The 55,167-nt window shown below is 70.7% G+C and carries 51 protein-coding genes and 1 pseudogene (2 of these 52 cut by a window edge); 32 read left to right on the forward strand and 20 right to left on the reverse strand.

The annotated features are described in order from the left end of the window. On the forward strand, nt 1-41 hold the 3' portion of the coding sequence (gene gloA2 / locus V2J18_RS02885) for an SMU1112c/YaeR family gloxylase I-like metalloprotein (protein ID WP_064746761.1). Its footprint begins 346 nt before the window's first position; only the last 41 of its 387 coding nucleotides appear in the window; its start codon lies off the left edge, out of view; the stop codon is at nt 39-41. A 12-nt stretch (nt 42-53) separates the two neighbouring features. On the opposite strand, the gene V2J18_RS02890 is transcribed toward gloA2, so the two are convergent. After that, the gene (locus tag V2J18_RS02890) at nt 54-971 is read right to left on the reverse strand and encodes a rhodanese-like domain-containing protein (protein ID WP_336130908.1); all 918 of its coding nucleotides are present in this window, start codon (nt 969-971) and stop codon (nt 54-56) included. A gap of 292 nt (nt 972-1,263) precedes the next feature. Here V2J18_RS02890 and V2J18_RS02895 point away from each other — a divergent pair, with 292 nt between their 5' ends. Then, nucleotides 1,264-2,064 carry a class I SAM-dependent methyltransferase gene (locus V2J18_RS02895; RefSeq protein WP_336130909.1) on the forward strand — a complete coding sequence of 267 codons (801 nt, stop codon included), beginning with the start codon at nt 1,264-1,266 and terminating at the stop codon, nt 2,062-2,064. Between the two features lie 113 nt (nt 2,065-2,177). Here the strand turns inward: V2J18_RS02895 and V2J18_RS02900 are convergent, their stop codons facing one another. Then, nucleotides 2,178-2,624, reverse strand: coding sequence for a carboxymuconolactone decarboxylase family protein (locus V2J18_RS02900; protein WP_336130910.1), 447 nt, complete (start codon nt 2,622-2,624; stop codon nt 2,178-2,180). 96 nt (nt 2,625-2,720) lie between these two features. Between V2J18_RS02900 and V2J18_RS02905 the strand changes: the two genes are divergently transcribed. After that, nucleotides 2,721-3,641 (forward strand): LysR family transcriptional regulator, encoded by a 921-nt coding sequence (locus tag V2J18_RS02905; protein ID WP_336130911.1) that lies wholly within the window; start codon nt 2,721-2,723, stop codon nt 3,639-3,641. A gap of 376 nt (nt 3,642-4,017) precedes the next feature. Continuing rightward, nucleotides 4,018-4,233 (forward strand): hypothetical protein, encoded by a 216-nt coding sequence (locus tag V2J18_RS02910; RefSeq protein WP_064746767.1) that lies wholly within the window; start codon nt 4,018-4,020, stop codon nt 4,231-4,233. Between the two features lie 929 nt (nt 4,234-5,162). Here V2J18_RS02910 and V2J18_RS02915 read toward each other — a convergent pair. Then, a complete protein-coding gene (locus tag V2J18_RS02915) occupies nt 5,163-5,885 on the reverse strand; it encodes a nucleotidyltransferase family protein (RefSeq protein WP_336130912.1) in 723 nt (240 codons plus the stop codon). A gap of 3 nt (nt 5,886-5,888) precedes the next feature. Next, nucleotides 5,889-6,905 (reverse strand): XdhC family protein, encoded by a 1,017-nt coding sequence (locus tag V2J18_RS02920; RefSeq protein ID WP_336130913.1) that lies wholly within the window; start codon nt 6,903-6,905, stop codon nt 5,889-5,891. Nucleotides 6,906-7,229: 324 nt separating this feature from the next. Here V2J18_RS02920 and V2J18_RS02925 point away from each other — a divergent pair, with 324 nt between their 5' ends. From V2J18_RS02925 to V2J18_RS02935, 3 genes are all read left to right on the forward strand, one after another. After that, nucleotides 7,230-7,685, forward strand: coding sequence for a (2Fe-2S)-binding protein (locus V2J18_RS02925; RefSeq protein ID WP_336130914.1), 456 nt, complete (start codon nt 7,230-7,232; stop codon nt 7,683-7,685). 111 nt (nt 7,686-7,796) lie between these two features. Then, entirely contained in the window at nt 7,797-9,977 is a 2,181-nt protein-coding gene (locus V2J18_RS02930) for a xanthine dehydrogenase family protein molybdopterin-binding subunit (protein WP_336130915.1), read from the forward strand. 13 nt (nt 9,978-9,990) lie between these two features. Further along, nucleotides 9,991-10,563: a hypothetical protein gene (locus tag V2J18_RS02935; RefSeq protein ID WP_222423714.1), complete on the forward strand. Its 573-nt coding sequence runs from the start codon at nt 9,991-9,993 to the stop codon at nt 10,561-10,563. Nucleotides 10,564-10,752: 189 nt separating this feature from the next. Here the strand turns inward: V2J18_RS02935 and V2J18_RS02940 are convergent. The 5 genes and pseudogenes from V2J18_RS02940 to V2J18_RS02960 all read right to left on the reverse strand — a co-directional run. Further along, nucleotides 10,753-11,622: pseudogene (locus V2J18_RS02940) on the reverse strand (cation diffusion facilitator family transporter); the annotation flags it as partial. A gap of 131 nt (nt 11,623-11,753) precedes the next feature. Next, complete coding sequence (locus V2J18_RS02945) at nt 11,754-14,975, reverse strand: efflux RND transporter permease subunit (protein ID WP_336133041.1); 3,222 nt, start codon at nt 14,973-14,975, stop codon at nt 11,754-11,756. A gap of 25 nt (nt 14,976-15,000) precedes the next feature. Beyond that, nucleotides 15,001-16,002 (reverse strand): efflux RND transporter periplasmic adaptor subunit, encoded by a 1,002-nt coding sequence (locus tag V2J18_RS02950; RefSeq protein ID WP_336130916.1) that lies wholly within the window; start codon nt 16,000-16,002, stop codon nt 15,001-15,003. Continuing rightward, nucleotides 15,999-17,330: a TolC family protein gene (locus V2J18_RS02955; RefSeq protein WP_064746772.1), complete on the reverse strand. Its 1,332-nt coding sequence runs from the start codon at nt 17,328-17,330 to the stop codon at nt 15,999-16,001. The genes V2J18_RS02950 and V2J18_RS02955 overlap by 4 nt, the downstream gene beginning before the upstream one ends. A gap of 103 nt (nt 17,331-17,433) precedes the next feature. Then, nucleotides 17,434-17,799, reverse strand: coding sequence for a hypothetical protein (locus V2J18_RS02960; protein ID WP_336130917.1), 366 nt, complete (start codon nt 17,797-17,799; stop codon nt 17,434-17,436). A 334-nt stretch (nt 17,800-18,133) separates the two neighbouring features. Between V2J18_RS02960 and V2J18_RS02965 the strand changes: the two genes are divergently transcribed. From V2J18_RS02965 to hemC, 5 genes are all read left to right on the forward strand, one after another. Beyond that, the gene (locus tag V2J18_RS02965) at nt 18,134-19,096 is read left to right on the forward strand and encodes an energy transducer TonB (RefSeq protein WP_336130918.1); all 963 of its coding nucleotides are present in this window, start codon (nt 18,134-18,136) and stop codon (nt 19,094-19,096) included. Between the two features lie 86 nt (nt 19,097-19,182). Continuing rightward, nucleotides 19,183-19,872, forward strand: coding sequence for an alpha/beta hydrolase (locus V2J18_RS02970; RefSeq protein ID WP_336130919.1), 690 nt, complete (start codon nt 19,183-19,185; stop codon nt 19,870-19,872). A gap of 12 nt (nt 19,873-19,884) precedes the next feature. Beyond that, nucleotides 19,885-20,943 carry a sensor histidine kinase gene (locus V2J18_RS02975; RefSeq protein ID WP_336130921.1) on the forward strand — a complete coding sequence of 353 codons (1,059 nt, stop codon included), beginning with the start codon at nt 19,885-19,887 and terminating at the stop codon, nt 20,941-20,943. A gap of 20 nt (nt 20,944-20,963) precedes the next feature. Beyond that, nucleotides 20,964-21,698, forward strand: a complete 735-nt coding sequence (locus V2J18_RS02980; protein WP_064748231.1) for a LytR/AlgR family response regulator transcription factor — start codon at nt 20,964-20,966, stop codon at nt 21,696-21,698. A gap of 622 nt (nt 21,699-22,320) precedes the next feature. After that, complete coding sequence (gene hemC / locus V2J18_RS02985) at nt 22,321-23,262, forward strand: hydroxymethylbilane synthase (RefSeq protein ID WP_064748234.1); 942 nt, start codon at nt 22,321-22,323, stop codon at nt 23,260-23,262. A 140-nt stretch (nt 23,263-23,402) separates the two neighbouring features. Here hemC and V2J18_RS02990 read toward each other — a convergent pair whose 3' ends face one another. From V2J18_RS02990 to V2J18_RS03015, 6 genes are all read right to left on the reverse strand, one after another. Next, nucleotides 23,403-24,080 (reverse strand): DUF481 domain-containing protein, encoded by a 678-nt coding sequence (locus tag V2J18_RS02990; RefSeq protein WP_064748230.1) that lies wholly within the window; start codon nt 24,078-24,080, stop codon nt 23,403-23,405. A gap of 159 nt (nt 24,081-24,239) precedes the next feature. Further along, nucleotides 24,240-25,190, reverse strand: a complete 951-nt coding sequence (locus V2J18_RS02995) for a dimethyl sulfoxide reductase anchor subunit family protein (protein WP_064748229.1) — start codon at nt 25,188-25,190, stop codon at nt 24,240-24,242. 96 nt (nt 25,191-25,286) lie between these two features. After that, nucleotides 25,287-26,111, reverse strand: coding sequence for a 4Fe-4S dicluster domain-containing protein (locus V2J18_RS03000; protein ID WP_336130925.1), 825 nt, complete (start codon nt 26,109-26,111; stop codon nt 25,287-25,289). Beyond that, nucleotides 26,108-26,344 (reverse strand): hypothetical protein, encoded by a 237-nt coding sequence (locus V2J18_RS03005; RefSeq protein WP_064748227.1) that lies wholly within the window; start codon nt 26,342-26,344, stop codon nt 26,108-26,110. The genes V2J18_RS03000 and V2J18_RS03005 overlap by 4 nt, the downstream gene beginning before the upstream one ends. Beyond that, on the reverse strand, nt 26,331-29,417 hold the full coding sequence (locus V2J18_RS03010) for a molybdopterin oxidoreductase family protein (RefSeq protein WP_336130926.1): 3,087 nt from the start codon (nt 29,415-29,417) through the stop codon (nt 26,331-26,333). The genes V2J18_RS03005 and V2J18_RS03010 overlap by 14 nt, the downstream gene beginning before the upstream one ends. Before the next feature lie 142 nt (nt 29,418-29,559). Beyond that, nucleotides 29,560-30,159, reverse strand: a complete 600-nt coding sequence (locus V2J18_RS03015; protein ID WP_141233491.1) for a hypothetical protein — start codon at nt 30,157-30,159, stop codon at nt 29,560-29,562. A gap of 89 nt (nt 30,160-30,248) precedes the next feature. Here V2J18_RS03015 and V2J18_RS03020 point away from each other — a divergent pair, with 89 nt between their 5' ends. The 16 genes from V2J18_RS03020 (at nt 30,249) to V2J18_RS03095 (ending at nt 46,181) form a co-directional block, all read left to right on the forward strand. Continuing rightward, on the forward strand, nt 30,249-31,217 hold the full coding sequence (locus V2J18_RS03020) for a helix-turn-helix transcriptional regulator (RefSeq protein WP_064748224.1): 969 nt from the start codon (nt 30,249-30,251) through the stop codon (nt 31,215-31,217). Next, nucleotides 31,217-32,137 (forward strand): patatin-like phospholipase family protein, encoded by a 921-nt coding sequence (locus tag V2J18_RS03025; protein WP_336130927.1) that lies wholly within the window; start codon nt 31,217-31,219, stop codon nt 32,135-32,137. Before V2J18_RS03020 ends, V2J18_RS03025 begins: the two co-directional genes overlap by 1 nt. Before the next feature lie 105 nt (nt 32,138-32,242). Next, entirely contained in the window at nt 32,243-32,569 is a 327-nt protein-coding gene (locus tag V2J18_RS03030) for a hypothetical protein (RefSeq protein ID WP_425605931.1), read from the forward strand. 270 nt (nt 32,570-32,839) lie between these two features. Further along, a complete protein-coding gene (locus tag V2J18_RS03035) occupies nt 32,840-34,960 on the forward strand; it encodes a prolyl oligopeptidase family serine peptidase (protein ID WP_336133044.1) in 2,121 nt (706 codons plus the stop codon). 76 nt (nt 34,961-35,036) lie between these two features. Continuing rightward, entirely contained in the window at nt 35,037-37,184 is a 2,148-nt protein-coding gene (locus tag V2J18_RS03040) for a S9 family peptidase (RefSeq protein ID WP_336130928.1), read from the forward strand. Nucleotides 37,185-37,327: 143 nt separating this feature from the next. Next, a complete protein-coding gene (locus tag V2J18_RS03045; RefSeq protein ID WP_336130929.1) occupies nt 37,328-37,780 on the forward strand; it encodes a YbaN family protein in 453 nt (150 codons plus the stop codon). A 136-nt stretch (nt 37,781-37,916) separates the two neighbouring features. Further along, nucleotides 37,917-38,252 carry an LPS translocon maturation chaperone LptM gene (gene lptM, locus V2J18_RS03050; protein ID WP_064749731.1) on the forward strand — a complete coding sequence of 112 codons (336 nt, stop codon included), beginning with the start codon at nt 37,917-37,919 and terminating at the stop codon, nt 38,250-38,252. Then, nucleotides 38,245-39,105 (forward strand): diaminopimelate epimerase, encoded by an 861-nt coding sequence (gene dapF / locus V2J18_RS03055; RefSeq protein ID WP_064749732.1) that lies wholly within the window; start codon nt 38,245-38,247, stop codon nt 39,103-39,105. Before lptM ends, dapF begins: the two co-directional genes overlap by 8 nt. After that, nucleotides 39,102-39,788: a DUF484 family protein gene (locus V2J18_RS03060; RefSeq protein ID WP_064749733.1), complete on the forward strand. Its 687-nt coding sequence runs from the start codon at nt 39,102-39,104 to the stop codon at nt 39,786-39,788. Before dapF ends, V2J18_RS03060 begins: the two co-directional genes overlap by 4 nt. Before the next feature lie 102 nt (nt 39,789-39,890). Further along, on the forward strand, nt 39,891-40,361 hold the full coding sequence (locus V2J18_RS03065) for a hypothetical protein (RefSeq protein ID WP_336130931.1): 471 nt from the start codon (nt 39,891-39,893) through the stop codon (nt 40,359-40,361). 145 nt (nt 40,362-40,506) lie between these two features. After that, complete coding sequence (gene xerC, locus V2J18_RS03070; protein WP_425606095.1) at nt 40,507-41,346, forward strand: tyrosine recombinase XerC; 840 nt, start codon at nt 40,507-40,509, stop codon at nt 41,344-41,346. Nucleotides 41,347-41,522: 176 nt separating this feature from the next. Beyond that, nucleotides 41,523-42,074 carry a hypothetical protein gene (locus V2J18_RS03075; RefSeq protein WP_336130933.1) on the forward strand — a complete coding sequence of 184 codons (552 nt, stop codon included), beginning with the start codon at nt 41,523-41,525 and terminating at the stop codon, nt 42,072-42,074. 92 nt (nt 42,075-42,166) lie between these two features. Further along, nucleotides 42,167-42,718, forward strand: a complete 552-nt coding sequence (hslV, locus tag V2J18_RS03080) for an ATP-dependent protease subunit HslV (protein ID WP_064749737.1) — start codon at nt 42,167-42,169, stop codon at nt 42,716-42,718. 106 nt (nt 42,719-42,824) lie between these two features. Continuing rightward, nucleotides 42,825-44,198, forward strand: a complete 1,374-nt coding sequence (gene hslU, locus V2J18_RS03085; RefSeq protein ID WP_425605932.1) for an ATP-dependent protease ATPase subunit HslU — start codon at nt 42,825-42,827, stop codon at nt 44,196-44,198. Nucleotides 44,199-44,375: 177 nt separating this feature from the next. Next, nucleotides 44,376-45,704 carry a DoxX-like family protein gene (locus tag V2J18_RS03090; RefSeq protein ID WP_336130934.1) on the forward strand — a complete coding sequence of 443 codons (1,329 nt, stop codon included), beginning with the start codon at nt 44,376-44,378 and terminating at the stop codon, nt 45,702-45,704. A gap of 3 nt (nt 45,705-45,707) precedes the next feature. Beyond that, nucleotides 45,708-46,181, forward strand: coding sequence for a DUF2269 family protein (locus V2J18_RS03095; protein ID WP_336130935.1), 474 nt, complete (start codon nt 45,708-45,710; stop codon nt 46,179-46,181). A gap of 131 nt (nt 46,182-46,312) precedes the next feature. On the opposite strand, the gene V2J18_RS03100 is transcribed toward V2J18_RS03095, so the two are convergent. From V2J18_RS03100 to V2J18_RS03110, 3 genes are all read right to left on the reverse strand, one after another. Beyond that, the gene (locus tag V2J18_RS03100) at nt 46,313-46,789 is read right to left on the reverse strand and encodes a GNAT family N-acetyltransferase (RefSeq protein ID WP_064749740.1); all 477 of its coding nucleotides are present in this window, start codon (nt 46,787-46,789) and stop codon (nt 46,313-46,315) included. 86 nt (nt 46,790-46,875) lie between these two features. Beyond that, nucleotides 46,876-48,105, reverse strand: a complete 1,230-nt coding sequence (locus V2J18_RS03105) for a hypothetical protein (protein ID WP_336130936.1) — start codon at nt 48,103-48,105, stop codon at nt 46,876-46,878. Between the two features lie 33 nt (nt 48,106-48,138). Then, a complete protein-coding gene (locus V2J18_RS03110; protein ID WP_064749754.1) occupies nt 48,139-48,594 on the reverse strand; it encodes a nucleoside deaminase in 456 nt (151 codons plus the stop codon). A 140-nt stretch (nt 48,595-48,734) separates the two neighbouring features. On the opposite strand from V2J18_RS03110, the gene V2J18_RS03115 reads away from it, so the two are divergent. Further along, a complete protein-coding gene (locus tag V2J18_RS03115; RefSeq protein ID WP_064749742.1) occupies nt 48,735-49,610 on the forward strand; it encodes a DUF417 family protein in 876 nt (291 codons plus the stop codon). Here the strand turns inward: V2J18_RS03115 and V2J18_RS03120 are convergent. Next, a complete protein-coding gene (locus V2J18_RS03120; protein ID WP_064749743.1) occupies nt 49,607-50,083 on the reverse strand; it encodes a GNAT family N-acetyltransferase in 477 nt (158 codons plus the stop codon). The genes V2J18_RS03115 and V2J18_RS03120 overlap by 4 nt on opposite strands. A 190-nt stretch (nt 50,084-50,273) precedes the next feature. Here V2J18_RS03120 and ubiE point away from each other — a divergent pair, with 190 nt between their 5' ends. Beyond that, nucleotides 50,274-51,035 (forward strand): bifunctional demethylmenaquinone methyltransferase/2-methoxy-6-polyprenyl-1,4-benzoquinol methylase UbiE, encoded by a 762-nt coding sequence (ubiE, locus tag V2J18_RS03125; protein ID WP_064749744.1) that lies wholly within the window; start codon nt 50,274-50,276, stop codon nt 51,033-51,035. Between the two features lie 163 nt (nt 51,036-51,198). Here ubiE and V2J18_RS03130 read toward each other — a convergent pair whose 3' ends face one another. Then, on the reverse strand, nt 51,199-51,942 hold the full coding sequence (locus V2J18_RS03130) for an SDR family oxidoreductase (protein ID WP_336130939.1): 744 nt from the start codon (nt 51,940-51,942) through the stop codon (nt 51,199-51,201). A gap of 360 nt (nt 51,943-52,302) precedes the next feature. Between V2J18_RS03130 and V2J18_RS03135 the strand changes: the two genes are divergently transcribed. Together V2J18_RS03135 and V2J18_RS03140 are read left to right on the forward strand one after the other, a co-directional pair. Further along, the gene (locus tag V2J18_RS03135; protein WP_336130940.1) at nt 52,303-54,258 is read left to right on the forward strand and encodes a M1 family metallopeptidase; all 1,956 of its coding nucleotides are present in this window, start codon (nt 52,303-52,305) and stop codon (nt 54,256-54,258) included. Nucleotides 54,259-54,271: 13 nt separating this feature from the next. Further along, a protein-coding gene (locus V2J18_RS03140) for an alpha/beta fold hydrolase (protein WP_336130942.1) crosses the window boundary here: on the forward strand, nt 54,272-55,167 show its 5' portion. The gene runs 82 nt beyond the window's last position; only the first 896 of its 978 coding nucleotides appear in the window; the start codon lies at nt 54,272-54,274; its stop codon lies beyond the right edge, outside the window.

Here is a 55,167-nt window from a genome sequence, read left to right on the forward strand (position 1 = left end):
CCGACCCGGACGGTCTGCCGATCGAGTTCTACGAACGCTGAACCGAACCGCGCCTAGCCGCGCGCGACCGCATGGCCCTGCGCGCGCCAGGCCTCGAAGCCGCCGGCCAGCGGCCGCACCCGCTTGAAGCCGCGGCGGCGCAGCTCGCGCGCCAGCGTCGCGGCCGAAGCCTCGTTGGGACAGTCGCAGTACACCACGACCTCGTCGCGCGGCGCTATGCCGACGTCGTCGAGCGAGGCGACGAACACCGCACCGGGGATCCAGCCGGCGGCATCGCGTTGCTGGTGCGAGCGCACGTCGAGGATCAGCGGGCCGGCCCCGTCTTCGAGCAACCGGTACAGCTCCCCGGCCGAGATCCGCGCCATGCGCAGCTCGCGCAGGAACCACTGGCGCTTCAGCAGCTTGTAGCCGACGAAGGCGGCGATCGCGGCGAGAATCGCCAGCAGGCCATAGCGCCCCGCCGTTTCCAGGCCTTCCAGCACCTGGTTGACGGCGCGATGGAACACCGCGCCGATCGCCACCGCCACGCCGGCCCACAGCAGCGCGCCCAGGCCGTCGTAGAAGGCGAAGCGGCGCGCGCCGGTGCCGGTTTCGCCCGCCAGGGTGGTGGCGACCGCGGCGAAGCCGGGCACGAACTTGGCCACGATCAACGACGGCGCGCCCCAGCGCGCGTACACGCCGCGGGTCATCAGGATGCACGAGTCCGGCGACAGCGAGACCTTGCACATCAGCCGCAGCAGCGCTGCGCCGAGGCGGCGCCCACCGAGATACCAAAGCCCGTCGGCGAGCAGGGCGGCGAACGCGGCGACCAGCACGATCGGCCAGAGCGGTTGATGCTGGTCGACCGCGATCGCAGCGGCGACGATGATCGGCGGATAGGCCGGCACCGGCAGCCCGCCCTGATCGAGCAGCACGCTGACGAAGACCACGAGCAGGCCGTAGGTCTGGATCAGATGCAGCAGGGCGTCCATCGGGCGGTTCCGGGCGAGTCGGGCCGCTGGCGCGGCAGAGGCGCCAAGTCTCGGCCCGTGCCGGCGCGCACGCAATCTCGCCGCGGCGACGCAGCGTTGCGGCGGCGGCGTCCCGCGGCCCGCTCACGTCGCGCGGCCGTCGACGTCCGCGCTTGCGCTCACGGCGCCGCGCCGCCCGCCGTCCCTGCCTGCGACCGGCGTCGCATTGTGCGGTCTACGCGGCTGCGTAACATCGCCGGCCGCACAATGACCGGGTTCGCCCGATCCGTGGGCGGTCCGCGCGGAGCCGCCGATGCGCCTGGAAGGCAGCCAGGAAACCTTGCTGATCACGCTGTACGCCAAGGCGATGGACAACCGCGCCACGCCTTCGATCCTGCGCGACGGTCTGGCCGACGATCTGATCCGCCGCGTCGACTACGATTTCGCCCGCTTCCGCCTGCGTCCGGTCGACATCCGCGGCATCGCCCTGCGCGCGCGGGTGATCGACGATTGGACCCGCGCCGCACTGCAGGCGCGCGCCGACACGCTGGTGCTGCATCTGGCCTGTGGCCTGGATTCGCGGGTGTTCCGGGTCGAGCCGGGCGTGGAAGTCGACTGGATCGACCTGGATTTCCCCGAGGTGATCGGCTTGCGCCAGGAACTGTTGCCGCAACGCGCCGGCCGTTACCGCACGTTGCCGACCAACGTCATGGAGCCGGATTGGATCGCGCGCCTGGATCACGATCGCCCCGTGCTGGTGATCGCCGAGGGCCTGTTTCCTTATCTCGACGAATATCGTGCGCGCGAGCTGATTCGGCGGCTGATCGAGGCGTTTCCGCAGGGCGGCCAGTTGCTGTGCGACGTGTACAGTCCGCTGGCCCTGCGCCTGTTGCGCAAGGCGCCGATGATCCGCGCCACCCAGGCGCGGATCGGCGACTGGGACCAGACCGACCTCAGTCGCTGGCATCCGCGCCTGCAATTCGTCGACGAACCGCAGGTGTCGCAACTGCCCGAAGTCGCCGCATTGCCGCCGGCACAGCGCTGGCCGTTCGCGCTGTACGACCGCTGGGTCTGGCTGCGCCGACTCGGCCGGGTGGTGCGCTACCGATTTTGAGCGCGCGCTTGGGCGCTTTGGGGTAGCGCGGCGCAAGCCGCGACCGCGCAGTGGCAGGGGCCGGCGCGGAAAGGTCGCGGTGGCGACTTGCGTCGATCCCCTTGGACCGGCGTTTACCCGGCCAAGGCCGGATCGGGCTTGCGGAAGGCGATGGCGAGCCGGTTCCAAGCGTTCATCGCGATCGCCGCGTAGGTCAACGCGACCAGATCCTGGTCGTCGAACTGCGCGCGCGCTTCGGCGTAGGCATCGTCCGACGGATGCGCGTGGTTGACGGCGGTGACCGCCTCGGCCCATCGCAACGCGGCGCGCTCGCGCGCGCTGAACGGGCCTTCCGCCCAGACCCGCAGCAGATGCAGACGGCGGTGGCTTTCGCCGCGCGCGACCGCTTCTTCGGTGTGCAGGCGGATGCAGTAGGCGCAGCCGTTGATCTGCGAGACGCGGACATTGACCAGGTCGATCAATGAGCGTTCCAGACCGCTGTGGTCGACGTATTGCTGCAGACCGGCGAGGGCGCGGGTGCCCTGCGGGTTGACGGCGTTGTAATCCAGGCGGGCGGACATGGGCTTCCTCGGGAGTTGCGTCGGACGACGCGACCCGATCAGGCTAGGATGTTCGCGGATGAAAGGCATTCCACCAGAAATGCAAGCCGAGTTTGCATGAACGAACAATCGCTGGCCTGGGACGATTACCGTTTCCTGCTCGCCATCGGTCGCGCCGGTTCCCTCAACGGCGCCGCCAAGCGTCTGGGCGTGAGCCATCCCACGGTGTTCCGCCGGATCAACGCGATCGAGCGCAGCCTCGGCGCGCGCCTGTTCGAGCGCGCCCGCGACGGCTATACGCCGACCACGACCGGCGAGGAAGTGATCGCCGTCGCGGCCGAAATCGAAGCCCGCATCGGCGAGACCGAGCGCCGCCTCGCCGGCCTCGACGCTCGGCCCAGCGGGCGGGTCCGGGTGACCACGGTCGAACCTCTGCTGCATGGCCTGTTGCCGCCGCTGCTGGCGCAGTTCCGCCGCGACCATCCCGGCATCGTCGTCGAGCTGTATGCGGACAATGCCGTGCGCGATCTCGGCCGGCGCGAGGCCGACGTCGCCCTGCGTCCGGGCGGGGAGCCGCCGGAGGGGCTCATCGGCCGGCGCCTGGCGCGCATCGCCGTCGCCGTGTACCGGGCGCGCGGCTTGCGCCTGCGTGGCGGCGTCGAGGCCTGGGACGCGCACGACTGGGTGGTGCCGGACGGCACCCTGGCGCATATCGCGATGGCGCAATGGCTGCGCCGGCAGGGTTACGACCGTCGCGCCAGTTTGCGCGCCGACAGCCTGCTCGGTTTGCGCGAAGCGGCCGCCGCCGGCATCGGCCTGACCGTGCTGCCGTGCTACCTCGGCGACGCCGACCGGCGCTTGGCGCGAGTCGGCGCTCCGTTGGAGGGGCTGAGTTCCGACCTGTGGCTGTTGAGCCACCCGGACCTGCGCCGCAACGCCCGCATTCGTGTCTTCGTCCAGGCGATGCGCGAGGGGTTCGCCGGTTTGCAGCCGAGGCTGGCCGGAGCGTCGCGGACGGAGGGGGGCAAGCTCGCCTGAGCCGCTCCCTGCCTGGGGCGTTCCCGCGCCGACTCGTCTCGACGAAGAACGAGTGAGCGGTGCACAACAAGCGGATCAAGCGCATTCGAGACGCACTGCGACGAAGTCCGGCCTTCGCGGCTGCGAACGGCGGATCGTGACGGCCGGTGCCGCGCTCCCTATCCGTTTACTCACGGAAGTCCACAGTTTCTTTTGAAACTTGTGACTTGTAGCACACATGATTCGGAAAATTCCTACACGCTTAGGAGGACTCCGACGACGGTTTCCTGTTCACGCACGACGCATCTTTTGATTGCACGACGGCACCCGGATCCAGACCCGCTCCCCAGCGGGCAATCCCCCAGACCGAGCCGGTCGCTTTTCACAAGGATGAGCCATGTTTCGCGTCGAACTGAAGCAACGTGATGGCAGCGACGATCAAGCGCTGGCGGTAGCGGTGTCCGAGATCGCGCAGGAATACCGCAGCCCGGAAGCGGCGTTGCGCGCGGTGCTGCCGCAGGCGAGGAAATACGCCGCGCATGCGCCGCAGGGCTTGTGGCTGCATGTCGTCGACGACGAGTCGCGACCCGTGTTTGGCACGCTGGTTCCCTAGGGCCGGCGTGCGGTTTGCGCCGCCCGGCTGACAGGGAGTCCGGCCGGGCGGCGCGGGCCTCCTGTTGTCGGGATTCGGGAATGGGATTCCACAGTGGCGATTCGGGATTGGATGGCCGAAGCACGGTGCCGTGCGCGCGACATCGTCCCAGGGCCAGCAGCGACGGGTAGGTGCGCCAGGTAGGCGCGACGCAAGTCGCGACCGCGAACCCCATCCACCCGCGCGCCGTTCCTGAGGCGTCGCAATCGCAGCCCGCGCGACTCTAGGCGACGGTATCGCTTCCGTCGGGGAGCGTCCCGCGGGGGATTTCCTTCGGCCATAAGCCGCGACCGCAATTCGACGCAATCCCACGACCGACGGCGGCGCCGCAATCGAACGCACGCGGCCGCGGCTTGCGCCGCTCCTATCCCCAAACGGCGGTGTCGCTCCTGTAGAAGCGGCGCGAGCCGCGACCGCAATCCGACGAAACCTCCCGACCGGCGACGGCGCCGCAATCGAACGCACGCGATCGCGGTTTGCGCGGCCTCTGCCCCAAAATCGGCGGTGTTGCTCTTGTAGGAGCGGCGTGAGCCGCGACCGCAATCCGACGAAACCTCCCGACCGGCGACGGCGCCGCAATCGAACGCACGCGATCGCGGTTTGCGCGGCCCCTGCCCCAAAATCGGCGGTGTTGCTCTTGTAGGAGCGGCGTGAGCCGCGACCGCAATCCGACGAAACCTCCCGACCGGCGACGGCGCCGCAATCGAACGCACGCGATCGCGGTTTGCGCGGCCCCTGCTCCAAAATCGGCGGTGTTGCTCTTGTAGGAGCGGCGTGAGCCGCGACCGCAATCCGACGAAACCTCCCGACCGGCGACGGCGCCGCAATCGAACGCACGGGATCGCGGTTTGCGCGGCTCCTGCCCTCCCCGAGCAACGCCGCCACTCGGTTCACGCCATCGGCGCATCGATCCAACCGCGCGCAGTCGCCAGCGCCAGATCGTCGGGCGTATCCAGATCGTGTTGCAGTTCCGGTGCCTGCAATCGCCACACCGAGCCGGCGGGCAAGCGGCGCAGGGCGCCGCCGAAGCCGCGGTCGCCGTGCAAATGCGCGGCCTCGCGCCACAGCGCCGGCGACAGCACCGCCGGCATGCCCAGGACGGCGGCGATCGGCGGCGGCGTGACGGTCGTCCCCGGCCTCTTCGGCGCGGCCACTGTCGCCATCCCCGCCGCGATTGCCTGCGCCGTCGTCGCCAACGCTGCGCCGGGGTCGGCGCCGTCGCCGTGTACGGTGGCGGCGCAGCCGCTGGCGGCTGTTGCCGCACCCTGCAGCAAACGCCGCAGATGGTCCGAGGCCAAGGCCGGCTGATCGCAGCCGAGCACCAGCACCGAGGCCGCGTGCACGCCCAGCGCCCGCGCGGCACAGCGCAGGCTGCCGGCGAGGCCGTCTTGCCAGTCGGGATTCAGTACGCGCTCCACGTCCAATCCGGACAGCGCCACCGTCATCAGCTCGTGCGCGGCGCCTAGCACGACCACGGTTCGCGCCGCGCCGCTGGCCAGGCCCAGCCGTGCGGCGCGACGCAACAACGGCTCGCCGGCGCGGGTCAGCAACTGTTTGGGCCGGCCCAGCCGCCGGCTGCCGCCGGCGCCGAGCACCACCGCGACATGCGGCATGGCTCAGTCTCCGCCGTGGCGATGGCGCTGCAGTTGCGCGACCACGCTCAGCGCGATCGCCTCCGGTCCGTGGCCGCCCAGCGGCAGGCCGATCGGCGCATGCAGGCGCGGGCTCAGCGAATCGCGCGCCGAAGCCGGCAGCACCCGGAACAGGTCGTCGCGGCGCGCGAGCGGGCCGAGCAGGCCGACGAAACCGATCGCCTGTCCGCTCGGGCTGCCGCCAAGTTGCTCCAGCGCTTCGCGATCGAGTTCGAAATGATGGTGCATGACCACCGCCGCGTCGTGCGGCCGGGCCAGCGCCAGGGCCTGCGCCGGACCGCGTTCGACCGCGTGGTCGGCCAGGGCGGCCAGGCCCGTCCAGCGCGGCCGGCGTTCGACCAGGGTGGTCATCCAGCCCAGGGTGCGCAGCAGCGGCAGCAGGGCCGGCGTTTCCGGCCCGGCGCCGAGCACCAGCACCGACGGCGGCGCGGCGACCTCGAGCGACCAGGCCGCGGTCGCGGCGCCCGGCCACGGTGGCGTGTTGACCGGCAGGGTCCAGCGCAGGCGTTCGTCGCCGACTGCGGCGCGCAGCGCGCCGTCGCCGCGGATCTCCAGGCGCAGGTCGCCGTGACCGCGACGCCATTCGTCGACCAGCACCGGCCAGTCGCGCAGCGCCGCCAGCGGCAGCAGGGCCAAACGCAGTCGGCCGCGGCAGCCGACCGCGGAGCCGGCGAACAGATCCTCGTCGTGGCGGGTGTCGATTTCCAGCCAATCGATGCCCTGGCTGTGCGCGACCTCCTGCGCGCGCAGCTCGATCTCCGGTTCGATGCAGCCGCCGCTGAGCCAGCCGACCTGGCCGCCGCGGGCGCCGAACAAGGCCATCGCCGCCGGCCGTACATAGGTCGAGCCCTGGGTTTCCAGCACCACCGCGAGCGCTGCGGGATCGCCGCGCGCGGCCGCGGCAGCGCTGGCTTCGAGCACCGCGCGCGCGCCACCGGGCGCGCTGCGCTGCGGGATGGTCGGGTCCGGCGAATCGGCCATGCGGGGCTCGCGCAGGCGAAGTTGGCCGAGTCTAGAACGATCTGTGCGCCGGCCGCACGCGGCGCGGCGATGCTGCGCCGCGGCAGGCAGTTTTGGGCAAGCGCCGCCCGCGCGCGCGAGGCCTGCGCCCAAGCGCGTTCGGCCGCGCCGCCGTCGGCCGCGCACGGCCTGCGCGGCGTTCGCACGCGCAGAATCCGGCAAGCGCCCGCGCGACGCCGGTGCGCCGGCGCATCGTCCTTTGGTCGCAGGACGCGCGCGCCGATATGGCGGCTGCGATGTTTGCGGAGTAGGCTCGGGCGACCCCAGCCGCCGCGAGGGATTCCGATGAAGCTCAACGTCAACGGCCGCGAGCACGAGATCGACGCGCCGCCGGACATGCCCCTGCTGTGGGCGCTGCGCGACCTGATGCACCTCACCGGCACCAAGTTCGGCTGCGGCATCGCCCAGTGCGGCGCCTGCACCGTGCACGTCGACGGCGCTCCGCGCCGCGCCTGCGTGACGCCGGTGTCCAGCGTCGAAGGCAAGACCATCGTCACCATCGAGGGACTGTCGCCCGACGGCAGCCACCCGGTGCAACGCGCCTGGGCCGAGGTCGACGTGGTCCAGTGCGGCTATTGCCAGTCCGGCCAGATCATGTCCGCCGCGGCCTTGCTGGCGAAGATTCCCGCGCCCAGCGATGCCGACATCGATCAGGCGCTGTCCGGCAACCTGTGCCGTTGCGGCACCTACCCGCGCATCCGCGCGGCGGTGAAGCGTGCGGCCGAGATCGGCAAGGCCTGACGCACAGCCCATTCCGCCGTCCCGCAGCAAGCAGCCATTACGCAGCCGATCCGCCGGCCGCTGCGCCGCAGCGATGCCGCCAGGCCGATCCGCCACGTTCAGGAGGTCGATGTGAGCACCGTTCCCGCGCCGTCGCGGCGCCAATTCCTCAAGGCCGGCGCGCTGATCGGCGGCGGCCTGGTGGTCGGTTTCGTGGTGCCCGGCGCGCGCCGATTCGCTGATGCCGCGCCGGCGCAGGCCGCGGCGGTGTCGGGCGGTTTCGCGCCCAACGCATTCCTGCGCGTCGGCGAGGACGACACCGTCACCGTGCTGCTGTCGCATTCGGAGATGGGCCAGGGCATCTGGACCGGGCTGGCGATGTTGATCGCCGAAGAACTCGACGCCGATTGGTCCAAGATCCGGGTCGAGCACGCGCCGGCGGCGCAGGCCTATGCGCATACCGCGTTCGGCATGCAGATGACCGGCGGCTCGACCAGCACCTGGTCGGAGTTCGACCGCTACCGCCAGGCCGGCGCCACCGCGCGCGCGCTGCTGGTCGCGGCCGCAGCGCAGCGTTTCGGCGTGCCGGTCGAGCAGGTGCGCACCGAGAACGGTATCGCCCTCGCCGGCGAGCGCCGCGTGCGCTACGGCGAACTCGCCGCCGACGCGGCCAAGCGGCCGGCGCCGGCGCAGCCGCCTGCGCTCAAGGACGCGAAAGACTGGAAGATCATCGGCAAGCCGACCAAGCGCCTGGACGGCCCGGAGAAGATCGATGGCCGGGCCAAGTTCGGCATGGACGTGCACTTCGACGGCCTGCTGACCGCACTGGTCGCGCGCGCGCCGGTGTTCGGCGGCACGGTCAAATCCTTCGACGCCACCGCGGCCAAGGCGGTGCCGGGCGTGCGCGACGTGGTCCAGGTGCCCAGCGGCGTGGCGGTGGTCGCCGATCATTATTGGGCGGCCAAGCTCGGCCGCGATGCGCTCCGGATCGATTGGGACCTCGGTCCGCACGCCGGCCTGGATACCGGCCGGTTGCGCGAACAGTTCCGCCAGCTCGCCGCCACGCCCGGCGCGGTCGCGGCCCAGGCCGGCGACGTCGATGCGGCGCTGGCCAGGGCCGCGCGCACGGTCGAAGCCGAGTACCACGTGCCGTACCTGGCGCATTCGCCGATGGAGCCGTTGAACTGCACGGTCAAGATCGCCGACGGCCAGTGCGAGATCTGGACCGGCACCCAATTCCAGACCCTGGACCAACAGGTCGCGGCCAAGATCGCCGGACTCAAGCCCGAGCAGGTCAAGATCCACACCCTGTTCCTGGGCGGTGGCTTCGGCCGGCGCGCGACGCCGACCTCGGACTTCGTCGCCGAAGCGGTGCAGGTGGCCAAGGCCGCGGGCAAGCCGGTCAAGACGGTGTGGTCGCGCGAAGACGATGTGCGCGGCGGCTACTACCGGCCGATGTACCTGCAGCAGGCCAAGATCGGCCTGGACGGGCAGGGCCGCCCGATGGCCTGGAAGCACGTCCTGGTCGGCCAGTCGATCGCCGCCGGGTCGCCGTTCGAAGCGGTGATGGTCAAGAACGGGGTCGATGCGACCTCGGTCGAGGGCGTGGCCGATTCGCCCTATCTCAAGGCCATCGCCGATCATCGCGTCGACCTGCATTCGCCGACGACCGGCATCCCGGTGCTGTGGTGGCGTTCGGTCGGCCACAGCTACAACGGCTTCATCATGGAAAGCCTGATCGACGAACTGGCGCATGCGGCGGGCCAGGATCCGGTCGCGTACCGGCGCAGCCTGCTGAAGGATCATCCGCGCCATCTCGCCGCGCTGAACCTGGCCGCCGAAAAAGCCGGCTGGGGCGGCAAGCCGGCCGAGGGCCGCGCGCGCGGCGTGGCCGTGCACGAATCCTTCGGCAGCTACATCGCCCAGGTCGCCGAGGTTTCGCTGCAGGACGCGCCCGGCGGCGGCCAGACGATCCGCGTGCACCGCTTCGTCTGCGCGATCGATTGCGGGCTGGCGGTCAATCCCGACGGGGTCCGGGCGCAGATGGAATCGGGCATCAACTTCGGCCTCGGCGCGGCGCTGTACAGCGCGCTGAGCTTCAAGGACGGGCGGGTGCAGGAGTCGAACTTCCACGACTACCGCGTGCTGCGCCTGGACGAGTCGCCGCAGATCGAGGTGCACATCGTGCCCAGCAGCGAAAAGATGGGCGGCGCCGGCGAACCCGGCACCGCGCCGGTGGCGGCGGCGGTGGCCAATGCCGTGTTCGCCCTGACCCAAAAGCGGCTGCGCGAGCTGCCGCTGCGCCTGGCCTGAGGGAGACCGACGCATGCGTACCCTAGCGATCGCCGCGACCGCCGCCTTGGCGCTGAGCGCCTGCGGCCAGAAGATTTCGCCGGAACAGCGCACCCAGGCGGTGGCCGCGTTCGCCACTGTGCAAAAGGTGTTCCAGCATCCGCGTTGCCAGAACTGCCACATCCCCGGCGACCAGCCTTTGCAGTTCGACGCCGGCCTGCCGCATGCGATGGGCGTGGTGCGCGGGCCGGAGGGCAAGGGCGCGGCCGGCCTGCCGTGTTCGACCTGCCACGGCGAAGCCAATCTGCCGGCCAGCTACGGTCCGAACGCGCCGCCGGGCGCGCCGCATTGGCAGCTGCCGCCACCGGACCACAAGATGGCCTGGATCGGTCTGCCGGCGCCGGAGCTGTGCGCGATGATCCAGGACAAGAAGCAAAACGGCGGCCGCGACTTCGCCGCGCTGGTCAAGCACGTCAGCGAAGACAAGCTGGTGTTGTGGGGCTGGGCGCCCGGCGGCGATCGCGCGCCGGTGCCGGTGCCGCATCCGGAGTTCGTCGCCGCGTTCAAGACCTGGGCCGATGCGGGCGGTCCCTGCCCGGAGAGCTGAGTACCGCCGCGTCGCAACCAACCGCAGCGATGTACGCAAGCGTTGCGGCCGCAGCCCGGACGATCGGCTCTTTGGGGCTTGGGGCCGCCCGGCTTCGGCAGACGGCGTGGTATCGCATCGCTTCGGTTGGTCGCGGCTTGCGCGCTCCTGCCGCTGGGGCACGACGCTTGCTCAGGCATGCGCGCTGTCGCAGCGTTCGTGCTCGATCTGCAAAGTGTTGTGATCGATGCCGTGGCTTTCGCGCAACCGCGCGTTCGCCGCGCGGCGCAGGGCCTCGATGTCGGTGCCGGCGGCGACGATGAGATGCGCGCTCAGCGCAGGCGCGTTCGAAGCCAGCGACCAGACGTGCAGCTCGTGCACCTCGAGTACGCCGGCGAGGCCGGCCAGGTCGCGCCGAACCGCGTCCAGGTCGATGCCGGCCGGTACCCCTTCCATCAGCACGTTGCCGGCTTCGCGCAGCAAGCTCCAGGTGCGCGGCAGCACCCACAGGCCGATCGCCACCGCCAGGGCCGGGTCGATCCAGCTCCAACCGGTGAAGCCGATCGCGATCGCCGCGGCGATCACCGCGACCGATCCGAGCATGTCGCTCCACACTTCCAGATACGCCCCCTTGAGATTGAGGCTTTCGCCGCTGCCGGCGCGCAACAGCCGCATCGCGATCAGGTTCACGATCAGGCCCAACGCGGCGACCACCCACATGCCGGTGGTGGCGATCTCGGTCGGCTGGCGGAAGCGGCCGACCGCTTCCCACAAAATGTAGCCGGCGACGGCGAACAGCAGCAGGCCGTTGACCATCGCGCCCATCGCCTCCATGCGTGCGTAGCCGTAGCTGCGCTTGGCGTCGGGCGGGCGGCGCGCTAGCCGTACCGCGACCAGGGCGATGCTCAGGGCCAGGGTATCGGTGCCCATGTGCGCGGCGTCCGACAACAAGGCCAGGCTGCCGGTGAGGAAGGCGCCGACGACTTCGGCGATCAGGAAGCCGCCGGTCAGGCCCAGCGCCCACCACAGCGGGCGTTCGTGGCGGATCGTGCCGTTGCCGTGTTCGTGTCCGTTGCCCATGTCGATGCTCCGCGGGTCGATGGTGCGAACGCCGGGCCGTCGCGACGGCGGCCGCCCATTGAAGCCGGCCGCGCGTGAGCGGCCGGCGAGGACGCGGATCGCGCGATCGCCGCGATCCGCGCTGTTGCGGTTCAAACCGCCGGCGAGGGCGCGGCCATCGTGGCGGTGGCGCCGTCGTCGCGCGCATCCCGGCGCGCATCGCCGCGGTGCAGCCAGCGATACAACACCGGCAGCACCAGCAGGGTCAGCAGGGTCGAGGAGACGATGCCGCCGATCACCACCGTCGCCAGCGGCCGCTGCACTTCCGAGCCGGCGCCGACGTTGAAGGCCATCGGCAGGAAGCCCAGCGAGGCCACCAGCGCGGTCATCAGCACCGGGCGCAGGCGGCCGAGCGCTCCGTCGACCACGGCGTGATCGAGCGGGTCGCCCTGTTCGCGCAGCTTGCGGATGAAGGCGATCATCACCAGACCGTTGAGCACCGCCACGCCGGACAGGGCGATGAAGCCGACCCCGGCCGAGATCGACAGCGGAATCCCGCGCAAGGCCAGCGCGATCACGCCGCCGGTCAGGGCCAGCGGCACGCCGCTGAACACGATCGCGGCGTCCTTGGCCGAACCGAAGGCCATGAACAACAGGGCGAAGATCAGCACCAGGGTCACCGGCACCACCACCGCCAGGCGTTGGCTGGCCGAGATCAGCTGCTCGAAGGTGCCGCCGTAGCCGATCCAGTAGCCTTCCGGCACCTTCACTTCGGCGTCGATGCGCTGGCGCAGCTCGGCGACGAAGCCGCCGAGGTCGCGGTCGCGCACGTTCGCGGTCACCACGATGCGGCGCTTGCCGTTCTCGCGGTTGATCTGGTTCGGGCCCAGCACGCTCTGGATCCGCGCCACTTCGCGCAGCGGCACCGTGCGCGGCGCACCGCCGCTCCAGGTCGCCTCGCGACTGGACTCGTCGCGGGTCTCGCCCTGCGGCGGCAACGGGATCGGCAGATCGGCCAGCGCCGCGGTGTCCTGGCGCTGGCGTTCGGGCAGGCGCACCACCAGATCGAAACGGCGGTCGCCTTCGAACAACTGCCCGGCGACCTCGCCGCCGACCGCGGTGGCGACCGTCTCCTGCACCGCCGCCGGGTTGAGGCCGTACACCGCCAGCGCGCGCCGGTCGGGCTCGATGCTCAGCATCGGCAGGCCGGTGGCCTGTTCGGTCTTGACGTCGGCCGCGCCCGGCACCTGCTTGGCCACCGCCTCGATCCGCTGCGCGACCTTGAGCAGTTGCGCCAGATCGTCGCCGTAGACCTTGATCGCGACATCGGCGCGCACCCCTGAGATCAACTCGTTCATGCGCATCTGGATCGGCTGGGTGAACTCGAAGTTGTTGCCGGGCAGGGTGCCGGCGATGGACTCGATCTCGGCCATCAGCGCCGGCTTGGACTTGCCCGGGTGGGGCCACTGCTCGCGCGGCTTGAGCATCAGGAAGGTGTCGGCCACCGACGGCGGCATCGGGTCGCTGGCGACTTCGGCGGTGCCGATCTTGCTGAACACCCGCTGCACCTCGGGCAGGGCCAGGAAGGCCTGCTCCATGTGCTTCTGCATGGTCACCGACTGGCTCAGGCTGGTGCCGGGAATGCGCATCGCCTGCACCGCGACGTCGCCCTCGTCCAGGCTCGGCACGAACTCGGTGCCCATGCGCAGCGCCAGCGCGCCGCTGAGGATGACCAGCGCGGCGGTACCGGCCATCACCCACGCCCGGCTGCGCAGCGCCCAGGCCAGGGCTGGCGCGTAGCCGCGCTTGAGCCAGGCCATGGCCCGGTTCTCTTTCTCGGCGACCTTGCCGCCGAGGAAGATCGCCACCGCCGCCGGCACGAAGGTCAGCGACAGCAGCATCGCGCCGGTGAGCGCCAGCACCACGGTGATCGCCATCGGGTGGAACATCTTTCCCTCGATTCCGCTGAGGGCGAAGATCGGCAGATACACCGCGGTGATGATGCCCAGGCCGAACAGGCTGGGGCGAATGACTTCGGCGGTGGCCGCGGCGGTGAGGTCGTGGCGCTCCTCGTCGTTCATCTCCCGGCCCAGCGCGTGCTGGGCTTCGCCGAAGCGGCGCAGGCAGTTCTCGATGATGATCACCGCGCCGTCGACGATCAGGCCGAAGTCGAGCGCGCCCAGGCTCATCAGATTGCCGGACACGCCGCCGCGGACCATGCCGGTGATGGTGAACAGCATCGCCAGCGGAATCACCAGCGCGGTGATCAGCGCGGCGCGGATGTTGCCCAGCAGCAGGAACAGCACCACCACCACCAGCAAGGCGCCTTCGACCAGGTTCTTCGACACCGTGGCGATGGTGCGGTCGACCAGCGAGGTGCGGTCGTAGACCGGATTGGCGCTGACTCCCTTGGGCAGGCTGGCGTTGGCTGCGTCGAGCTTGGCCGCGGCGGCCTGCGAGACTTCGCGGCTGTTGGAGCCGACCAGCATGAACACCGTGCCGAGCACGACTTCGTGGCCGTTCTGGGTCGCCGCGCCGCTGCGCAGCTCCGGGCCTTCGCCGACCGCGGCGACGTCGCGGACCCGGATCGGCACGCCGTCGCGGCGGTCGAGCACGATCTCGCCGATCGCGTCCAGGTCGGGAATCTGGCCGGGCACCCGGACCAGGAACTGTTCGCCGTTGCGTTCGATGTAGCCCGCGCCGACGTTCTGATTGTTGGCCGCGAGCGCGGCGACCAGGTCGCGCTGGCTCAGGTTCAGGGCCATCAGCCGCGCCGGATCGGGAGTGATGTGGATCTGCCGCGCGAAGCCGCCGATGGTGTTGACCTCGGTGACGCCGGGCGTGTTGCGCAGTTGCGGCCGGATCACCCAGTCCTGCAGGGTGCGCAGGTCGGTGGCGCTGTAGGGGCTGCCGTCGGGCTTGCGCGCCTTGGGGTCGGCATCGACGGTGTACATGAAGATCTCGCCCAGGCCGGTCGCGGTCGGGCCGAGCTCGGGTTCCAGCCCGTCGGGGATCTGCGACTTCACCTGCTGCAACCGCTCGGCGACCTGCTGGCGGGCGAAATACAGGTCGGTGCCGTCCTTGAACACCACCGTCACCTGCGACAGACCGTAGCGCGACAGCGAACGGGTGTAGTCGAGCTTGGGCAGACCGGCCAGCGCGGTTTCGATCGGGAAGGTGACGCGCTGCTCGGCCTCCAGCGGCGAGTAGCCCGGCGCGCGGGTGTTGATCTGCACCTGCACGTTGGTGATGTCGGGCGTGGCGTCGATCGGCAGCTTGCCGAAGCTCCACACGCCGATGCCGATCAGCGCCAGGGTCAGCGCCAGCATCAGCCAGCGCTGGCGGATGGCGAAGCGCAGGATGCGTTCGAGCAGGCCGGGCGGAGCGGCGGACAGGGGCTCAGTGGTCATGCGAGGCTCCCGATTTTTCGATATCGGCCTTGATCAGGAAGCTCTGTTCGACCACCACCTGCTCGCCGGGCTTGAGCCCTTCCAGCACCTCCATGCGCGCCGCGTCGCGGCGGCCGATGCGTACCGGGCGCGCCAGGTAGCGCTCGCCCTGGCGCACGAACACCACATCGCGTTCGTCCATGCGCTGCAGCGCGGTCAGCGGCACGGCCAGGGCGACCGGCTGCTGTTCGACCGTGACCCGCGCGCGCACCGCCGAACCCGGGCGCCACAGACCGTCGGCATTGGCGATCGAGGCGCGGGCGACGGTGCTCTGGCTGGCGGTCGCGGTACCGGGCAGGATCCGGTCGAGCGTGGTCTCCACGCCGCGCTCGTCACCCATGCGCATCACCGTGACCGGCAGGCCCGGGCGCAGATGAGTGGCGTCGGCGCCGAACACGTGCAGGTCGACCCACAGCGTCGACAGGTCGGCGACTTCGAACAGCGCGGTGCCTTCGACCGCGACTTCGCCGACCGAAGCGTTGCGCGCCAGCACCACGCCGGCGATAGGCGTAGCGACCGCATAGGTGGTCAGGCTGAGGTTGCTGTCGATGGTGGCCAGCGTTTGTCCGGCGCGGACGCGGTCGCCGACGTTGGCGCGCAGCGAGCGCACCGGACCCGGATAGCGCGCGGTGATGCGGGCCACGCGGCCCTCCAGCGGCGTGACCAGGCCCTGCACTTCGTGCTCGTCGGCGATGGTGCCGGGGCCGGCGGCGGCGACCGCGATGCCGGAGCGGCGGGCGATTTCCGCGGCGATGACGGTCGACTCGGGCCGTTCCTCGGCGTCGGCTTCTTCGCCGTGGCCGGCCTTGCCTTGGCCGTGCTCGTGGCCGGCGTCGTTCTCGTCGGCGTGGTTGTCGGCGCGATTCCCGCCTGCGCCGGCGGCCGGTTTCGACGGCGCGCAAGCGCTCAGCGACAGGGCCAGCACGCCGGCGATCAACAGTTCGTACTTCATCGGGCGGCTCCTGCGGGGTCGGAGGAAGAGGCGGCGAGGAAGCCCTCGCCGGTCAGGCGCTGGATTTCGATCAGCGCCAGTTGCGCGGCGACCGCCGCATCCAGGCGCTGTCTGCGCACCGCCACGCTTTCGGCCTGCAACAGGGCCAGTTCCAGATAGCCGATCGCGCCGGCGCGGTAGGCGTACTCGGCGGCGGCTTCGGCCCGGGTCAGGCGCGGCAACACTTCCTCCTCCAGGCGCGCGACTTCCAGCGCGCCGAGCCGGTAGCGGCCGTGCGCTTCGACCAGGGTCGAGTACAGCGACAGGCCTTTGGCCTCGCGTTCGGTTTCCAACAGGGCCAGCTCGGCCTGGGCGCCGCGGATGCCCGGCTCGGCGCGGCTGCGCGCGCCCAGCGGCAGCGACACGCTGCCGATCAGGCCGAAGTCGCTGCCGTCCTGCAGCCGGCGCACGCCGACCTGCCAGGACAGGTCGGGCACGGCCTCGCTGCGGGCCAGGCGCAGGCGCGCTTCGGCGATGCGGGTCTGGTCGGCGAAACGGGCCAGCTCTGGGGTGCGGTCGAGCAGGCCGGCCAGCGCGGTGGCGTCCTGGATCGCCGGCAAGGCGTACAGGTCGCCGGCCGCCGCGGCGAAGCCGGGGTCGCGCTCGCCCCACAGCGCGGCCAGATGCTGGCGCGCGCTGAGCAGGCTTTGTTCGCTGCGGCGGCGATCCAGCTCGGCCCGGGCCAGCGCGGCCTGTGCGGTCAGCAGGCCCGATTCGGGCGAGGCGCCGGCCTGCAGGCGCTGGCGCGCGGCGGCGACGCTGCGCTGGCGTTGGCCGATGTCGAACCCGGCCAGCTCGATGCCACGCTGCGCGGCGACGATGGCCAGGTAACGCCGTGCGGCTTCGGCCAACAAATCCAGGCGCCGGCTTTCGCGTTCCACCGCGAGCGCGTCGATGCGGCTTTGCGCCAGGGTGCGACGGGCGTCGAGTTTGCCGCCGCGTTCGAACACCGAGGCCAGGCTGAGCGTGACCTCGGCGGCCTTGACCCCGGCGACGGCGCCGCTGCCGAGGACATTGTCGACGCCGACGCCGAGCATCCACGGCGGCGCTTGCGCGGCCTGGTCGCGTTCGGCCTGCAGCACGGCGCGCTGGCCGCCGAACAGGCGCAGGTCCGGGTGGGCCTCGCCGATGCGGGCGAGGGCGTCGTCGAGGGTGAACACCGAGCCGGCGCGCGCGGCGGCCGCAACGGCGGGGGTGGGGGCCGCGGGCGCGGCAGGGCGCGGCTGCGCCGGTGCCGGCAGGCACAGCGCAGCCGTCAGGACGGCCAAGGCCGCCGGACGTAACCACATGGGAGCGATCTCCGAGAATCTCTGGGGGTGCCGCAGCGGCGGACAGCCGCGCGCGGCCGGCATGGGCCGGGTCGGCCAGTGCCGTGCGGAAGCGAGTTCGGGATCAGGCCCGGATCGGCGGGCGGAACGGGGTCGCGGTGGGGCGGATCGCGTCGACGCCGGCGCTGGCCGGCAAGGGGGCGGTGCTGCGCTCGACGGACAGGCCGAGCTGGATTCGCGGCAACAGCGCCGCCTGCATGGCGCAGCAATGGCTCAGGTGCCAGCGGGTATCGCCGCAACCGTCTTCGTCGTGCGGCGCCGCGGGCGCGGCGTCGGCCGGCTGGCCCGGGTGGGCGCTGGCTACCGCGGCGGCGACCGGTTCGCCGGCCTCGCTGGCGAAGGCCAGCGCCGGCTTGACCAGCATCACCGCGATCAGCACGCCGAACGCGAGGCAGCGCAGGATAGCGGCGAGGGCGGGGACGGCGGGCATGGAACAGAGGATAGGCGGCGGCCTTGGCGCAATACAATTTCACCGGTGGGGCGACCATACGGCGGCTGCCGCGGCCCGGTCAGCTTCCGGAGCGCAAGCTGACCGTATGGCCCGATTGAGCATCGCGTCACGTTCCGGCTGGCCGCATAATCCGCGGTTCGCGGCAGGGAGCTCGGCACCGGAGAACGTCATGCGTTCACCAGGATTGGCAAGGGCGATGCAGTACCGCCGTCACATCCTGGGCCTAGTCTGCGCGCGATTTCTGCAGTGGGCGGTACAGGGGATTTGTGCAGTGAAGCTTGTTGCCACAGCGGCGCGCGTTCGCGCCGCCGGAATGCGCCGCGGCGCCGTATTCGGCGCCGCCTTGGGCCTGGCCGCCTTGCTGGGCGGATGCGGCTCGGGCGAACGCAACGGGAAGGCGCAGACCGGCGCCGAACTCGACGCGGCCGTGGCCCTGCCGGCGCCCCTGGTCGAGCTGGATTCCGAAGGCCTGCGCGCGCGCGCCTCGCAGGCGCTGCGCGAGCAGCGCATCCACACCCCGGCCGGCGACAGCGCGGTCGATTACTACCTGGCTCTGCGCGATCGCGAGGCCGGTCAGATCGACGTGATCGGCGCGCTCAGCGAATTGCAGCCTTACGTGGTCATCGCCGGCGAACAGGCCCTGCTGGACGACGATCTGGCCGAGACCCAGCGCCTGCTCGAACTGCTGGCGCGCATGGACCCGCAGGCGCCGGCCTTGCCGCGCCTGCGCGAAGGACTGCGCCGGGCCGAACTGGCGCGCCGGCAGCAGGATCGCGACGAAACCCAGCGCCTGATCGCCGAACGCGTGCAGACCGCGCCGGCTCGGCGCGACGCTGCGCTGTTGTCGACCGCCGCGCTCAAGGCCGAGGCCGCCGCCAGCGCCAGCGCCGCCGACGCGGCCGCCCAGCGCGCGAGCGCGATCGCCGCGACCGCGGCGCCGGCCGTTGCGCCGCCGGCGTCGGCGTCGACTCCGGCCGCGGTGCCGGCGACCGCGCCGCTGGCGGCACGGGTCAGCCGCGCCGCGCCGCGTCTGCTCGCCGACGCCAGCCCGCGCTATCCGCTCTCGGCGCTCAACCGCAAGATCGAAGGCAGCGTCGAGGTCAGCTTCACCATCCTTCCCGACGGCCGCGTCGGTGCGCCGCGGCTGGTCTCGGCGCAGCCGGCCGGGGTGTTCGACGAGGCCGCGCTGGCGGCGGTGTCGCGTCTGCGCTTCGAGGCCACCGGCGAGGCGCACAGCGCCCGCCGCACCCTCAATTTCAAGCTGCCCACGCGCTGAGGCCCGGCGCGGGCGATTGCGACGGCGGACACGCCGCCGGCGCCCGCGCTTGGCGCGGCGCGCGCGCAACCGCCACAATGCGGCCGATGACTACGTCCGCCCCCGAACTGCTCGAAACCGTCGAACACGAAACCGGCCCGGCGCCGGCCTGGAGCGTGCTGTGGCTGCACGGCCTGGGCGCCGACGGCCACGACTTCGCCCCGATCGTGCCCGAACTGGTGCGCCGCGACTGGCCGGCGCTGCGCTTCGTGTTCCCGCATGCGCCGGTGCGTCCGGTGACGATCAACAACGGCCTGCGCATGCGCGCCTGGTACGACATCCGCGACTTCAACGACCTGGCCAACCGCGCCGACGAGACCGGGGTCGAGGAATCGATCGGCCAGGTCGAGGCGCTGATCGCGCGCGAACACGAGCGCGGCGTGCCGGCGTCGCGGGTGTTGCTGGCCGGCTTCTCGCAGGGCGGTGCGGTCACCCTGGCCGCCGGCCTGCGCCGCGGCGAGCCGTTGGGCGGGCTGGTCGGACTGTCGACCTATCTGCCGATGGCCGACCGGCTGATCCGTGAAGCCACCCCGGCCGCCCGCGCCCAGCCGGTCTTCATGGCCCACGGCACGCACGACCCGGTGGTGCCCTACCGCGGCGGCGAGCTGGCCGCGGCGCGGTTGCGCACGCTCGGCGCCCAGGTCGACTGGCACGCCTACCCGATGGCGCACCAGGTCTGCGCCGAGGAAATCGCGGCGCTCGGCGACTGGATGTCGCTACGTTTCGCCGCCGGCTGAGCGGCCCGGGCCATGAACGAGCCGGTCGGCGAGCGCGAATCCTGGCTGCCGGACCTGTGCCGGCTGCCGCGCCTGCTGGTCATGCTGAGCATGGCCGAGCTGATCGTGATCGTGCTCGCCCTGGTGCCCGACGGCAGCCAGTGGAACTACGGCCGCTTCGTTTCCTCCAGCGCCTTCGCGCTGTGGCTGGCGCTGGCGATCTCGGTGCTGTTGTGCGGCTCGCGGCGCCTGCTGGCGCAGCTGCCGCCGGCGCTCGGCGGTTTCCTCGCCACCGTCACCGCGGCCGCGATCGCCGCCGCGCTGGCGGCGATCACCCACCGGATCGACGACGCCACCTCGGTCGCCCTGGTGCCGGAAGGGATCAGCTTCGCCCGCTTCGTCGGCGGCACCACCGCGGTGGCCGCGCTCGCGGTCGGCGTGGTCCTGCGCTACCTCTACGTCAACGACAGCTGGAAAGCGCAGGTGCGCGCCAATGCCCGCGCCGAGGTCGAGGCCCTGCAGGCGCGGATCAAGCCGCACTTCCTTTTCAACAGCATGAACACCATCGCCGGCCTGGTCCGCAGCGACCCGGTGGTGGCCGAGCGCGCGGTGCTGGACCTGTCCGACCTGTTCCGCGCCGCGCTGGGCGCCTCGCAAGGCGATTCCAGCCTGGCCGAGGAGGTCGAACTGGCCGAGCGCTATCTGGCGATCGAGCAGTTGCGGCTGGCCGATCGCCTGCGGGTGGTGTGGCGCAAGCGCGAACCCCTGCCCTGGGAGATGCCGCTGCCGCGGCTGATCCTGCAGCCCCTGGTCGAGAACGCGGTGCTGCATGGGGTCTCGCGCCTGCCCGCCGGCGGCGAGGTCGAGATCGAGCTGACCCAGCTCGCCGACCGGCTGCTGTTGCGTATACGCAACCCGGCGCCGGCACCGGCCGAGGGCCGGGCCAGCGGCTCGCGCCACGCCCAGCACAGCATCGGCCAGCGGCTGCGTTACGCCTACGGCCCCACGGCACGGATGACCGCAGGCTGGGACGAGGGCTACTATCTGTGCGAACTGCACGTGCCGACCGGGGTGGAGGCGCAGCGCCGATGAAGGTTCCGATGAGGCAGTCCATGAGAGTGGTGATCGCTGACGACGAACCGTTGGCGCGCGAGCGCCTGCGCGGCCTGCTGAGCGAACGCGACGACGTCGAGATCGTCGCCGAAGCCGCCGACGGCCAACACGCCTTGCATGCTTGCGCCGAGCACCGGCCCGACCTGGTCCTGCTCGACATCGCCATGCCCGGCATCGACGGGCTGGAGGCGGCGCGTCACCTGGCCGCGTTCGATCCGCGCCCGGCGGTGGTGTTCTGCACCGCCTACGACGCGCACGCGCTGTCGGCGTTCGAGGCCGAGGCGATCGACTACCTGGTCAAACCGGTGCGCGCCGAGCGCCTGGACGCGGCGCTGGAGCGAGTGCGCACCTTCGCCGCCGGCCGCGAGCGCAACAGCGAGACCGGCGCCGCGCCGGGGCAGAGCCGCAGCCATCTGTGCGCGCGCCTGCGCGGCAGCCTGCGCCTGATCCCGATCGAGGACGTGCATTATCTGCACGCCGAAGAGAAGTACGTGATCGTGCATCACGCGCGCGGCGAGGATCTGATCGAGGAGTCGCTGAAGTCGCTGGAGGACGAGTTCGGCGAGCGTTTCGTGCGCATCCACCGCAATTGCCTGGTGGCGCGGCACGAAATCGTCGAGCTCAAGCGCGATTCGGAAGGCCATGTCCAGGCGGTGTTGCGCCACGGCAAGCAGCCGTTGGAGGTCAGCCGCCGCTGCGTGGCGGCGCTGCGCGAGACGCTCAAGCATCTTTGAGCGGTGGGGCGGGAATGGGGATTCGGGACGGGGCGTCGGCAGAGCAGCCGCCAGGAACGCCGCGCCGGTTTTTGTAGCAGCGGCGCAAGCCGCGACCCCGGGACGCGCAGAAGCTCCAACGCCAGCGTCATGGATCGAAGCCTGAAACCGTCGTGGGGTGTGTAGGAGCGGCGCAAGCCGCGACCGCGTCCTTGCGATCTCGCCGCGTTTGTCGTTCGAAGGCATTTGAAACTTCGAAGCACAAAACCCAAGGCACCAAACAAAGCCTCCGTCCGCAGGCGGCCGGGTCACTTTCTTTGTCCAAGGCGACAACGTCCGACGGGTTTTCCTTCAGTCAAAAGTAACCAAAGAAAACGCCATGGCGGTTTCGTATCGAGGGCCGCTATGGGACGTAGCCTGCGCAGGGCCGCTCCGCACAGGCCCTCCCTGGCCTGGCTGTGCGCGGCCCGCCTCCCGGCCGGCCGCCCTTCGGGGCTTCGATTTGTCTTCGCGAGTTCGAGGCGGCGCCAAGCGCTTCACGGCAACAACCGCAACCTCGCTGCCAGACACGTTGTCCGGTTCCCTCCTTCCCCGGTGATTCCGGCCCTTGGGCCAAACCCCGTCCAGCGGCGATAATGCCGGCATGAAGACCCTGCGCATCGCCACCCGCAAAAGCCCGCTCGCCCTGTGGCAGAGCGAGCACGTCGCCGACCGTCTGCGTGCGATCCACCCCGGACTCGCGGTCGAGTTGGTGCCGATGAGCACGCGCGGCGACGAGGTGCTGGACCGCTCGCTGGCGGCGATCGGCGGCAAGGGGCTGTTCCTCAAGGAGCTGGAGCTGGCGATGCTGCGCGGTGAAGCCGATTGCGCGGTGCATTCGCTCAAGGACGTGCCGATGGCGCTGGAGCCGGGCTTCGCCCTGCCGGCGATCCTGGAGCGCGCCGATTACGCCGATGCCTTCGTCAGCAACGGCTTCGACGGCATCGACGCGCTGCCGCCGGGCGCGCGGGTCGGTACGTCGTCGCTGCGCCGGCAGGCACAGTTGCGCGCGCTGCGCCCGGACCTGCAGTTGCTGGACCTGCGCGGCAACGTCAACACCCGCTTGGCGCGGCTGGACAGCGGCGACTACGACGCGATCGTGCTGGCCTGCGCCGGGTTGCAGCGGCTGGGGCTGGACGCGCGCATCCGCCGCCGCCTGGAGTCGCCGTATTGGTTGCCGGCGCCGGCGCAGGGCGCGATCGCGATCGAATGCCGCGAGGACGATGTGGTCGCGCGGGAATTGTGTGCTGCGCTCGATCATGCCGACACCCGCACCTGTGTGGAGGCCGAGCGGGCGATGAACCGCGCCCTGCACGGCAGCTGCCACGTGCCGGTGGCGGCGCATGCGCACCTGGACGGCGCGCATTTGCGCCTGCAAGGGCTGGTCGGTTCGGCCAGCGACGGGCGTGCGGTGCGCGCACACGGCGAGGGCCGCGGCGATGCGCCGCAATGCCTGGGCATCGAGATCGCACAGCGGCTGCTGGAACAGGGCGCGGCCGATTTCATCGCCCAGTCCTTGCCGACGATCTCCGGGGACGCCGACTGAGGCGCGTCGCTTCGCGGTAGGCACGGCGTAAGCCGCGGCCGTCGAAGCGAGGGCGAAGGGGGCGTTTCATCGCCCAGCCAGGCGTCGGGCGGCGACGTGGTGTCCCGCCGCTGCGGCGCCGCTCCGGCAGGGAGCGGGGCTTAGAACCGCCGGATCAGCTCGATCGAACTTTCCGCGCTTTCGCTACCGCCGCCGCCGTTGGAGTCGTGGCGGATGGCGAAGTCGGTTTCCAGCTTCCAGTTGCGCCACACATCGACGTCCAGGCGCACGCTCTGCTTGACGAAGGTGTCGCCGTGGCCGCTCTCGACCTGCACCCGCTGGCTCCAGCGCGCGCGGTCGCCGAGCTTCTGGCCGAGGTTGAGTTCGCCGCGGAACACCGCGCCGGGGCGGTTGATGCCGTCGTCGTGCAGCGGCGCCAGGCGATAGCCGGCGCCGAAGGTCAGGCCGAGTTGGGTCGGGCCGTCGCGCAATGCCTGCACGCCGTAGCGGGTGCCGATGCGGTAGTCGTTGGAGTACATGGCGCGGCTTTCGCGCGAGGTGGCCGGCGCGCGGATGCCGCCGACCCGGCGCTGCGAGCCGGGCAGTTGCACGTTGCGCAACGGCGGCAGGTCGAGCGGATCGATGTCGGGGGCCTTGGCCGGCGGCGGCGCCAACGCCAGGCGCCATTCCTCGTCGCCGCAGCGGGTCGAGAGGCAATACAAGCGCATGCGCGCCGGATCGCTGGCGATGGCGATCAGGGTCGGGTCGCCGCCGAAGGCGGGCGTCGGCAATGTGACCAGGGGCGCGCCGAGCAGGGCGAGCCCGATTGCACCGAGCATCGTCTGAAGGGTTCAGCAAGAAACGGCCGCCATCATGCCATGAAAGCGATTACAGGCCTGCGACGGCGGTTGCCCGCGGATAGGCGGCGTTCAAGCGGTCGGGCCGGGTGCAGGCGCGGTCGCCGTTGCCGCCGGGGTTCCGCGCCGCTGCGCCGGCGTTCAGTAATACAGGGTCACCACGTGGCGGGCCTGGGCGAAGAACAGCCAGCGCTCGACCAGGGTGCCCGTCAGCACCGCCAGCGCGCCGGCGGCGGCCACCGCCGGCGCCGGTCCCGGCGGCAGCCAGAAGGCCAGCGCCGCCGCCAGCCAAGGCGCCAGCGCGAACAGGATCACGGCGATCCGGCGCAGCCTGGCCGCGTGCTTGCGCGCCAGCACGTAGCCCATCTCGCGGGTGAGGTAGTTGGCCTCGGTATGCGGTCGTTCGAACACCGTCGCCTCGCGTCCGGGCAGGCCGAGCGCGTCGCCGCGGTCCACCGGCAGCGGTTGGCGATCGATCGCGCGCCAATAGGCCAGCTTCAGCGCCGCGGCCAGCGGCGCGAGCAGGAGCGGCGCGGCCCAGGCCCAGCGCGCTTCGGTCGCCATGCCGGGCAGCAGCGGCAGCAGGGCGCCGCCGCCGAGCAGGGCGAACAGCAGATAACCCGGCACCACCAGGCGATGGCGCCAGGCGGGGATCGGCGGCAGCGAGGCATAGATCATCGCGGTGCACGCCACGGTGAGCAGGGCGCAGGCCGCCGTCGCCGCGGCCAGCGCTGCCGGTAGCCACGTGCCGGCGCCGCGCAGCGGGCCGGCGAGCCACAGGCCCAGCCCCACGGCCGGCAGGTAGGTCGCCAGCGCCAGCACGCCTTCGCGTGACAGCCAGGAGCTGCGCCATTGCGAGAACGCGCGCCAGGCCCGCTGCGGCTTGCCCAGGTGCAGGGTCGAGCTGAGCAGGCCGACGCTGACCAGCAGCAGCGCCAGCGCCAGGCCCCAGCCCAGGCTGCGCTCCGGCAACGCGGCGGCGTGGGCGCCGTATGCATGGCGCCAGAACGCGAACACGCTGAGCCAGGTCAGCAGGCCATAGCCCGCGCCCGACAAGGTGGTGAAGAAAATGACCGAGAACGCCGGGTGCATGTCAGCCTGCGGAGGAGCGAAAAACAGAAAACGGCGCGACCGGACGGGCCGCGGTTGCAGCTGCGGCGCGAGGCCGCAGGGCGCAAGCGTTTGCGTTCACCGCGACAACACCTTGTCGAGCCATCGCAGCACGCCCGGCAAGGCGCCGGTGTCCAAGGTTTCGGCCGGGGCCGGCGGGCTGTCGTCGCCGCCGCGGCGCGGGCGCGGCGGCAGGTATTTGTTGGTCGGCCGATAGCCCAGCGAAGCCATCAGGTCGACGCCGCCGCGTTCGGCGACCAGCCTGGACACCTCGGACTCGGGATCGCCGAGGTCGCCGAAATGCCGCGCCCGGGTCGGGCAGGCCTGCACGCAGGCCGGCTGGCGTTCGGCTTCGCTGAGGTTTTCGTTGTAGATGCGGTCGATGCACAAGGTGCATTTCTTCATCACCCCTTCGACCGGACTGTACTCGCGCGCGCCGTAGGGGCAGGCCCAAGAGCACAGCTTGCAGCCGATGCACTTGTCTTCGTCGACCAGGACGATGCCGTCCTCGGCGCGCTTGTAGCTGGCGCCGGTCGGGCACACGGTGACGCAGGCCGGCTGCTCGCAGTGCAGGCACGAGCGCGGGAAGTGCAGGGTCATCGCCGGCTGCGCGGAGCTGGCGCAGGGGCTGCGCGGCGCCGGCGTGCCGGCCGACGGCGTCTGCGAGGGCGCGGCGCGCACCGGATCGGCCAAGGCCATCGGCGCGATCTCGTAGCTGTGCACGCGGTTGAACCACACGCCCGAGGGCTCGCGACCGTAGGGCTGCTCGTCGGTCAGGGGCGCGGCGAATCCGCCGGCGTTCCATTCCTTGCAGCTGACCGCGCAGGCGTGGCAGCCGACGCAGGTGTCCAGGTCGATCACCAGGCCGAGCTTCTTCTTGGACGGCGGCGGCAGGCCGGTCATCGCCGCCTCCCGGTCGCCAGCAGCCACAGGCCCAGCGCGAACACGGTCACGCCGATCGCCACGCTCGGCATCAGCGCGACCAGCGCCGGCGAGCCGCCGACGCCCGCCGCCGGCCCGAGCAGTCCCAGGCCGAGCAGCAGCATCAGGGCCAGGCCGAGCAGCAGGCACAGCACGCCGGCGAACAGGCGCACCGGCCGCAGGCGCCGGCTGGGTTCGCGCTCAGGCGGCGTCATCGTCGCGGCCCTCGTGTCTCTCGCGTACGGCGCGGAAGCCGGCGCCGTAACGCAGCGGCGCGGCTTCGGCTTCGGCATACGGCAGCGGCGCGAACTGCGGCCGGGTCGCCTCGCCGGCCTCGGCCTTGCGGATCGCCACGCGCAGATCGAACCAGGCCGCCTGGCCGGTGACCGGGTCGGCGTTGGCGTAATCGCCGCGCGGGGTCAGGTCGGAAATCAGATGGTTCATCAGAAAGCCCTTGCGCCCCTCCGGCGCGTCCTTGCTCAGGCGCCACGCGCCGCGTCGCTTGCCGATCGCGTTCCAGGTCCAGACCGTATCGGGCTGGACGTTGGCGGCGAACTTGGCCTGCACGACGATGCGGCCGTGGTGCGATTCGACTTCGATCCAATCCTCGTCGGCGAGGCCGTAGCGCGCGCCGGTGGCCGGATGCAGATACAGGTAGTTGCGTGCGGCGATCTGCCGCAGCCAGGCGTTCTGCGAGCCCCAGGCGTGATACATGAACATCGGCCGCTGGGTCACCGCGCTGAGCGGGAAGCGCTCCGCGTCGGCGAGCTGGGCGCCTTCGAAAGGCTCGTACCAGATCGGCAGCGGGTCGAAGTAGGTCGCCACGCGCTGGCGTTGCGCCGGCGGCGGCCGGTGTTCGCCGAAACCCTGTGCGGCGAGCCGGAACTTCTGCAGCGTCTCCGAGTACAGCTGCAGCACGATCGGCTCGGCATGGCCGAGGAAGCCCATTTTCTGCGCCCAGTCCAGATAGGCGCGGTTGGCCATCTTGTAGTAGCGCGCCGACTCCGGCACCGGGCTGCTCCAGAATCCGCCGTGCTCGATGTAACGCTGCAACTGTTCGGGGTTGGGCGGCCCCTTGGCCTCCAGCTCGCCGCGTTCGCCGCGCCAGCCGGCGAGCAGGCCGACCCCGGGCGCGCGCTCGTGGCGGACGATGTAGTCGGCGTAGTCGCGATAGCGCGGGCTGCCGTCGTCGTGGACCATGCCGGGCAGGCCGAGCCGCGCGCCGAGGTCGAGGAGGACCGATTGGAATCCGCGCACGTCGCGTTCGGGCTCGTTCGGGTCCAGGCGCTGGCTCGCGGCGTCCACCACCGGATGGCGGATCGCGTCGCAGGCCGCGTCGGCGTCGGAGATCGGCCGGTCGAGCAGGCTGATCGCGTCGAAACGCTCCAGGTAGGTGGTGTCGGGCAACACCAGGTCGGCGTAGGCGGTCATCTCCGAGGCGTAGGCGTCGGCATAGATGATGTGCGGGATCCGGTACTCGCCGTCGTCGCCGCGGTCGGTCAGCCAGGCGATGGTCTGGCCGGTGTTCATCGCCGAATTCCAGCTCATGTTGGCCATGAACATCATCAGCGTGTCGATCTTGTACGGATCGCCGGCCCAGGCGTTGCGGATCACGGTATGCATCATGCCGTGCGCCGACAACGGATAGGCCCAGGAGTAGGCGTGGTCGATCCGGCGCGGCGCGCCGTTCTCGTCGACCACCAGGTCCTCCGGGCCGTGCACGAAACCCAACGGCGCGGCGTCCAGCGCGCCGTTGCCCTGGCGCTTCCGGCCCGGCCGGTTCGGCGGCGGCAGCGGCTTGGGGAACGGCGGCTGATAGCGGAACGAACCCGGCGTGTCGACCGCGCCGAGCAGCAACTGCAGCAGATGCAGGGCGCGGCAGGTGTGGAAGCCGTTGCTGTGCGCGCTGATGCCGCGCATCGCGTGCATCGCCACCGGGCGGCCGAGCATGTCGGCGTGTTCGCGGCCGTGCGCGTCGGTCCAGGGGATCGGCAGGCGCAGCGGATCGTCGAACGCGGCCTGGGCCAGTTCGCGGGCGATGCGGCGGATGGTGTCGGCGGGGATGCCGCAGCGTTCGGCCACGGCCTCGGGCGCGTACTGCGGATCGAGGTAGCGCTCGGCCACCAGGTGGAAGGCGGGCGTCGCGCGGCGGCCGTCGGGAAGCCGGTATTCGCCGACCACGGCGGGCGCGATGCCGATGCTGTCGGCCGGCACCGCGCGGCCCTCGCCCCGGCCCGCTCCCGCAGGCGGGAGCGGGGATTCTTCGGGTAGGCGCTGCCGCGGCGCTTCCGGGCCCGCTTGCGGCGAGAGGCGTTCTCCGTGCGACTGACTCGGCTGCTCTCCCTCTCCCTCTCCCGCTTGCGGGAGCGGACCGGGGTGAGGACCGCTCGCCCAGCACAGCGCGCGCCCTTGTTCGTCGCGCGCGAACAGACCGTCGTCGGCGCCGCCCGGATTGCGGATCACCAGCCAGTGCGCGTTGGCGTAGCGCACCAGGTACTCCAGGTCGATCCGGTCGGCCTTGAGCAACTCGTGGATCAGCGCGAACGCGAACAGGCCGTCGGTGCCCGGGCGGATGCCGATCCACTCGTCGGCGATCGCGCCGTAGCCGCTGCGCACCGGATTGACCGCGACGATCTTGGCACCGCGCGCCTTGAGTTTGCCCAGGCCGAGCTTGATCGGGTTGGAATCGTGGTCTTCGGCCACGCCCCACAGCATCAGATAGCGCGTGTGCTCCCAGTCGGGCTCGCCGAACTCCCAGAACGAGCCGCCGAGCGTGTACAGCCCGCCGGCGGCCATGTTGACCGAGCAGAAACCGCCGTGTGCGGCGTAGTTGACCGTGCCGAACTGCTGCGCCCACCAGCCGGTCAGCGCCTGCGACTGGTCGCGGCCGGTGAAGAAGGCCAGTTGGTCGGGATCGCGCGCGCGGATCGGCGCCAGCCAGTCGACGGCGATCTGCAGCGCCTGCTCCCATTCGATCTCGCGGAACTCGCCGCTGCCGCGTTCGCCGACCCGCAGCAGCGGCTTGCGCAGCCGCGCCGGCGAATAGTGCTGCATGATCCCGGCCGAGCCCTTGGCGCACAGCGCGCCTCGGTTGACCGGATGCTCGGGGTTGCCCTGGATGTAGCGGATCGCCTTGCCCTGGGGACCCGCGTCGGCCAGCCAGACTTTGATGCCGCACCGGCAGGCGCACATGTAGCAGGTCGTGGTCTTGACCTCGTCGCCGGGCGAGGGCGACAGATCGATGGCTGGCTCTTGGGGGCCCGGCCCAGGGGGAGCGCGCTCTCGCATACGGGCATTGTGCACACCCGGATCGGGCCCGGCGAGCTTGCGCGCGCGGCGCGCTTGTGCCAGCGTCGGATGCAGTCTTTATCGCATTGCAGCACGAAAATGCGCGGCGAGGTCGCAACCGGTGCGACCGCGCCGGTGTCTACTATCGCTTCGGCGCCGGCATCGCCGGCGGGTCGATCCGCAGCCCTGGATCGTTGTGGCGCGAGTAGCGCACGGTCGAGGTGTAGCTCTTGTTCTTGGCCGTGGTCAGCGTCGTCTTGACCTGCAGGGGGTAGCCGTGGGCGCCGATCCAGAACGTCGACGACATCCGCGGCTGGCTGTTGTCGGCGCGATACACGCGGATCGGTTGGCCGGCCACGGTCTGTTCGCCGAGCAAGGCCACGCTGAGGGTCTGTTCGCTGCCCAGCTGCTTGACGCGGCTGTGCATGGCCGATGCCCAGTTGCCGGGCATCGGCGTTTTTCGCGTATTGCCTGCATAGGTTTCGTACATGGTGGTGCCGACGACGACCCGTTCGCCGAGCTGTCCCATGCGCACGCGCATGCGATCGGGAGCGACGAATTCGGTTTCCACCGTCAGTCCGGTGTCTGCGCTCATGACCGAGCGGTAGCTGCGGGCGGCATTGAGCCGGTCCACCGCCGCGATCAGCTCTTCCTTGGGGCCGGCCGCGGCCGGCGCCGAGGCGAGCAGGGCGATCAGCACTGCCGCCCGAGCCGGCGTTGCGGATAATGCGGGCTTGATCACGTACGATCCTTCAGTTCGATGGTGGCGGCCGGACAGCGGCCGATGCCATGCTAATTGCGACCCCACCGCCTCCTCCAGACCCTGCCGACATGGAACGTATCGAACGCATCCACGCGTTGCATAGGATTCTCACCGCGGCCCGGTACCCGGTCACGGTTCAGCGACTCCAGGAAGACCTGGAGTGTTCGCGCGCGACCGTGTACCGCGACCTGGCCTACCTGCGCGACTACCTGATGGCGCCGGTGGTCGGCAACGGCGAGGCCGGTTTCCGCTACGACACCAGCGAAGGCGACCGCTTCGAGCTGCCCGGGCTGTGGTTGAGTTCGGAAGAGCTGCACTCGCTGCTCGCCGCCCAGCAGTTGCTGATGCGCAGCGGCGGCGGGGTGCTGTCGAACGCGCTGGCGCCGTTGCAGCAGCGGATCGAGAAGCTGCTCGACGAACACGCCGGCGGCCGCCGCCTGCCGGTGGAACGGGTGCGGGTGATCCCGCACCGCACCCGCCGGCTCGACGAGACCGCGTTCCGCACCGTCGCCACCGCGGTGCTGGACCGCAAGCAGCTGACGTTCGAATACCGCGCCCGCTCCACCGACGAGCGCACCCGCCGCAGCGTCTCGCCGCAGCGCCTGACCCACTACCGCGAAAACTGGTATCTCGACGCCTGGGATCACGAGCGCGATGCGCTGCGCAGCTTCTCGGTCGACCGGATCAGCGCGGCCAAGGTCGGCGAAGCGGCGGCGCGCGATGTCGCCGACGAGGAACTCGACCGCCACCTGGCGTCCAGCTACGGCATCTTCTCCGGCGCGCCCAAGGGCTGGGCGACGATCGTGTTCAGCGCCAAGGCCGCGCGCTGGGTCGCCGACGAGCATTGGCATTCGCAGCAGCAGGGCCGTTTCCTGCCCGACGGGCGCTACGAGCTCAAGGTGCCCTACAGCGCCGGCCGCGAGCTGCTGATGGATGTCATGCACTACGGCAGCGACGCCGAGATCGTCGAGCCGGTGGTGCTGCGCGAACAGGCCAAGTCGATGCTGGAACTGGCGCTGAGCAACTACGAACGCTGATGCCCGGCGCCGACGCCCCGCGCATCGCCGCCGGCGAACCCGTCGCCCTGGTACTGGGCGCGGGCGGGGCGCGCGGCCTAGCCCAGATCGGCGTCATCGAAGCCTTGCAGGCGCGCGGCCTGCGCATCGTCGCGGTCGCCGGCTCGTCCAGCGGCGCCCTGGTCGGCGGCCTGTTCGCCGCCGGCAAGCTCGAGGTCTACCGCGACTGGCTGTTTCGCATGAGCCGCACCGACATGCTGCGCCTGCTCGATCCCTGGATCGGCCAGCCGGCGTTGTTCCGCGGCGAAAAACTCATGCGCGCGCTGCGCGAGCTGACCGGCGAGCCGCGCATCGAAGACCTGCCGGTGCCGTTCACCGCGGTCGCGGTCGACTTGATCCGGCAGCGCGAGGTGTGGCTGCGCGAAGGCGATCTATGGGATGCGGTGCGCGCCTCGATCGCGATTCCGGGCGTGTTTCCGCCTTATGAGTTGCATGGGCGCGAGTTGGTCGACGGCGGCTTGCTGGCGCCGCTGCCGATCGCCGCCACCCGCCTCAGCGATGCGCACCGGCTGATCGCGGTGGACATGCACGGCTGGCCGGAGCGGCCGCCCGGCGCGTTGGCCTTGCCGAACGGCGCCGCCGAACCGGCCCAGGCGTCGCCCTCGCTGTTGATGCGCTGGTTGCGCCGCGATGCGATCGCCAGCGACCCCACCGGCGAGGAGGAGCGGCCCAACGAATTGGGCTTCAGCGAACTGATGGCGCGTTCGCTGGACATGATGCAGGCGCAGATCGCGCGCGTGCAGCTGGCCTTGGACCCGCCCGAGCTGGTGATCCGGATTCCGCGCGACGCTTGCCAGTTCTACGAGTTCTGGCGCGCCAAGGAGCTGATCGAGCTGGGCCGGGCCGAGGCCGACAAGGCGTTGGACAAGGCCGGCTACTGAGCCGCCCGGCCGGCGCGCCGACGAACGGCGCGGGGCATCGCAGCTTCTGAGACGTGGCGCGGCGATGGTGGCTTCAACGCCCTTGAGCCGCCACCGGAGCCCGCCATGACCGCCGCCGACCGTACCGCCGATGCCGTCCGTGCCGAATTGGAGACCGTCCTGCGCTACGCGGTCGCGATCGGCGCCTTGCTGGTGCTGATGCTGCCGGCCGCGCGCGGCCATCACGGCACACTGGGCTGGCTGCCGCTGTGGCTGGTGGCGATGCCGGCGGTGGCCTGGTGGGCCCTGCACCGCTTCGCCCTGCCGTTGCGCCGCCGCCGTGCCGCCGACCCGGTCGCGGCCGGGTTGCGCCGGCGCCGCCGCGGCGCAGTCCCGGCCCGCCGCCGCGCCCGCGGGCCGGCCGGGGTCCGGGCCTGGCCGCGGGTCGCCTGAATCGCCGATTCCGGGCCGGTTCGCCCGGATGGGCCCGCCCGCGCGGCCTGACGCACCCGTCTTCCTCCTCCTCGCTCTCTTGTTCGAGCCCTTACGGCCCGCGTCTGCGGGCCGTTTTTTTGCCCGCGATCCGGCCCCGGCGCAGCGTCGGCCGCGGCCCGGCAACGCGCCAGACTGGGCAAGTCCCTACGTGACCTTGGACAGGGCAGAGGCCCGGGGGGCCTGTGCTAGCGTGGCGGCCTTCCTTTGTCCGGAGCCGTCATGTCCACGATGTCGCAGACCTGCCAGTCGTTGTTGTTCGCAGCGGGTCTCGCCGCCGCAACGGCCTCCGGCGCCGCCCACGCCAAGGAGTCCGCCGTGACCAGCCCCACCGCCGCCGATCCCCACGCCTGGCTCGAAGACGTCGACGGCCAGCGCTCGCTCGACTGGGTGCGCGCCCGCAACGCCAAGACCGAAGGCGAACTGGCCGCAAGCCCGCAGTTCAAGCAGCTCGAAGGGCAGATCCGCGCGATCCTCGACTCCGACGCCAAGATTCCCGGCGTGCAGAAGATCGGCGAGCACTACTACAACTTCTGGAAGGACGCGCAGCACCAGCGCGGCCTGTGGCGCCGCACCACCCTGGCCGAGTACCGCAAGGACAAGCCGCAGTGGGAGACGGTGATCGATCTGGACGCGCTCAACCGCGAAGAGGGCGAGCAGTGGGTCTGGCACGGCGCCGAATGCCTGCGGCCGGACTACCGCCGCTGCCTGATCGCGCTGTCGCGCGGCGGCTCCGACGCCGACGTCACCCGCGAGTTCGACCTGGTCGACAAGGCCTGGGTCAAGGACGGTTTCTACCGTCCCGAGGCCAAGGGCAGCCTGAGCTGGATCGACCAGGATCATGTCTACGTCGCCACCGATTTCGGCCCCGGCTCGATGACCACCTCCGGCTATGCGCGCACGGTCAAGCTGTGGAAGCGCGGCACGCCCATGGCCTCGGCCGCGCTGGTGTACGAAGGCCGCGACAGCGACATGATGATCGGCGCCTACCGCGACCACACCCCGGGCTTCGAACGCGACTTCGTCCAACGCACGCTGGCGTTCTACAACGATGAGCTGTACCTGCGCGGCGCCGACGGCAAGCTCAGCAAGATCGATCTGCCGAACTCGGCCAACAAGTACGCGCACCGCGAGTGGCTGATCGCCGAGCTGCGCGAGCCCTACGAAGCCGGCGGCAAGCGCTACAAGGCCGGCAGCCTGATCGCCGCGCGCTTCGACGACTTCCAGGCCGGCAAGCGCGAGTTCGTCAGCCTGTTCGAGCCGACCGACGCCACTTCGCTGGCCGGCGCGACCTGGACCCGCAACCACCTGGTGCTCAACGTCCTCGACGACGTCAAATACAAGCTCAGCGTGCTGACGCCGGGCGCGGGCGAGTGGAAGCGCAGCGAGTTCGTCGGCGCGCCGGCGTTCGGCACGATCATGGTCGGCGCGGTCGACGCCGACGAAAGCGACGCGGTCTGGCTCAGCGCCAGCGACTACCTGACCCCGAGCACCCTGGCCTTGGCCGACTACGGCAAGCAGCCGGAAACGCTCAAGACCATGCCGGCCTTCTTCGACGCGTCCAAGAGCGTGATCGAGCAGCACTTCGCCAAGAGCGAGGACGGCACCCGCGTGCCGTACTTCCTGGTCCGGCCGAAGGACCTGGCCTACGACGGCAAGGCGCCGACCATCCTGTACGGCTACGGCGGCTTCGAGATCTCGCTGACCCCGAACTACTCCGGCAGCATCGGCAAGGGCTGGCTGGAGAAGGGCGGCGTGTACGCGGTCGCCAACATCCGCGGCGGCGGCGAGTACGGCCCGCGCTGGCACCAGGCCGCGCTCAAGGCCAACCGGCACAAGGCCTACGAGGACTTCGCCGCGGTCGGCCGCGACCTGATCGCGCGCAAGATCACCAGCACTCCGCACCTGGGCGTGCAGGGCGGCAGCAACGGCGGCCTGCTCACCGGCAACATGCTGACCCAGTACCCGGACCTGTTCGGCGCGGTGGTGATCCAGGTGCCGCTGCTGGACATGAAGCGCTACAGCCACCTGCTGGCCGGCGCCTCGTGGATGGCCGAGTACGGCGACCCGGACAGCGCCGACTGGTCGTTCATCCGTACCTTCTCGCCCTACCACCTGTTCGACCCCAAGCGCAGCTACCCGCCGGTGCTGTTCACCACCTCGACCAAGGACGACCGCGTGCATCCGGGCCATGCCCGCAAGATGGCGGCGAAGATGCTCGAGGCCGGCAAGGACGTGCGCTACTACGAGAACATCGAAGGCGGCCACGGCGGCGCGGCCAACAACGCCCAGGCCGCGCACATGAACGCGCTGGCCTACACCTTCCTGTGGGAGCAGCTGTCGCAGAAGTGACCGCAGTCGCCGCCGCGGCGCGCGCCGCGGCGGCGCGGCGACTCGCGCCATTGCGTCTTTCGCGCCCGGACCCCATATGAAACCGACCCTGTTCACGCTTGCGGCCACGCTCCTGATGACCACCACCCTTTCCGCCACCGCCGCCGGTCTGCCGGCCCCGCCCGATGCGGCCAAGAAGCCGTTCACGGTCAAGGCGCCGCACGGCGCCCAGCGCGGCGACGAGTACTACTGGCTGCGCGACGACAAGCGCAAGAACCCGGAGATGCTGGCCTATCTCAATGCCGAGAACGCCTACGTCGACGCTTACATGAAGCCGCTCAAGCCGGTCGAGGACGCGCTGTACGGCGAGATCGTCGGCCGGATCAAGCAGGACGACAGCTCGGTGCCGTACCGCGAACGCGGCTACTGGTACTACAGCCGCTTCGAGACCGGCCAGGACTATCCGATCCACGCCCGCCGCAAGGGCAGCATGGAGGCCGCCGAGGAGATCCTGCTCGACGTCAACCTGATGGCCAAGGACAAGGGCTACTTCAGCGTCGGCGACTACGCGGTGACCCAGGACAACCAGATCCTGGCCTGGGCCGACGACGCGGTCGGCCGCCGCCAGTACACCGTGCGCTTCAAGAACCTCGCCACCGGCGAGGTCTACCCCGACGTCATCGAAGGCGTATCGCCGAACCTGGTTTGGGCCGACGACAACAAGACCCTGTTCTACGTCGAGAACGACCCCGAGACCCTGCTCACCGTACGGGTCAAGAAGCACGTGCTCGGCACCCCGGCGACCAGCGACATCGTGGTCTACGAGGAAAAGGACGACAGCTTCTACATGGGCATCGACCGCAGCCGCGACGACGCCTACATCTGCATCAGCGTGCACAGCACGGTGTCCAGCGAGTTCCGCTGCGCGCCGGCGGCCGACCCGAAGGAATTCTTCGTCCTGGCCCCGCGCGAGCGCGACGTCGAGTACGACGCCGATCATCTGGGCGGCCGCTGGGTGATCCGCACCAATGCGCCCGGCGCCGACGGCAAGCCGGCGCCGAACTTCAAGCTGGTCACTGCCGCCGACGGCGCACGTTCGCGCAAGGAGTGGCAGGACTGGGTCGCGCACCGCGACGACGTGTTCATCGAAGGCTTCGAACTGTTCGACGGCTTCACCGCGATCGCCGAGCGCTCCAACGCGCTCGAGCGCCTGCGCCTGCTCGACCGCGACGGCAAGGAGGAGTTCGTCAAGGCCGACGAGCCGGCGTTCTCGATGGGCCTGTCGACCAACTCCGAGCACGATACGGAGTGGCTGCGCTACACCTACACCTCGATGACCACGCCGGCCACGACCTACGAGCTCAACACCCGCACCGGCGAGCGCAAGCTGCTCAAGCGCCAGCCGGTGATCGGCTACGATCCCGAGCAGTACGTCACCGAGCGCTTCTGGGCGACCGCCCGCGACGGGGTCAAGATCCCGGTGTCGCTGGTGTATAAGAAGGGCTTCGAGAAGAACGGCCGGGCGGCGATGCTGCAGTACGCCTACGGCAGCTACGGCTCCTCGACCGATCCGGGCTTCAACAACGCGGTGGTCAGCCTGCTCGACCGCGGCATGGTCTACGCCATCGCCCACATCCGCGGAGGCCAGGAGCTGGGCCGCAAGTGGTACGACGACGGCAAGCTGTTCCGCAAGAAGAACACCTTCACCGACTTCGTCGACGTCACCGAGCAACTGGTCGAGGCCGGCTACGCCGCGCCGGACCGGGTCGCGGCCTACGGCGGCAGCGCCGGCGGCCTGCTGATGGGCGCGATCGCCAACATGGCGCCGGACCGCTACCGCGCGATCCTGTCGCAGGTGCCGTTCGTCGACGTGGTCACCACCATGCTCGACCCGAGCATTCCGCTGACCACCAACGAATACGACGAGTGGGGCAACCCGGAAAAGAAGGACTACTACGACTACATGCTGTCGTACTCGCCCTACGACAACCTGAAGGCGCAGGACTACCCGGCGATGTTCGTCGGCACCGGCCTATGGGACTCGCAGGTGCAGTACTGGGAACCGGCCAAGTACGTGGCGCGCCTGCGCGACCTGGACACCGGCAAGCAGCCGGTGCTGTTCCGCACCAACATGGAAGCCGGCCACGGCGGCAAGTCGGGCCGTTTCCGCCGCTTCCGCGAGCAGGCCGAGATGTACGCCTTCATGCTCGACCAACTGCAGGTCGGCGGCCCGGCGGCGCGTTGAGCGCCGCTCCGGCGATGCCACGACGCCCGGCCCTGCGGCCGGGCGTCGGCGTTTACGGGCCGCGCCGCCGTAGCGCAAGGCTTGAAACCGCGCCGCATCCGCGCCATGTGATCCGCTCCCGTCGCCGACCGCATACTGTCCGCATGCCCTTGCCGCCGCCCTCCGCTGAGCCCAAGCCCGAGTCCGGGGCCGGCCGGGCGCGCGACGGGCACGTCGCGCCGGCGCGGCGGCGCTGGCGCTGGGCCTGGTGGCTGCTGGCCTACGCGAGCCTGGGCCTGGGCATCGTCGGCATCGTCGTGCCGGGCTTGCCGACCGTGCCCTTCGTGCTGCTGTCCGCGTTCGCCGCCGCGCGCGGCTCGCAGCGGCTGCACGCGCGGCTGCACGCCGACCCGCGCTTCGGGCCGATGATCCGCGACTGGGAGGCCTATGGCGCGGTCGGCCGCCGGGCCAAGCGGCTGGCGACGACGATGATGGCGGCGTGCGCGGTCATCATGTTCCTGACCGCGCCCCAATGGTGGATGGCCGCGACCGGCACGGCAATCATGACCGTCGTCGCGATCTGGCTGTGGCGGCGCCCGGAGCCGCCCCCGCGTTGAGTCGCCCAGCGCTGCAGGCAGCGACATGGGTCACGGTGCGCCGCGGCCGCCGCAGCTGAACCCGCGCAACCGGCTGGTCCTGCAGCCGGAGCGGATGGGTTCGTTTCCGTCGTTTCTGCGGGCTACACTTCGGCTCATGAATGCACGCCTCGCTACGCCGTTCCTCCTGTCCGCGCTGACCCTGTCCCTGACCGCCTGCGGCAACAAGGGCCCGCTGGTCCTGCCGACCCAGCCCGCGCCGCAGGAAGCGCCGCCGACCAAGCCCGGCGAAGTGCCGGTGACGATTTCCAACGCCAACGACCCGCCGGTCGCGACCGATTCCAAGGCGCGCAGCTCGGTGCCGTCGCTGCCGCCGATCGATCAGGCCTTGCCGCCGCCGAAGACCGATGCCGACAAGGCCGACGCCGACCCGGCGCCGACTTCCGACAAGCCGGCCGAGCCGGTGCCCGGCGACGGACAAGGCGATGGCTAAGCCGACCGCGACCGCGAGCGGGCCGTTGCGCTTCAGCAAGATGCACGGCGCCGGCAACGATTTCGTCGTGCTCGACCTGCGCGGCGGCGAGCCCGCTCCGGACGCGGACCTGTGCCGCGCCCTGGCCGACCGCCACTTCGGCATCGGCTGCGACCAGATCCTGACCGTCGAAGCGCCGCTCAGCGAGGGCGCGGTGGCGTCCTATCGGATCTGGAACGCCGACGGCTCCGGCTCGCAGCAATGCGGCAACGGCGCGCGCTGCATCGCCGCCTGGCTGGTCCGCGACGGCGCCGCCGGCAGCGGCGCGTTCGCCGTCGACAGCCCGTCCGGCCGCCATGCGGTGGAGCCGCTCGGCGAGGGCCGCTTCCGCATCGACATGGGTTACCCCGATTTCGAGCCCGCGCGGATCCCGCTGCGCGGCTACGACGCGCCGCTGGACCAATACGTGGTCGACATCCACGACACCGTGATCGGCTTCGGCGCGGTGTCGATGGGCAATCCGCACGCGGTGATCGAGATCGACGATGTCGACGCCGCGCCGGTGGAAAGCATCGGGCCGCTGCTGCAATCGACCTCGGCCTTGCCGGAGTCGGCCAACGTTGGCTTCGCCCAGGTGGTCGCGCGCGACCGCATCCGCCTGCGCGTGTACGAGCGCGGCGTCGGCGAGACCCTGGCCTGCGGCAGCGGCGCCTGCGCCGCGGCCGCGGTGCTGATGCGGCGCGGCCGCGTCGACCGCGACGTCGCGGTGGAACTGCCCGGCGGCGAATTGCGCATCGCCTGGAGCGGCGACGATACGCCGCTGTCGATGGCCGGCCCGGCGGCATTCGTGTTCGAAGGAGAGTGGAATCGATGAGCGACAGGTTCGCCGACAAGCCCGCCGACGCGCTCGGCGCGCACGAAGTGGCCAACTGGCTGCGCCGGCACCCGCGTTTCCTGCAGCAGTTTCCCGATCTGGCGATGAGCCTGGTGGTGCCGCGCGAAGAAGGTTCGGCCTCGTCGCTGGCGAGCTACCAACTGGAAGTGTTGCGCGACAAGAACCGCGAGCTGTCGCGGCGCCTGCAGGAGCTGTTCGGCAACGCCCAGGAGAACGAACGCCTGGCGGTGCGCACCCACCAGCTGACCCTGGCCCTGCTGCGCCAGGACAGCGCCGCCGATACGCTGCGGGCGATGGCCGCCAGCCTGGCGGAGGACTTCAACGGCGACTTGGTGCGGCTGGTGATCTTCAAGCCGGTCGAGGGCTTGAGCGACAGCGATTGGCTGCAACAGGTCGACGAAACCGACCCGCGCCTGCAGCCGTTCCGCGACGCCCTGGCCAGCGGCGAGCCGCTGTGCGGCCGGTTGCAGCCGGAGAAGCATGCGCTGCTGTACGGCGACCGCGCCGGCGACGTGCAATCCACCGCGCTGCTGCCGTTGCCCGGCACCGGCCTGATCGCGGTCGGCAGCCGCGACGCCAACCGCTTCTTCCCCGGCATGGGCACGTTGTTCCTGCGCATGATGGGTGAGTCGTTGGCGGTGGCGCTGAAGCGCTTCGGGTGAACCCCGGCGGCGACCGGTCGCGCTGACGGACGAGGGGTTCGGACCCTGTCATCAGACCCGGCCCAGCGAGCGGCATCGTACTGGGAGCAGCGCAAGCGCGAGATGCGTGCGTTCTGGGACGAGCGCCGGATCGAAGCGGCGCAGCGCTGCGATCGCCTGGTCGAAGAGTACGAGCGCGCCGTGGCGGCCGGGGACGAGGAACGGGCAGAGCTGCTGATCGACGTCGCCCTGTGGGAGGAATCCTCGCCGGGACGGGCGGCCTTGCAACGCCTGTTGGTATCGTCCGGACAGACGCGGCACCAGGCCATCGTGCGCAGCCTGCAGCTCGACGCCCACGCGTCCAGCGTGCCGTTCCTGCGCCGCGCGTTCGACGAAGGCCTGCCGCGCATGCGGGAGTGCAGCTGCTCCGAGCCCGGCGCGATCGCCAAGTGGTTCGGTCATGCCTTCGCCGATATCGGCACGCCCGAGGCGATCGCCGCATTGCGGCACTACGCGCTTTCGCATCCGGAGCCGGACGTGCGCGAGGAGATGCGCTATCGGCTGGGCAAGCTGAATCGCGAGCCCGATCGCTGACGGCGCGGCGCCGGCTGCGCTCGACATCGGCCGGGTCCGGTCGCAAGATGCGGCCGACGACGGCGTCCGCCGTCGTGGAGCGCCCGCCAACGTGTCCGTCGCCGCCGTCGAAGCCTTTCTCGCCCATCTGCAAGTCGAGAAGCGCATGTCCGCGCACACCCTGGACGCCTACCGCCGCGACCTGGACGCGCTGAGCCAGTGGAGCGAACGCCAGCGCGGCGATGGCGACGTGCTGGCGCTGCAGGCCGAGGACTTGCGCGGCTTCATCGCCGCCGAGCATCGCCGCGGCCTGACTCCGAAAAGCCTGCAACGGCGCCTGTCGGCCTGCCGCAGTTTCTACGGCTGGCAAGTCAAGCAAGGCGCGCTGGCGGCCAGCCCGGCGGCGGCGATACGCGCGCCCAAGGCGCCGCGCAAACTGCCGCAGGTGCTGGACCCGGACGAAGCCAAGGCCCTGGTCGAAGTGCCGACCGATGCGCCGCTGGGTTTGCGCGACCGCGCCTTGCTGGAGCTGTTCTATTCCTCGGGCATCCGGCTCAGCGAGTTGTGCGCGCTGCGTTGGCGCGACCTCGATCTCGGCGACGGTTTGGTCACGGTGCTGGGCAAGGGCAGCAAGCAGCGCAGCGTGCCGCTGGGCTCGTACGCTGCGGCCGCGCTGCGCGAATGGCGCGCCTCGACCGGCGCCGGCAACGAAGCGCCGGTGTTTCCCGGCCGCGGCGGCGGCCCGATCACGCCGCGCGCGATCCAGTTGCGGATCCGTCAATTGGCGCAACGCCAGGGCTTGTTCAAGCGCGTGCATCCGCACTTGCTGCGGCATTCCTTCGCCAGCCACATCCTCGAATCTTCCGGCGACCTGCGCGGCGTGCAGGAATTGCTGGGCCATGCCGACATCGCCACCACCCAGATCTACACCCATCTGGACTACCAGCATCTGGCCAAGGTCTACGACGCGGCGCATCCGCGGGCCAAGCGCAAGAGCGACGACTGAGCGCAGGGGCGTGGGAGGCCGCCGGGCAAGGCTCGGCTTTCGTTCGCTACGCGTTCCTGCGCGCTGTTTTTCGCAGCAACTGTGCAAGCGTGATCGCGTCGTCACTATCGGCGAGCGGGACGCGGGCGGCGGGAACTAATATCTCGCACCTCTCGGGCAAACCAAGGAACGGTGCGATGCAAACGATATTGGCGGTAGTGCTGGCGATGGGTGCGGCGGCGAACGCACCGGCGACGAGCGCGCCGGCGGCGAAGCAGACGCCAGCGCGGGAAAGCTACGGCCTGGCCGGCGGCCGGGACCGGGTCGGCTGCGTCATGACCCACCGCAAGATCAAACGGTTCCCCGTGGCGGTGAGCATCCTCAGCCCGGGGCCGGCGTACGAAGAGTCGCCGCCGCTGCGCGGACAGGTCGTGTCGGCGCTGTCCAAGCCGTGCAAACAGCTGGAGAACGCCAGCGTGGAGCCCGACGAGCCGGCGGCGAAAGCCTATGCCGTGCGCCTGGACAAGACGCCGTCCGAAGAGGACAGCTACTGGACGGGCATGATCGCGTTCGACGGCGCGGCGCCTGCGTCCCTGCGCACGTGCGGCAGCCGCGAAGGCATTCATTTCACCGCCTGGAAGGGCAAGCCGCTGCGCAGCGCGCGCCTGTGGCACGCCTACTACTACCTCGATTACGAAGCCGAACCCGACGCCGAAACCCGGTGCCGTCAGCGCGACTACGCCGAGTGAACGCGGTCCGGGAGCGGCGCGGCCGCTCCCGGCTCGGGGCTTGAACCGGCCGGGGCCAGCCCCACTTCGGGAGAGTTATCCCGGAGCCCGCCATGGACCCCAGCCAAAATCCCCACGTTTTCCACGCCACCACGATTGTGTCGGTCCGTCGCGACGGCCATGTCGCCGTCGCCGGCGACGGCCAGGTCACGCTCGGCCACACGGTGATGAAGGGCAATGCGCGCAAAGTGCGCCGCCTCGGCCGCGACGGCCAGGTCCTCGCCGGTTTCGCCGGTGCCGCCGCCGACGCTTTCACCCTGTTCGAACTGTTCGAAGCCAAGCTCGAGAAGCACGGCCAACTGACCCGCGCCGCGGTCGAGCTGGCCAAGGATTGGCGCACCGAGCGCCGCCTGGGCAAGCTCGAAGCCCTGCTCGCGGTCGCCGACAAGGAAACTTCGCTGATCATCAGCGGCACCGGCGACGTGATCGAGCCTGAAGACGGCATCATCGCGATCGGCTCCGGCGGCATGTACGCCCTGTCCGCCGCCCGCGCGCTGCTCGCCCACACCCGGCTCGACGCCCGCACCATCGCCACCGAAGCCATCGGCATCGCCGGCGACGTGTGCATTTATACGAATCGCAACGTGGTGGTCGAGGAGCTTTGAGCCGGGATCGGGCATTCGGGATTCGGGATTCGCAAAGCGTCTTCCGCCCAATGCCGTCCGCTCGCTCCTCCAATCCCGAATCCCCAATCCCGAATCCCGCACAAAAATGAAACCCGACAACTCCCACGCCACCATGACCCCGCGCGAGATCGTGCAGGAGCTGGATCGTCATATCGTCGGCCAGCATTCGGCCAAGCGCGCGGTCGCGATCGCGCTGCGCAACCGTTGGCGCCGCATGCAGCTCGCCGACGACCTGCGCAACGAGGTCATGCCCAAGAACATCCTCATGATCGGTCCGACCGGCGTGGGCAAGACCGAGATCGCGCGGCGTCTGGCGACGTTGGCCAACGCGCCGTTCGTCAAGGTCGAAGCCACCCGTTTCACCGAAGTCGGTTACGTCGGCAAGGACGTCGAGCAGATCGTGCGCGACCTCGCCGATACGGCGGTGAAGCTGTATCGCGAGCAGGCCAAGGCGCGCATGCGCACCCAGGCCGAGGACCGCTCCGAGGACCGCATCCTCGACGCGCTGCTGCCCAAGCGCGTGCCGGGCGGCTTCGGCTTCGGTTCGGAAACTCCCGCGCAGGACACCAGCGCGCCGGACAGCGACACCCGCGCCAAACTGCGCAAGCAGCTGCGCGCCGGCGAGCTGGACCATCGCGAGATCGAGATCGAAACCGCGGTCAATGTCGGTGTCGACATCATGGCGCCGCCGGGCATGGAGGAAATGGGCCAGCAGCTGCGCCAGATGTTCTCCCAGGTCGCCGGCGGCAAGACCCACAAGAAGCATTTGACGATCAAGGCCGCGCGTCCGCAGTTGATCGAAGAGGAAGCGGCCAAGCTGGTCAACGAAGACGAGATCCGCCAGGCCGCGATCGAGGCCTGCGAGCAGCACGGCATCGTGTTCATCGACGAGATCGACAAGGTCGCCAAGCGCAGCGAAGCCGGCGCGGTCGGCGGCGACGTCAGCCGCGAAGGCGTGCAGCGCGACTTGCTGCCGCTGGTGGAAGGCTCCACCGTCAGCACCAAGTACGGTCCGGTCAAGACCGATCACATCCTGTTCATCGCGTCCGGCGCGTTCCATCTGGCCAAGCCCAGCGACCTGATTCCGGAGTTGCAGGGCCGCTTTCCGATCCGGGTCGAACTGGGCGCGTTGAGCAAGGACGATTTCGTCCGCATCCTGACCGAGCCCAAGGCGGCGCTGACCACGCAATACGTGGAGCTGCTGAAGACCGAGGGCGTCGAGCTGAAGTTCAGCGCCGAGGCGGTGGACCGTCTCGCCGAGATCGCCGCGCAGGTCAACGAGCGCCAGGAAAACATCGGCGCGCGCCGTTTGCACACCGTGCTGGAGCGGCTGCTCGATACGTTGAGCTATGAGGCGCCGGACCGCGACGGCCAGGCGGTGACGATCGACCGCGCCTATGTCGACCTGCACCTGGGCGAGTTGGTGCAGGATCCGGATCTGAGCCGCTACATCCTGTAAGGCGGGCGGCGGCCCTCACCCCGACCCCTCTCCCGCCAGCGGGAGAGGGGGTTAGCGCGTGGTCTCACCACCGCAACCGCTCCCTCTCCCGCTGGCGGGAGAGGGCTGGGGTGAGGCCAAGCGAGAGGTCTTTCCGACCGTCCCCGCGACCCGAGCGCTCTGCTACCGTGTCGCCCCATGGACGAACCCGCTTCCGACCGCGCGCCACGGACCGACGCGACTGCGCCGAAAACCGTACTCGTTATCGGCGCCAACGGCTTTCTCGCCGGCTATCTGATCGCCGCCCTGCGCCGCCACGGCTGGCGGGTGCTGCGCGGCATCCGCGATACGCCCCGCGCGCTGCGCGAGGACGAACGTCGCGCCGACCTGGCGCGCATGACCTCGCCGCAGGACTGGCGCGAGACCTTGCGCGGCGTCGATGCGGTGGTCAACGCCGCCGGCATCTTGCGCGAAACCGGCGCCCAGACCTTCCAGGCCATCCACGTCGACGGCCCGCTCGCGGCGGCCCAGGCCTGCGTCGACCTGAGGGTGCCGCGCTTCGTCCAACTGTCCGCGCTCGGCGAGCCGGCCGACGGGGAATTTATCGCTTCCAAGCACCGTTTCGACGATGCGCTGCTGCGACTGCCCTTGACTGCGGTGGCGTTGCGTCCGTCGGTGGTCTATGCCGCGTCCGGCTCGTATGGCGGCACGTCGCTGTTGCGCGCGCTGGCCGCGTTTCCCGGCCGGCAACTGCTGCCCGGCGACGGGCGCTGGCCCTTGCAGCCGGTCGCGGCCGAGGACCTGGGCGAAATCGCCGCGCGCGCCGCCGGGGGAACCCAGCACGGCGTTTACGACGTCGGCGGGCCACAGCCCTTGAGCCTGCGCGAGTACCAGGCGACCTGGCGACGCTGGCTGCGCATCGAAGGCCACGGCGCAGTCGCTTTCCCCGAGTCGCTGGTGAGCCTGCAGGTCGCGATCGGCGAACGGCTGGGCCGTGGCCCGGTCGGCGAAACCATGTGGCGCATGCTCCGTCGCGGCAACGTCGCCCGGCCGGACGCGCACGCACGCTTGCAGGCCGACTTCGGCCATGCGCCGGCGGCCCTGGCCGAAGCGCTGGCGACAACGCCGAGCCAGGTCCAGGATCGTTGGCAGGCGCAGCTGTATTTTCTCGCCCCGATGCTGCGCGTCGCCGTCGTCGCGTTGTGGCTGATCTCGGCCGCCGCCGGCTGGCTGACGCCGGCGGCGACGATCGAGGCCATGGTCGCCGACTCGCCCTTGCAGCATTGGCAGCCGGTGGCGCTGGCGCGGGTCGCCGCCGGCCTGGACGCGATCCTGGGGCTGGCGTTGTTGCTGGGCTGGCGGCCGCGACTGGTGTTGGGATTGATGGGGCTCAGCGTGCTCGCCTACACCGCGGCGTTCGGCGCGCTGTTGCCGGGGCAATGGCTGGATCCGCTGGGCGGCCTGGCCAAGAATCTGGTGCTGCTGCCGGCGCTGGCGGTGGCCTGGGTGTTGGCGGACCGGAGATAGACGATGGCGTACCTGTGGGTGAAGTGGATTCACATCCTGTCCTCGACGCTGTTGTTCGGCACCGGCCTGGGCATCGCCTTCTTTTTCTGGATCGCGCACCGCCGCGGCGATCCCAAGGTCATCGCCGAGACCGCGCGCACCGTGGTCATCGCCGACGCCTGCTTCACCGCGCCGGCGGTGCTGGTGCAGTTCGGCACCGGCGTGTGGCTGGCGCTGCACCTGGGCATTCCGTGGTCGCTGTTCTGGCTCAAGACCGCGCTGATCCTGTTCTTCGTGGTCGGCGCCTGCTGGCTGCCGGTGCTGTGGCTGCAGGCCCGCGCGCGCCGGCTGGCGGCGCAGGCCGCGGCCGCGAACGCGCCGCTGCCGGCGAGCTATCGCCGCACGATGGTCTGGTGGTTCTGGCTGGGCTGGCCGGCGTTCCTGAGCGTGATCGCGATCTTCTGGCTGATGGTGGTCAAGCCAACCGCAGCGATGTAGCTCCGCCGGTCTAGCCGAAGTCAGGAACCTCAAGCGCTAAAGCGCAGAACATCGCACTCGCCGCGCCATCGGTCGTACCCGCGCAGCCCTCCCGCATCTGAGTCGGCGCCAAGCGCCTCACCCTCTACCGCTCACCCCCGAGCCCGCCGCTGCAAAATCACCCCTACCGCCGGAAACTCGTCGCTCCCCGCCAAGCGCCCGGGTCGCCGCTCGATCTCTACGAAGCCTTCCGAGCGGTACAGCGCGATCGCCGGCTCGTTGCCTTGCAAGGCCTGGGTCGAGATCACCGGGCCGGAGCAGGCGATGGCGTGACGCAGCAGTGCGCGGCCCACGCCCTGGCGGTAGCTGTCGGGGTCCACGTACAGCCAGTTGAGCGACTTGGGCTGGAAAGCGACGAAGCCGCGCACCACGCCTTCGACTTCGGCCACGTCGAGGCGGCCGTCGAACAGGCCCTCGCTGTGCGCGGTGCGGGCCAGGCTGCGGAACGCCGCGACGTCGGCGCAGCGTTGCAGTTCGTCGAGCCGGGCGCGGTCGTGGATGTGGCACAGGCGCGGCCAGTCGCTGAGCTGGTAGGCGCGGATCGACAACGGGACGGGAACGGCGACCATGTGTTGCGATTCTGCGCTTGCGCACCGGGCTTGCCCAGTGACGCAAGCGAGCGCGCGGACCGGCCAGCGTCCGCGCCCGGCGCGGTTCACATGTTCGCCGGTACGCGGCGGATCAGGCATACGGCTTCGCGCGCGCCGCCGGGGCGGGGACGGTAGATGCCGACGTAATCGCGCGATGGCGTGCCTGCGCTCGCCAGCGCGACATAGGTCGTCCCGTCGTAGCGGAACGGCAGTGCGGTGGTGTAGCGGGTGCGGAAGAACTCGTCGCCACCGGCGATGCCGGGCAGCGGCGCCGGCACCGATTGCGTCGGGGGACGGCGATCGCTCCACTCCGGATGGCGCAGATCGTCGCACTGCGACAAGGCCGGGCGCGCGGCGTCCCACTGGCAGGGAACCGCGTGGATCGCATCCGTGCCGTCGGCGGCAACGAAGCTCTCGGCCGAGGCGCCGGACAGCACCAGCATCGGCGCGTAGTACCAGCCGCCCTGGCCGTCGCTGGCGCTGGAATAGACGCGGTCGATGCGACCGTCGTTGTCGAAATCGAATTCGTCCACGCGGGCGCCGCCGTAGGCGAAGCCCAGCCCGCCGGGCAGAACGGCGTTGGCCTGGCGGTCGCCGGCGTTAAGCCGCTGGATCGGGCCGGGCGACGGTCGCCGGACGAAGGCGTCGAACGCCGACCACGAGGCCGCCAGTTCGCGCTCGACTTCGGCGCAGACCGGGCCGCGGTCGAGCAGCCGTTCCAGGCGGCCCGGCGCCGGGCCGGGTGCGTCCGGCGGATACTCGATCGTATCGACCGGCAGCGAGCTCAGCGTCTGGTCGGGGCCGGACCAGCCCGCGCAACCGTCCGGCTTGCTGCAGTCGTAGACGATCTCGCCTTCGAGCCGATAGCTCCACGGCGCCGATGCGGTCTCGCAGCGTTCGCGCACGCTGTGCCCGCCGATCAGCTTGCGCCCGTCTACCCACATCGAAAAACGCGTGGCGGCGTCGGCGTTGCACGATCCGAGCAGCGGTCCGGATTCCTGCTGCAGGCGCACGCGCAGCGTGCGTCCGCTGGCGAAGCGGCATTCGCCGGTCTGGCCCGCAGCCAGGGCCAGGCTGCGCGGCCGGTCGAGGTCGCCGGCGGCGAAGCGTTCCACCTGCGCTTGCGCGCAGCCGCCGCGGGCGGGCAGTTCGGTGCGGACCAGAGTGGCCTTGGCGCCGTCGTCGGCCTGAAGGCAGATCAGCGCGACTTCGGCGGTGCGGCCGCAGGCCGGGGCCTGCGCGGCGGCCGGCGCGGCGGCCAGCGCCAGCAGGGGCCATAGAGCGGTGGGATGCATGGAAACTCCTTTTCCGTTGCGGACGGCGAGGGCTCAGTCCTCGCCGATGTCCTCGTTCCAGACCTCGGGGTTCGCGGCGATGTAGCCGCCGAGCAGATCGATGCATTCCGGGTCGGCCAGATCGATCACGTTGACGCCGGCTTCGCGCAGCCAGTCGACGCCGCCCTGGAAGTTGACCGATTCGCCGACCACCACGGTGCCGATGTTGAACTGCCGCACCAGGCCGCTGCAGTACCAGCACGGCGCCAGGGTGGTAACCATGATGGTGTCGCGGTAGCGGCGTTGGCGGCCGGCCTTGCGGAAGGCGTCGGTCTCGCCGTGCACCGAGGGGTCGCCTTCCTGGATGCGGCGGTTGTGGCCGCAGCCGAGCAGGCGGCCGTCGTTGTGGTACAGCGCCGCGCCGATCGGAATGCCGCCCTCGGCCAGGCCTTGGCGGGCTTCGGCGACGGCGGTGGCGAGCAGAGCGCGGTAGTCGGGGGTGGCGATCATGCGGAACTCCTGTGCGTATCGCTGCGCAGTCTGGCGCGCCGCCGCGCCCGGGTCGAGGGCCGGCGAACCCTTTTGCGCCATAGCGGCCTCTTTACCGGGGTGCGCGCCATTTGCGCGGCGCGGAGCGGAGCGAAACGACGATGCAGTGTGCGATTCAACGCGCGCCGGCGGCGCGCGTGTGGGGACTGTCGGCCCGGGCCCTGGGCCTGACGATGCTGTGGTTCGGCGCGATGGGCGCTTTCGATTTCGACGTCCGTGCGCTGGCCGGCCGCTTGAGCGGCGCGGGCCTGCCGGCGTTGGCCGACGATGCCGCGTGGCTGAGCCCGGCGCTGGGCGCGCTGCAGGCGATGATCGGCGCGGTCTTGCTGATCGCACGGCCGGGCCGTTGGCGTCGCGACGCAGCGCTTGCGGCGAGCGCGTTCTGGGCCGCCGGCCTGCTCGGGCTGGCGAGCCCGGCGGCCTGGATCCACGAGCCGCCGTACGCCGGCTTCCCGGTGATCGGTTCGGGCCAGACCTTGCTCAAGCACGTGGGGCTCGCCGGCCTCGCCCTGGGCGTGTTCGCGCACGAGCGCGGCTGCGCGCACGGCCGCAGCCGCGCGCTGTGGCTGCTGTGGGCCGGGCAGTTGCTGGTGCTGGTCTGGATCGGGCTGATGAAGTTCACCCAGGTCGAGGCCGAAGGCGTGGCCGGGCTGATGCGCAGCAGCCCCTTGTTCGCCTGGCTGTACGGGCCGTTGAGCGTGCAGGGCGCGTCGAACCTGATCGGCGCGATCGAGCTGCTGATCGCGGCGGCCATCGCCGCATGGCCGTGGTGGCCGCGGGTGGCGGACTGGGGCCTGCGGGCCGCGATCGCGACGTATCTGCTGACCCTGAGCTTCCTGTTCACCTTGCCGGGCTGGCAGCCCGGCTACGGTTTTCCCTTCGTCGGCGGCACCGGCCAGTTCCTGCTCAAGGATCTGCTGCTGTTGCTGGGCGCCGCGGCGTTGCTGCGCGCTGCGGCCGATCGGCGTCGCGCCTAGGCCGCACCGCGGCCGCGGCGCAGCAGGTCGATGTGCGCGATGCCGTCCTCGACATAAGGCTCCGACGCAGGCTCGAAGCCATAGCGGCCGTAGTAGGCCTGCAAATGCGCCTGTGCGCCGATCTGGATGTCGGCGCCGGGCCAGCGGCGTTCGATTTCGATCAGCGCCGCTTCCAGCATCGGCCCGCCCAGGCCCAGGCCGCGGAAGTCCGCCGCGGTCAGCACCCGGCCGAAGCTGACCTGGGGATAGCTGAGTCCGGCCGGAAGGATCCGCAGGTACGCGGCCAGGCGGCCGTCGGCCGCGCGCCCCATCAGGTGCAAGGCTTCGGGATGGCGGTCCTTGCCGTCGGGGTCGAGGTAGACGCAGTTCTGCTCGATCACGAACACCTGCGCGCGCAGGTTCAGCAACTCGTAGAGTTCGTCCAGGCTCAGGTCGGCATAGCGCTTGGCTTGCCAGGTCACGGTGGCGATCATGACCGCATCATGCCAAAGCCGGGGCGCACCGGAGCGGAGCGGGGCGGTTCGTTCGGGAATGGGACGGTTTCGCCCCGTGGGCCACGGCGCCGATGGCGCCCGCGGCTGCGACGATGCGCGCCAGGGCGCCGGCCCGGACCCGCCCGCCGCCGCCAGGCCCCGGCGCGGCCAGCGTGCGATAATCGCCGCCATGAACGAATCCAAGCCCCAGCCCGACACCACCCACTTCGGCTTCCGCGACGTGCCGCGCGAGCAGAAGCGCAAGCTGGTGGGGGAAGTGTTCTCCTCGGTCGCCGGCAGCTACGACCTGATGAACGACCTGATGAGCCTCGGCATCCATCGGGTCTGGAAGCGCTATTTCACAGCCACCGCGCAGGTGCGCCGCGGCGACCGCGTGCTCGATCTGGCCGGCGGCACCGGCGACATCGCCGCCCTGCTGCGCGACCGGGTCGGCGACCGCGGCATGATCGTGCTCGGCGACATCAACCAGGACATGCTGCGGGTCGGCCGCGACCGCATGACCGACCGCGGCCGCGTGTCCGGTTTCGAGTACGTGCAATGCAACGCCGAATCGCTGCCGTTCCCGGACGCCAGCTTCGACCTGGTCACCATCGCCTTCGGCCTGCGCAATGTCACCGACAAGGACGCGGCGCTGCGCGAGATGCTGCGCGTGCTCAAGGTCGGCGGCCAGGCGCGGGTGCTGGAGTTTTCGGAAGTGACCGCGCAGTGGTTCAAGCCGATCTACGACTTCCACTCCTTCAACGTGCTGCCGCGCCTGGGCAAGCTGTTCGCCAACGACAGCGAGAGCTACCGCTATCTGGCCGAGAGCATCCGCAAGCACCCGCCGCAGGGCGAGCTGAAGCGGATGATGAGCGAGGCCGGTTTCGCCCGGGTCGACTACAAGAACCTGTCGGCCGGGATCTGCGCGATCCACACCGGCTACAAGGCCTGAGGCCCGCCGGCGCGGTCTGCGCCGTACGCCGGAACGAAGAACGCCGGGACGCTCGTCCCGGCGTTCTTCGTTGTACGGCCGCAGGTGCGTTGCCAGGACGCGGGCATGGCACAGGTCGCTCCCTGCGCCCGTTGAGTGTTCGCCGCGACGCAGGCTCCGAGCCTCAGGCCGAGAATCCGCCGTCGACCGACAACTGCGTGCCGGTCACGAACGCACCGCCCGGGCCGGCCAAGTAGGCCACCGCCGCGGCGATGTCGTCGGCCTGGCCGTACTCGCCCAGCGGCAGGCCGGCGCGCTGGTGGTCGGCGCCTTCGCCGTCGGCGGGGTTCATGTCGGTGTCGATCGGGCCCGGCTGCACGGTGTTGACGGTGATGCCGCGCTTGCCCAGGTCCTGCGCCAGGCCCTTGCTCAGGCCGACCACCGCGGCCTTGCTCAGCGAGTACAGGGCCATGCCCGGCGCGCCGACGCGCTCGCCCAGGCAGCTGCCGATGGTGATGATGCGGCCGCCGCGCGGCAAATGCTTGGAGGCGGCCTGCGCGGCCACGAACGGCGCGCGCACGTGGATCGCCATGACCCGCTCGTAGTTTTCCAGCGATTCCGCTTCGAACGGCCCGTAGGCGAACACACCTGCGTTGTTGACCACGATGTCGAGCCGGCCCAGCTCGGCCACGGTGCGCTCGACCGCGGCGGTCACCGCCGCCGCATCGGCGCTGTCGGCGGCGATGACCACGGCGCGGCGGCCGCCGGCGCGGATCTGCGCGGCCACGTCCTCGGCGCGCTGGGCCGAGCTGACGTAGGTCAGCGCCACGTCGGCGCCGTCGGCGGCCAGGCGGCGCGCGATCGCCGCGCCGATGCCGCGGCTGGCGCCGGTGACCAGGGCTACTTTGCCTGCAAGGGGAAGGCTCATGTCTGAAGTTCCGAATAATGGAAGTAGGGCGTCCAGGCTAGCGGCATCGCCGCGGCTTGGGCAGACGGGAATTTTGGGACGATGCGTACCGCGCAGCCGCACGACCGCTTCGGCCCTCGTCGTAGCGCGACCGGCATCGCGATTCGGCGCCGCCGGCCGGGAGCCGCCCGCGTGTCGGCCGTCAGCCCCTCGGCTGCCGTGGCCGGCAGCGTGCGGCCGCGGCGGACGGCCGCGTTCGGCCATCCGATCCTACGTCCGGCCCGGACTCCATCCGCACCCCGCGCAGCGGCCAACATGCACAAGCCCCGCTCCGGGGCGAGGCGCTACACTCGGCGCTTCACCCGCAGCCGTGGTCCGTTCATGCGTTCTTCGATCCTCACCGTCTGTCTCGTCGCGGCCCTCAGCGCCGCCGCCGGTTGTTCGCGCGAAAGCGCGGCGCCCGCCACCGATCCGTCCCAGACCGCCGCACCGGAGGCCAAAGTGAGCGACACCGCCGTTGCCGCGGCCGACCGCGACGAGCATTCCTACGCCCAGCCCGACCTGGTCCGCATCGACGACCTCGCCTTGTCGCTGGCGGTGGATTTCGCCGCCAAGACCCTGACCGGCAGCGCCACCTACACCCTCGACTGGACCGATCCGAAGGCCAAGCAGCTGGTGCTCGACACCCGCGATCTGAAGATCGCGAAAGTGGTCGGCGAGCGCGCCGACGGCCAGTGGGGCGATCTGAGCTTCAGTCTGGCCCCGACCGACAAGACCCTGGGCAGCAAGCTCACCATCGAAGCGCCGGAGCGCAACAAGCGCATCCGGGTCAGCTACGCGACCTCGCCGAACGCCTCCGGCCTGCAGTGGCTGGAGCCGTCGATGACCGAGGGCAAGAAGACGCCCTTCATGTTCAGCCAGTCGCAGCAGATCCATGCGCGCTCGTGGGTGCCGCTGCAGGACACGCCGAGCGTGCGCTTCACCTACACCGCCCAGGTCACCGCGCCCAAGGACGCGATGGTGCTGATGAGCGCCGACAACGACCCCAAGGCGGCGCGCGACGGCGACTACAGCTTCAAGATGCCGCAGAAGATCCCGTCCTATCTGCTCGCCATCGCGGCCGGCGACCTGGTGTTCCAGCCGATCTCCGCGCGCGCCGGCGTGTGGGCCGAGCCGGCGATGGTCGGCAAGGCCGCGACCGAGTTCGCCGACACCGAAAAGATGATGGAGACCACCGAGAAGCTGTACGGTCCCTATCGATGGGAGCGTTACGACATCCTGGTCCTACCGCCCTCGTTCCCGTACGGCGGCATGGAAAACCCGCGCCTGACCTTCGCCACCCCGACCGTGATCGTCGGCGACAAGTCGCTGGTGTCGCTGGTCGCGCACGAGTTGGCGCACAGCTGGTCGGGCAACCTGGTCACCTTCTCCAGCAGCAAGGACGGCTGGCTCAACGAAGGCTTCACCAGCTACGTCGAGAACCGCATCGTCGAAGCGCTGTACGGCAAGGAGCGTTCCGACATGGAGAACGTGATCGGCCGCAACGAACTGGCCGCCGAGTTCAAGGCCATCGATCCCAAGCTGCAGGCGCTGGCGCTCAAGCCCGGCACCCTGAAGGACCCGGACGAGGCCAGCAGCGCCACCGTCTACACCAAGGGCGCCTGGTTCCTGCAGTTCCTCGAGCAGCGTTACGGCCGCGAGGTGTTCGACCCGTTCCTGCGCGGTTACTTCGACCACTTCGCGTTCCAGAGCATCCCGACCACCCAGTTCGTCGAGTACGCCAAGGCCAACCTGCTCGCCAAGCACCCGGGCAAGGTCAGCGAGGCCGAGCTGGAGGAGTGGATCTACGGCCCGGGTATCCCGAAGTCGGCGCCGGCCACGGCGTCGCCGCGTTTCGACGCGGTCGATGCCGCGCGCAAGAGCTGGCTCGACGCCGGCAAGCTGCCCGACGCCGCGCTGACGGCGAAGTGGAGCACCCAGGAATGGGTGCACTTCATCGAAGGCATGCCGGAAAAGCTCAGCGTCGATCAGCTCAAGGCGCTGGACGCGGCCTACGCGTTCACCGGTACGCCGAACGGCGAAATCGCCCAGCGCTGGTACCCGTTGGCGGTGCGCAGCGGCTACCACGAGGCCGATCCGGCGATCTCCGCCTTCCTGCAGAAGATCGGCCGGCGCAAGCTGATCATGCCGACCTACGGCGAACTGGTGAAAACCCCGGAAGGCCTGAAGCTGGCCGAAGAGACCTTCGCCAAGGCCAGGCCGGGCTATCATCCGATCACCACCGGTTCGGTCGAGGCGACCATCGCCAAGGCCAAGAACCCGGCCGCGGCGCAGTAAGCCGCGCACGCCCATGCGCCTGCGTCGCTCGCTCAAGACGGCCGCCCTGCTGGCGGCCGTTTTGCTGGGCGCGCTGGCGTGGTGGCTGTGGCGCGATCCCTATCGAGTCGTGCTGGCCGACTACGCGCGCCAGCGCGCCGTCGCCGGCCTGACCCGCAACGCCGCCCAGGTCGGCGATCATCGCTGGGTCTACGCCTATAACGACGAGGCGCCGCCGGGCGCGCCGACCGTGGTCATGGTCCACGGCTTCACCGGCAGCAAGGAAAACTGGTATCCGCTGGCGCAGCGCCTGCGCGGCCGCTACCGGCTGTTCGCGCCGGACCTGCCGGGCTGGGGCGAAAGCGAGCGCAAGGCCGGCGCCGACTACGGCTTCCTGGCCCAGAGCGAACGCGTCGCACGCTTCATCCAACAGGTCGCGCACCAGCCCGGCAGCGAGCTCGTGCTGCTCGGCCATTCGATGGGCGGCGGCATCGTCGCACTGAGCGCGGCGCGGCATCCGCAGGACGTGGACCGGGTCGGCCTGTTCGACGCCGCCGGGGTGCGTTTCCAGGACAACGCCTTCGGCCTGGCGGTGCTGCGCGGGCGCAATCCGTTCGCGGTCTTCGATGCGGCCTCGCTGCGGCGCTACCTCGACATCGTGTTCTACGACGATGCCGCCAAGCCCTACATTCCCTGGCCGGCGAGCCGGATCTACATCGACCGGCGCAAGCGCGACGCGGCGTTCGAGCAAGCGGTGCTGGACAAGATCGGCCGCGGCGAGGAACGCTTCCTGCCCGGCAGCCAGGCCGCACGCATCCGCCAGCCGGTCTTGCTGCTATGGTGCCGGCAGGATGCGGTGATCGACCCCAGCGCGCTGGAGCTGTACGCGGCGCAGCTGCCGCAGGCGCAGCGGGCGTTGCTGGACGGCTG

The sequence above is a fragment of the Lysobacter firmicutimachus genome, assembly GCF_037027445.1.
Classification (GTDB): Bacteria; Pseudomonadota; Gammaproteobacteria; order Xanthomonadales; family Xanthomonadaceae; genus Lysobacter; species Lysobacter firmicutimachus.

What these genes read in the sequence shown, in the direction of transcription:
- V2J18_RS02915 (WP_336130912.1), bottom strand. Translation starts at nt 5,885, where the DNA reads ATGCCGCATGTCGCGGTGGTGCTCGGCGCCGGCGGCAGCCGGCGGCTG.
- V2J18_RS03045 (WP_336130929.1), top strand. Translation starts at nt 37,328, where the DNA reads ATGCCCTTGCCGCCGCCCTCCGCTGAGCCCAAGCCCGAGTCCGGGGCC.
- V2J18_RS02890 (WP_336130908.1), bottom strand. Translation starts at nt 971, where the DNA reads ATGGACGCCCTGCTGCATCTGATCCAGACCTACGGCCTGCTCGTGGTC.
- V2J18_RS02990 (WP_064748230.1), bottom strand. Translation starts at nt 24,080, where the DNA reads ATGCTCGGTGCAATCGGGCTCGCCCTGCTCGGCGCGCCCCTGGTCACA.
- V2J18_RS02910 (WP_064746767.1), top strand. Translation starts at nt 4,018, where the DNA reads ATGTTTCGCGTCGAACTGAAGCAACGTGATGGCAGCGACGATCAAGCG.
- V2J18_RS03035 (WP_336133044.1), top strand. Translation starts at nt 32,840, where the DNA reads ATGTCGCAGACCTGCCAGTCGTTGTTGTTCGCAGCGGGTCTCGCCGCC.
- V2J18_RS03005 (WP_064748227.1), bottom strand. Translation starts at nt 26,344, where the DNA reads ATGACGCCGCCTGAGCGCGAACCCAGCCGGCGCCTGCGGCCGGTGCGC.
- V2J18_RS03095 (WP_336130935.1), top strand. Translation starts at nt 45,708, where the DNA reads ATGGCGTACCTGTGGGTGAAGTGGATTCACATCCTGTCCTCGACGCTG.
- V2J18_RS02970 (WP_336130919.1), top strand. Translation starts at nt 19,183, where the DNA reads ATGACTACGTCCGCCCCCGAACTGCTCGAAACCGTCGAACACGAAACC.
- hslU (WP_425605932.1), top strand. Translation starts at nt 42,825, where the DNA reads ATGAAACCCGACAACTCCCACGCCACCATGACCCCGCGCGAGATCGTG.
- V2J18_RS02950 (WP_336130916.1), bottom strand. Translation starts at nt 16,002, where the DNA reads ATGAAGTACGAACTGTTGATCGCCGGCGTGCTGGCCCTGTCGCTGAGC.
- V2J18_RS03100 (WP_064749740.1), bottom strand. Translation starts at nt 46,789, where the DNA reads ATGGTCGCCGTTCCCGTCCCGTTGTCGATCCGCGCCTACCAGCTCAGC.
- xerC (WP_425606095.1), top strand. Translation starts at nt 40,507, where the DNA reads ATGTCCGCGCACACCCTGGACGCCTACCGCCGCGACCTGGACGCGCTG.
- V2J18_RS02925 (WP_336130914.1), top strand. Translation starts at nt 7,230, where the DNA reads ATGAAGCTCAACGTCAACGGCCGCGAGCACGAGATCGACGCGCCGCCG.
- ubiE (WP_064749744.1), top strand. Translation starts at nt 50,274, where the DNA reads ATGAACGAATCCAAGCCCCAGCCCGACACCACCCACTTCGGCTTCCGC.
- V2J18_RS02905 (WP_336130911.1), top strand. Translation starts at nt 2,721, where the DNA reads ATGAACGAACAATCGCTGGCCTGGGACGATTACCGTTTCCTGCTCGCC.
- V2J18_RS02960 (WP_336130917.1), bottom strand. Translation starts at nt 17,799, where the DNA reads ATGCCCGCCGTCCCCGCCCTCGCCGCTATCCTGCGCTGCCTCGCGTTC.
- lptM (WP_064749731.1), top strand. Translation starts at nt 37,917, where the DNA reads ATGAATGCACGCCTCGCTACGCCGTTCCTCCTGTCCGCGCTGACCCTG.
- V2J18_RS03115 (WP_064749742.1), top strand. Translation starts at nt 48,735, where the DNA reads ATGCAGTGTGCGATTCAACGCGCGCCGGCGGCGCGCGTGTGGGGACTG.
- V2J18_RS02935 (WP_222423714.1), top strand. Translation starts at nt 9,991, where the DNA reads ATGCGTACCCTAGCGATCGCCGCGACCGCCGCCTTGGCGCTGAGCGCC.
- V2J18_RS03075 (WP_336130933.1), top strand. Translation starts at nt 41,523, where the DNA reads ATGCAAACGATATTGGCGGTAGTGCTGGCGATGGGTGCGGCGGCGAAC.
- V2J18_RS02965 (WP_336130918.1), top strand. Translation starts at nt 18,134, where the DNA reads ATGCGCCGCGGCGCCGTATTCGGCGCCGCCTTGGGCCTGGCCGCCTTG.
- V2J18_RS02900 (WP_336130910.1), bottom strand. Translation starts at nt 2,624, where the DNA reads ATGTCCGCCCGCCTGGATTACAACGCCGTCAACCCGCAGGGCACCCGC.
- V2J18_RS03130 (WP_336130939.1), bottom strand. Translation starts at nt 51,942, where the DNA reads ATGAGCCTTCCCCTTGCAGGCAAAGTAGCCCTGGTCACCGGCGCCAGC.
- V2J18_RS03120 (WP_064749743.1), bottom strand. Translation starts at nt 50,083, where the DNA reads ATGATCGCCACCGTGACCTGGCAAGCCAAGCGCTATGCCGACCTGAGC.
- dapF (WP_064749732.1), top strand. Translation starts at nt 38,245, where the DNA reads ATGGCTAAGCCGACCGCGACCGCGAGCGGGCCGTTGCGCTTCAGCAAG.
- V2J18_RS03025 (WP_336130927.1), top strand. Translation starts at nt 31,217, where the DNA reads ATGCCCGGCGCCGACGCCCCGCGCATCGCCGCCGGCGAACCCGTCGCC.
- V2J18_RS03030 (WP_425605931.1), top strand. Translation starts at nt 32,243, where the DNA reads ATGACCGCCGCCGACCGTACCGCCGATGCCGTCCGTGCCGAATTGGAG.
- V2J18_RS03135 (WP_336130940.1), top strand. Translation starts at nt 52,303, where the DNA reads ATGCGTTCTTCGATCCTCACCGTCTGTCTCGTCGCGGCCCTCAGCGCC.
- hslV (WP_064749737.1), top strand. Translation starts at nt 42,167, where the DNA reads ATGGACCCCAGCCAAAATCCCCACGTTTTCCACGCCACCACGATTGTG.
- V2J18_RS03060 (WP_064749733.1), top strand. Translation starts at nt 39,102, where the DNA reads ATGAGCGACAGGTTCGCCGACAAGCCCGCCGACGCGCTCGGCGCGCAC.
- V2J18_RS03010 (WP_336130926.1), bottom strand. Translation starts at nt 29,417, where the DNA reads ATGCGAGAGCGCGCTCCCCCTGGGCCGGGCCCCCAAGAGCCAGCCATC.
- V2J18_RS02995 (WP_064748229.1), bottom strand. Translation starts at nt 25,190, where the DNA reads ATGCACCCGGCGTTCTCGGTCATTTTCTTCACCACCTTGTCGGGCGCG.
- hemC (WP_064748234.1), top strand. Translation starts at nt 22,321, where the DNA reads ATGAAGACCCTGCGCATCGCCACCCGCAAAAGCCCGCTCGCCCTGTGG.
- V2J18_RS03065 (WP_336130931.1), top strand. Translation starts at nt 39,891, where the DNA reads ATGCGTGCGTTCTGGGACGAGCGCCGGATCGAAGCGGCGCAGCGCTGC.
- V2J18_RS03000 (WP_336130925.1), bottom strand. Translation starts at nt 26,111, where the DNA reads ATGACCGGCCTGCCGCCGCCGTCCAAGAAGAAGCTCGGCCTGGTGATC.
- V2J18_RS02895 (WP_336130909.1), top strand. Translation starts at nt 1,264, where the DNA reads ATGCGCCTGGAAGGCAGCCAGGAAACCTTGCTGATCACGCTGTACGCC.
- V2J18_RS03110 (WP_064749754.1), bottom strand. Translation starts at nt 48,594, where the DNA reads ATGATCGCCACCCCCGACTACCGCGCTCTGCTCGCCACCGCCGTCGCC.
- V2J18_RS03105 (WP_336130936.1), bottom strand. Translation starts at nt 48,105, where the DNA reads ATGCATCCCACCGCTCTATGGCCCCTGCTGGCGCTGGCCGCCGCGCCG.
- V2J18_RS03090 (WP_336130934.1), top strand. Translation starts at nt 44,376, where the DNA reads ATGGACGAACCCGCTTCCGACCGCGCGCCACGGACCGACGCGACTGCG.
- V2J18_RS02980 (WP_064748231.1), top strand. Translation starts at nt 20,964, where the DNA reads ATGAGAGTGGTGATCGCTGACGACGAACCGTTGGCGCGCGAGCGCCTG.
- V2J18_RS03040 (WP_336130928.1), top strand. Translation starts at nt 35,037, where the DNA reads ATGAAACCGACCCTGTTCACGCTTGCGGCCACGCTCCTGATGACCACC.
- V2J18_RS02955 (WP_064746772.1), bottom strand. Translation starts at nt 17,330, where the DNA reads ATGTGGTTACGTCCGGCGGCCTTGGCCGTCCTGACGGCTGCGCTGTGC.
- V2J18_RS03020 (WP_064748224.1), top strand. Translation starts at nt 30,249, where the DNA reads ATGGAACGTATCGAACGCATCCACGCGTTGCATAGGATTCTCACCGCG.
- V2J18_RS02975 (WP_336130921.1), top strand. Translation starts at nt 19,885, where the DNA reads ATGAACGAGCCGGTCGGCGAGCGCGAATCCTGGCTGCCGGACCTGTGC.
- V2J18_RS02920 (WP_336130913.1), bottom strand. Translation starts at nt 6,905, where the DNA reads ATGGCCGATTCGCCGGACCCGACCATCCCGCAGCGCAGCGCGCCCGGT.